General features: G+C 68.0%; 49 protein-coding genes and 1 riboswitch (2 of these 50 cut by a window edge). Of the genes, 24 read left to right on the forward strand and 25 right to left on the reverse strand.

Annotated elements, in window-relative coordinates; genetic code table 11:
- The 5 genes from LMA02_RS05600 to LMA02_RS05620 form a co-directional block, all read right to left on the reverse strand.
- Positions 1-1,120, reverse strand: the 5' portion of a protein-coding gene (locus LMA02_RS05600) for an FAD binding domain-containing protein (protein ID WP_228907206.1). It extends 23 nt beyond the left edge of the window; only the first 1,120 of its 1,143 coding nucleotides appear in the window; the start codon lies at positions 1,118-1,120; the stop codon falls past the left edge of the window.
- Positions 1,121-1,199: 79 nt separating this feature from the next.
- Positions 1,200-2,075, reverse strand: a complete 876-nt coding sequence (locus LMA02_RS05605) for an alpha/beta fold hydrolase (protein ID WP_175661862.1) — start codon at positions 2,073-2,075, stop codon at positions 1,200-1,202.
- A 362-nt stretch (positions 2,076-2,437) separates the two neighbouring features.
- Complete coding sequence (locus LMA02_RS05610; protein WP_228907207.1) at positions 2,438-4,396, reverse strand: PhoX family protein; 1,959 nt, start codon at positions 4,394-4,396, stop codon at positions 2,438-2,440.
- Positions 4,397-4,588: 192 nt separating this feature from the next.
- The gene (locus LMA02_RS05615; protein ID WP_228907208.1) at positions 4,589-5,782 is read right to left on the reverse strand and encodes an ammonium transporter; all 1,194 of its coding nucleotides are present in this window, start codon (positions 5,780-5,782) and stop codon (positions 4,589-4,591) included.
- Between the two features lie 253 nt (positions 5,783-6,035).
- Positions 6,036-6,371: a hypothetical protein gene (locus LMA02_RS05620; protein ID WP_228907209.1), complete on the reverse strand. Its 336-nt coding sequence runs from the start codon at positions 6,369-6,371 to the stop codon at positions 6,036-6,038.
- Between the two features lie 193 nt (positions 6,372-6,564).
- Here LMA02_RS05620 and LMA02_RS05625 point away from each other — a divergent pair, with 193 nt between their 5' ends.
- The 4 genes from LMA02_RS05625 to LMA02_RS05640 all read left to right on the forward strand — a co-directional run bounded on the left by LMA02_RS05625 (position 6,565) and on the right by LMA02_RS05640 (position 9,082).
- Positions 6,565-6,993, forward strand: coding sequence for a hypothetical protein (locus tag LMA02_RS05625; RefSeq protein WP_228907210.1), 429 nt, complete (start codon positions 6,565-6,567; stop codon positions 6,991-6,993).
- Positions 6,994-7,085: 92 nt separating this feature from the next.
- Positions 7,086-7,541 carry an Rrf2 family transcriptional regulator gene (locus tag LMA02_RS05630; RefSeq protein ID WP_011656425.1) on the forward strand — a complete coding sequence of 152 codons (456 nt, stop codon included), beginning with the start codon at positions 7,086-7,088 and terminating at the stop codon, positions 7,539-7,541.
- Positions 7,542-7,675: 134 nt separating this feature from the next.
- Positions 7,676-8,317, forward strand: a complete 642-nt coding sequence (locus LMA02_RS05635) for an NAD(P)-dependent oxidoreductase (RefSeq protein ID WP_228907211.1) — start codon at positions 7,676-7,678, stop codon at positions 8,315-8,317.
- Positions 8,318-8,611: 294 nt separating this feature from the next.
- Positions 8,612-9,082: an Lrp/AsnC family transcriptional regulator gene (locus LMA02_RS05640; protein WP_006754321.1), complete on the forward strand. Its 471-nt coding sequence runs from the start codon at positions 8,612-8,614 to the stop codon at positions 9,080-9,082.
- 46 nt (positions 9,083-9,128) lie between these two features.
- Here LMA02_RS05640 and LMA02_RS05645 read toward each other — a convergent pair whose 3' ends face one another.
- The 3 genes from LMA02_RS05645 to LMA02_RS05655 are packed head-to-tail and all read right to left on the reverse strand — an operon-like array spanning position 9,129 to position 12,616.
- Positions 9,129-9,902, reverse strand: coding sequence for an ABC transporter ATP-binding protein (locus tag LMA02_RS05645; RefSeq protein ID WP_228907212.1), 774 nt, complete (start codon positions 9,900-9,902; stop codon positions 9,129-9,131).
- Between the two features lie 4 nt (positions 9,903-9,906).
- Positions 9,907-11,583: an ABC transporter permease gene (locus tag LMA02_RS05650; protein ID WP_228907213.1), complete on the reverse strand. Its 1,677-nt coding sequence runs from the start codon at positions 11,581-11,583 to the stop codon at positions 9,907-9,909.
- On the reverse strand, positions 11,573-12,616 hold the full coding sequence (locus LMA02_RS05655) for a Fe(3+) ABC transporter substrate-binding protein (protein WP_228907214.1): 1,044 nt from the start codon (positions 12,614-12,616) through the stop codon (positions 11,573-11,575). The genes LMA02_RS05650 and LMA02_RS05655 overlap by 11 nt, the downstream gene beginning before the upstream one ends.
- Positions 12,617-12,859: 243 nt before the next feature.
- Here LMA02_RS05655 and LMA02_RS05660 point away from each other — a divergent pair, with 243 nt between their 5' ends.
- Positions 12,860-13,021 (forward strand): hypothetical protein, encoded by a 162-nt coding sequence (locus LMA02_RS05660; RefSeq protein ID WP_006754390.1) that lies wholly within the window; start codon positions 12,860-12,862, stop codon positions 13,019-13,021.
- A 170-nt stretch (positions 13,022-13,191) separates the two neighbouring features.
- Here the strand turns inward: LMA02_RS05660 and LMA02_RS05665 are convergent, their stop codons facing one another.
- On the reverse strand, positions 13,192-14,559 hold the full coding sequence (locus tag LMA02_RS05665) for an amino acid permease (protein WP_175655998.1): 1,368 nt from the start codon (positions 14,557-14,559) through the stop codon (positions 13,192-13,194).
- A 307-nt stretch (positions 14,560-14,866) separates the two neighbouring features.
- Positions 14,867-17,158 (reverse strand): FUSC family protein, encoded by a 2,292-nt coding sequence (locus LMA02_RS05670; RefSeq protein ID WP_228907215.1) that lies wholly within the window; start codon positions 17,156-17,158, stop codon positions 14,867-14,869.
- Between the two features lie 180 nt (positions 17,159-17,338).
- Here LMA02_RS05670 and recC point away from each other — a divergent pair, with 180 nt between their 5' ends.
- Genes recC through arfB form a run of 4 tightly spaced genes read left to right on the forward strand, consistent with a single transcriptional unit; the run spans position 17,339 to position 27,076 of the window.
- Entirely contained in the window at positions 17,339-20,677 is a 3,339-nt protein-coding gene (gene recC, locus LMA02_RS05675) for an exodeoxyribonuclease V subunit gamma (protein ID WP_228907613.1), read from the forward strand.
- Entirely contained in the window at positions 20,674-24,378 is a 3,705-nt protein-coding gene (recB, locus tag LMA02_RS05680) for an exodeoxyribonuclease V subunit beta (RefSeq protein WP_228907216.1), read from the forward strand. The genes recC and recB overlap by 4 nt, the downstream gene beginning before the upstream one ends.
- The gene (locus LMA02_RS05685) at positions 24,375-26,675 is read left to right on the forward strand and encodes an AAA family ATPase (RefSeq protein WP_228907217.1); all 2,301 of its coding nucleotides are present in this window, start codon (positions 24,375-24,377) and stop codon (positions 26,673-26,675) included. The genes recB and LMA02_RS05685 overlap by 4 nt, the downstream gene beginning before the upstream one ends.
- Positions 26,672-27,076, forward strand: a complete 405-nt coding sequence (arfB, locus tag LMA02_RS05690; RefSeq protein WP_228907218.1) for an alternative ribosome rescue aminoacyl-tRNA hydrolase ArfB — start codon at positions 26,672-26,674, stop codon at positions 27,074-27,076. The genes LMA02_RS05685 and arfB overlap by 4 nt, the downstream gene beginning before the upstream one ends.
- Before the next feature lie 24 nt (positions 27,077-27,100).
- Here the strand turns inward: arfB and LMA02_RS05695 are convergent, their stop codons facing one another.
- From LMA02_RS05695 to thiC, 5 genes are all read right to left on the reverse strand, one after another.
- Positions 27,101-28,381 carry an EAL domain-containing protein gene (locus LMA02_RS05695; RefSeq protein ID WP_228907219.1) on the reverse strand — a complete coding sequence of 427 codons (1,281 nt, stop codon included), beginning with the start codon at positions 28,379-28,381 and terminating at the stop codon, positions 27,101-27,103.
- Between the two features lie 484 nt (positions 28,382-28,865).
- Positions 28,866-29,792: a DMT family transporter gene (locus LMA02_RS05700; RefSeq protein ID WP_228907220.1), complete on the reverse strand. Its 927-nt coding sequence runs from the start codon at positions 29,790-29,792 to the stop codon at positions 28,866-28,868.
- Positions 29,793-29,934: 142 nt separating this feature from the next.
- A complete protein-coding gene (locus LMA02_RS05705) occupies positions 29,935-30,198 on the reverse strand; it encodes a hypothetical protein (RefSeq protein ID WP_228907221.1) in 264 nt (87 codons plus the stop codon).
- A gap of 199 nt (positions 30,199-30,397) precedes the next feature.
- Positions 30,398-30,610 carry a glycine zipper 2TM domain-containing protein gene (locus LMA02_RS05710; protein WP_006754219.1) on the reverse strand — a complete coding sequence of 71 codons (213 nt, stop codon included), beginning with the start codon at positions 30,608-30,610 and terminating at the stop codon, positions 30,398-30,400.
- A gap of 237 nt (positions 30,611-30,847) precedes the next feature.
- A complete protein-coding gene (gene thiC / locus LMA02_RS05715; RefSeq protein ID WP_006754218.1) occupies positions 30,848-32,779 on the reverse strand; it encodes a phosphomethylpyrimidine synthase ThiC in 1,932 nt (643 codons plus the stop codon).
- 124 nt (positions 32,780-32,903) lie between these two features.
- Positions 32,904-33,020, reverse strand: a riboswitch (TPP riboswitch).
- A gap of 257 nt (positions 33,021-33,277) precedes the next feature.
- On the opposite strand from thiC, the gene LMA02_RS05720 reads away from it, so the two are divergent.
- The 3 genes from LMA02_RS05720 (at position 33,278) to LMA02_RS05730 (ending at position 35,073) form a co-directional block, all read left to right on the forward strand.
- Positions 33,278-33,529, forward strand: coding sequence for a pentapeptide MXKDX repeat protein (locus LMA02_RS05720; protein ID WP_166725969.1), 252 nt, complete (start codon positions 33,278-33,280; stop codon positions 33,527-33,529).
- A 93-nt stretch (positions 33,530-33,622) separates the two neighbouring features.
- Positions 33,623-34,255, forward strand: a complete 633-nt coding sequence (locus LMA02_RS05725) for a cytochrome b/b6 domain-containing protein (RefSeq protein WP_228907222.1) — start codon at positions 33,623-33,625, stop codon at positions 34,253-34,255.
- Between the two features lie 29 nt (positions 34,256-34,284).
- A complete protein-coding gene (locus LMA02_RS05730) occupies positions 34,285-35,073 on the forward strand; it encodes a molybdopterin-dependent oxidoreductase (RefSeq protein WP_228907223.1) in 789 nt (262 codons plus the stop codon).
- A 43-nt stretch (positions 35,074-35,116) separates the two neighbouring features.
- Here LMA02_RS05730 and LMA02_RS05735 read toward each other — a convergent pair whose 3' ends face one another.
- The 3 genes from LMA02_RS05735 to LMA02_RS05745 form a co-directional block, all read right to left on the reverse strand.
- Positions 35,117-35,398: a helix-turn-helix domain-containing protein gene (locus LMA02_RS05735; RefSeq protein ID WP_228907224.1), complete on the reverse strand. Its 282-nt coding sequence runs from the start codon at positions 35,396-35,398 to the stop codon at positions 35,117-35,119.
- Entirely contained in the window at positions 35,395-35,748 is a 354-nt protein-coding gene (locus LMA02_RS05740; protein WP_175762036.1) for a type II toxin-antitoxin system RelE/ParE family toxin, read from the reverse strand. The genes LMA02_RS05735 and LMA02_RS05740 overlap by 4 nt, the downstream gene beginning before the upstream one ends.
- A 110-nt stretch (positions 35,749-35,858) precedes the next feature.
- Positions 35,859-36,071, reverse strand: coding sequence for a hypothetical protein (locus LMA02_RS05745; RefSeq protein WP_228907225.1), 213 nt, complete (start codon positions 36,069-36,071; stop codon positions 35,859-35,861).
- 173 nt (positions 36,072-36,244) lie between these two features.
- Here LMA02_RS05745 and LMA02_RS05750 point away from each other — a divergent pair, with 173 nt between their 5' ends.
- Positions 36,245-37,417: an EamA family transporter gene (locus LMA02_RS05750; RefSeq protein ID WP_228907226.1), complete on the forward strand. Its 1,173-nt coding sequence runs from the start codon at positions 36,245-36,247 to the stop codon at positions 37,415-37,417.
- Between the two features lie 21 nt (positions 37,418-37,438).
- On the opposite strand, the gene LMA02_RS05755 is transcribed toward LMA02_RS05750, so the two are convergent.
- The 7 genes from LMA02_RS05755 to LMA02_RS05785 form a co-directional block, all read right to left on the reverse strand.
- Positions 37,439-38,638: an MFS transporter gene (locus tag LMA02_RS05755; RefSeq protein WP_228907227.1), complete on the reverse strand. Its 1,200-nt coding sequence runs from the start codon at positions 38,636-38,638 to the stop codon at positions 37,439-37,441.
- 335 nt (positions 38,639-38,973) lie between these two features.
- Positions 38,974-39,798: a phosphodiesterase gene (locus tag LMA02_RS05760; RefSeq protein WP_228907228.1), complete on the reverse strand. Its 825-nt coding sequence runs from the start codon at positions 39,796-39,798 to the stop codon at positions 38,974-38,976.
- A gap of 38 nt (positions 39,799-39,836) precedes the next feature.
- The gene (locus tag LMA02_RS05765; RefSeq protein WP_228907229.1) at positions 39,837-40,868 is read right to left on the reverse strand and encodes an ABC transporter ATP-binding protein; all 1,032 of its coding nucleotides are present in this window, start codon (positions 40,866-40,868) and stop codon (positions 39,837-39,839) included.
- Positions 40,869-40,892: 24 nt separating this feature from the next.
- Positions 40,893-41,789: an ABC transporter permease gene (locus tag LMA02_RS05770; RefSeq protein ID WP_105787219.1), complete on the reverse strand. Its 897-nt coding sequence runs from the start codon at positions 41,787-41,789 to the stop codon at positions 40,893-40,895.
- Positions 41,790-41,799: 10 nt separating this feature from the next.
- Positions 41,800-42,624: an ABC transporter permease gene (locus LMA02_RS05775; RefSeq protein ID WP_166723376.1), complete on the reverse strand. Its 825-nt coding sequence runs from the start codon at positions 42,622-42,624 to the stop codon at positions 41,800-41,802.
- A gap of 17 nt (positions 42,625-42,641) precedes the next feature.
- Positions 42,642-43,670: an ABC transporter substrate-binding protein gene (locus tag LMA02_RS05780; protein ID WP_228907230.1), complete on the reverse strand. Its 1,029-nt coding sequence runs from the start codon at positions 43,668-43,670 to the stop codon at positions 42,642-42,644.
- A 57-nt stretch (positions 43,671-43,727) separates the two neighbouring features.
- The gene (locus tag LMA02_RS05785) at positions 43,728-44,753 is read right to left on the reverse strand and encodes a substrate-binding domain-containing protein (protein ID WP_228907231.1); all 1,026 of its coding nucleotides are present in this window, start codon (positions 44,751-44,753) and stop codon (positions 43,728-43,730) included.
- A 925-nt stretch (positions 44,754-45,678) separates the two neighbouring features.
- Between LMA02_RS05785 and LMA02_RS05790 the strand changes: the two genes are divergently transcribed.
- The 11 genes from LMA02_RS05790 to LMA02_RS05840 all read left to right on the forward strand — a co-directional run.
- Positions 45,679-46,692 carry a hypothetical protein gene (locus LMA02_RS05790; RefSeq protein WP_324251292.1) on the forward strand — a complete coding sequence of 338 codons (1,014 nt, stop codon included), beginning with the start codon at positions 45,679-45,681 and terminating at the stop codon, positions 46,690-46,692.
- Positions 46,693-47,026: 334 nt separating this feature from the next.
- Positions 47,027-47,173: a DUF3096 domain-containing protein gene (locus LMA02_RS05795; RefSeq protein WP_228907233.1), complete on the forward strand. Its 147-nt coding sequence runs from the start codon at positions 47,027-47,029 to the stop codon at positions 47,171-47,173.
- A 290-nt stretch (positions 47,174-47,463) separates the two neighbouring features.
- Positions 47,464-48,090 (forward strand): flavin reductase family protein, encoded by a 627-nt coding sequence (locus LMA02_RS05800; protein ID WP_228907234.1) that lies wholly within the window; start codon positions 47,464-47,466, stop codon positions 48,088-48,090.
- Positions 48,091-48,490: 400 nt separating this feature from the next.
- Positions 48,491-49,723 carry a 3-methyl-2-oxobutanoate dehydrogenase (2-methylpropanoyl-transferring) subunit alpha gene (locus LMA02_RS05805; RefSeq protein WP_228907235.1) on the forward strand — a complete coding sequence of 411 codons (1,233 nt, stop codon included), beginning with the start codon at positions 48,491-48,493 and terminating at the stop codon, positions 49,721-49,723.
- Between the two features lie 2 nt (positions 49,724-49,725).
- Positions 49,726-50,769: an alpha-ketoacid dehydrogenase subunit beta gene (locus LMA02_RS05810; protein ID WP_228907236.1), complete on the forward strand. Its 1,044-nt coding sequence runs from the start codon at positions 49,726-49,728 to the stop codon at positions 50,767-50,769.
- 1 nt (position 50,770) lies between these two features.
- On the forward strand, positions 50,771-52,108 hold the full coding sequence (locus tag LMA02_RS05815; protein WP_228907237.1) for a dihydrolipoamide acetyltransferase family protein: 1,338 nt from the start codon (positions 50,771-50,773) through the stop codon (positions 52,106-52,108).
- A gap of 5 nt (positions 52,109-52,113) precedes the next feature.
- Complete coding sequence (gene lpdA / locus LMA02_RS05820; RefSeq protein WP_228907238.1) at positions 52,114-53,505, forward strand: dihydrolipoyl dehydrogenase; 1,392 nt, start codon at positions 52,114-52,116, stop codon at positions 53,503-53,505.
- 264 nt (positions 53,506-53,769) lie between these two features.
- Positions 53,770-54,399 carry an NAD(P)H-binding protein gene (locus tag LMA02_RS05825; RefSeq protein ID WP_228907239.1) on the forward strand — a complete coding sequence of 210 codons (630 nt, stop codon included), beginning with the start codon at positions 53,770-53,772 and terminating at the stop codon, positions 54,397-54,399.
- A gap of 185 nt (positions 54,400-54,584) precedes the next feature.
- Complete coding sequence (locus LMA02_RS05830) at positions 54,585-55,262, forward strand: SOS response-associated peptidase family protein (RefSeq protein WP_228907240.1); 678 nt, start codon at positions 54,585-54,587, stop codon at positions 55,260-55,262.
- 289 nt (positions 55,263-55,551) lie between these two features.
- Entirely contained in the window at positions 55,552-56,982 is a 1,431-nt protein-coding gene (locus LMA02_RS05835; protein ID WP_228907241.1) for a purine-cytosine permease family protein, read from the forward strand.
- Positions 56,983-57,147: 165 nt separating this feature from the next.
- Positions 57,148-57,671, forward strand: the start of a protein-coding gene (locus LMA02_RS05840) for a porin (RefSeq protein ID WP_228907242.1). 547 nt of this gene lie beyond the right edge of the window; the window shows 524 of its 1,071 coding nt (coding positions 1-524); its start codon is at positions 57,148-57,150; the stop codon falls past the right edge of the window.

A 57,671-nucleotide genomic window follows, 5' to 3' on the forward strand; every position in this document is an offset into this window, starting at 1 on the left:
TCCCCAGTGAAATACCGAGCGCCGATAGCGAAGCGTTGATCTTCTGCTGATCGCGTTCCCAACGCGACAGTGCGGCGTCGAACGCCGTGCCTCGCGCGAAAGCCTGCATCGCTTCGGCGAGTCCAACCGCATTGTCCGCCGCCTTTGCCACGCCGGCGGCGGTATGGGGGCGGACAAGGCAAGCAGCGTCGCCAAGCAGTACCGCGCGGCCGAACACCATTCGCTCGACGACAAGATCCTGAATTGCCTGTGCGAACGGCGCGTGCGTTGCGTTGACCAGCGCGGCGAGCGTCGGTGCGAGCAGGTTGCGGCCCGCGTCGACGAGTTCCGACCGATTGTCGTCGCGCATTGCACCGGGCGGCAGCGATCCGTCTCGCTGTGTGCCGTCCCGGGAAAGAAACAGTTCAGGTAGCTTGTCGTACGAGAGACGCCGGTACCACACCCAGTTCACGCGCCGTTTGCCGGGCTCGACGGTGCCATCGCGGCCTGGTACCAGGTAGGTCAGGAAGAGATGTGCGTCACCCTGCTGAAACGTAAAGCGGTTGCGCAGCACGCGAAGTACCTGATCGGGCAGGTCATGTTCGTCGACGAGCCCGCGCCACGCAACGTAACCCGCATAGGTGGGTTGCGTCTCGGGCAGCAGTTGCGCGCGCACGCCGGAGCGCCCGCCATCCGCGCCGACGAGCAGATCCGCGTGTTCTACCCGGCCGCTCGCGAAATGCGCGGTGATGCTCGCGCCATTGGAATCGAGTCGCTCGAACGTCTCGCCTGCATGGACGACGCCCGCTGGCAGTGCGCGCTTCAGCGCCGTATAGATCACATTCCACGCAGTCTGGGTTTGCGGCATGCGCATTTGCTGCACGATCCGGTCACCTTCGTCGAGATAGATCCGCTCGGTCGAATCCACGCCGGTATCGCCCGGCATCGGTACCCCGCCGAATGCGAACGCGCGGACGATCGGGGGCTGCAGGACGATGCCTCCGCCGCGGCTATCGAGCTCGCTTGGCGACTGTTCGAACACGCTGACGCGCCATCCTGCCGCACGCAGCGCAGTTGCCGTGAAGAGTCCGCCTACCGATCCGCCGATCACGAGTGCCCGCGGCCTCGATACGTCATTCATGAAGTGCTCCCGTTAGCCAGTGGATCGCGCGTACCGTGCGTCCGATTTCCTGCTGCCGCGATGCCGGTGCGCTGCGAATTCAACCTTCCCAGCTCTTCAGGAAATCGAGCAGCAGCGCGTTGACGCGTTCCGGCTGTTCTTCCTGCGGAAGGTGGCCGCATTGCGCGATGGGCTCGGCCCGAAGATGTGTCGCCATGCTTTCCCAGACGGATTTCATGTCGAACATCTTGCCGACCGCGTAGAAATCCTCACCCCAGATCGCCATGGTCGGGCATGCGATCTTCACATCGGCGTCGGCGAGATCCTGTTTGACGTCTTCCGCGTTCGCGCGGTAGTCGGCGAGTGCGCCACGTACGGCGCCGGGACGGCGATAGGCCCGGACATACGTGTCGAACGCTTCGCCGGAAATAGCGTGCGGGTTGTAGCACCAGTCGGAGAAGAAGTAGCTGAGCCACTCGGCTTCCTTGCCGGCGATCAGTGCTTCGGGCAGGTCCGCTACCTGATGAAACAGGAAGAACCAGTACGCGCGTGCCGTCTGGGCTGTCATGTTCTCCGCGACGATGCGGGTCGGCACGTTGTCCATCACGACAAGGCGCTCGAGGCGCTCGGGGAAGTCCTTCGCGAAGCGTGTCGCGACGCGTGCGCCGCGATCGTGCCCGACCAGCGCGATTCGGCCGATGCCAAGCGTGTCGAGCAATGCGACGAGATCGCGGGCCATGTTGCGTTTGTCGTAGCCGGCGGCCGGCTTGTCGGTTTCGCCGTAGCCGCGCAGGTCGGGCACGATGACGCGGTAGCGTTGTGCCAGGACGGGAATCTGGAAGCGCCATGCGAAGCTGGTTTCCGGGAAACCGTGCAGCAGGACCACGACAGGCCCGCTGCCCGCGTCGATGAAATGTTGTCGAATTCCGTTCGCAGTGACGGTGTGGTGAACGATCGAAGGCGTAGTGGTGGACATGTGTCGGTTCCCATTTCGGTTCGGACGACGCGCCATCGGAGCGACGTGCGCGCGAGTGCTGTCCGAGCATAGGCGAAGCAACATGGACAGTCGTATGAATTGTTCTGAATCGTCTTCCGGGTAGATGCGTTCCGGCAGGCGCGGGCCGTTTCATGACGATCAAGTTGTTCCTGGGAGGATCGCGACCTCAAATGCCCGATGTGAGCAGTGCGGCGAGTGGCGTCAGTGCGGCGTGCGCGCAAAAAAAAGCGCGACGCCCGCAATGGGCATCGCGCATGAACCGGCGTGGAGCGCCGACGAATGAAACGTGATGAAGAGAGGGAGGTGCGGTCAGGGAGGCCCCGATCAGGACCCCCGGCCGCTCAGGCCTTCGCGAGCTTGATGCTGGTCTGCTCGGCCGTCAGGTAGCCGACGCTGGCGCCGAAGCGGTCCTTGTAGTTCGCGCGCACGAGCGGGTCGAGCGTCGACTTGACCTTGTCGTGCAGCGGCGTCTCCCAGTCGCCCACGTGCTGGAAGTTGCTCATGATGTAGGTCCAGCCGTTGATCTCGTCGACCGCGTGCAGGCCCGTCGATTCGGCGCCGGCCGGGCACGACAGCACGCGCGCGAGCGACTTCGTGTCGACGTTGTACGCCCACAGGAAGTTGTTGACGTGCATGCCCGAGTCTTCGCCGATGAAGAGCGTGCGCAGCTTTTCGGAGAACTTCAGGTTGTCGGGGTTCGCGATCTTGTCCGGGTTCGCGAGGTTGCCGAGCGCGTCGGCCGCGGCGAGGTCCTCGCCGACGAGCGCGGCCGGCGCGCCCATGTCGACCGGCACCCATTCGCTGTCGATCGCGCCGCCCGACGTGTCGCGCTGGCCGGCCTTCAGGTTCAGCGCATAGACGGCGCCCGCGGCGATCTTCTTGTCCACCGCGACGTCGCGCGACACCGCGTTGCCCTTGACCATCGACGTCTCGATGCGCGACATCGCCGTGTAGACGATCTTGTCCTTCGCGTTCACCGTCGTGCCTTCGAGCTTCGTGAACGCCATGCTGCCGCCGATCAGCGCCGCATAGCGGTGCGTCTCGAGGAACGCGGCCGCCTTTTCCATCCCCGGCTTCACGCGCATCCAGTTGAACTTGCCGCCGAAGTGGATCTTCGTGTAGCTCGCGTCGTTCGGGTCGGTCGTCGTCAGGTCCATGATGTCCGACGCCTTCAGCGTGTTCGCGAGCGTCTCGATCTCGCTGCTCGTCGCGTGGCCGATCCTGATCCACGTCAGCGTCGCGCTGCCGGCGCCGGCGGACGACGTCTGGGTCCACTTCGCGACGTACAGCGTGCCGGCCGACAGGTCGGCCGCCTTGTCGGCGACGAACATGAACAGGCCGCCGTTGGTGGCGTCGTCACCCATCATCACGGTGCGCTGGTCCGGCATCACCTGGATCAGCTCGTGCGAGATGCGGCCGAGGCAGTAGTGCTTCTTCACCGTGCCGGTGCCGTCCGGGTTCACCGTGATCTCGGGCAGGTGGCCGTAGTGATAGGGGTTCGCCTTGGTCTCGTCGCCGAACGTGTTCTTGCTGAATGCCTTGAACTGCGCATCGGTCGCGGCCTTCGTCGCGTCCGGCTCGTATTCCTCGCTCGACAGGTGCGTGCCCCACGGCGACAGGCTCGCGCCGCAGGTGATCCACAGGCCGTGTGCGCTCGACGTATCGACGTTGTGATACTTGACGACCTTCAGCGCGCCGCTGGACGGATCCTGATCGAGCGTGATCACCGCGATCGGCGACGGCAGCTGGCCGTACTGCGATGCGCTCGCCTGGTCGCGCGTCGTGTATTCGAACTGCACGACCGCGAACACCGTGTTGCCCTTCACGCCGGCGACGTTCGCGTTCTTCAGCGTCAGCAGCGAGCTGCCGTCCGGGCAGTCCGAATAGAACTGGCGCTCCTTGCCGGCCACCGAGCGGTCGATGATCGGCTGGTTGTTGATGTCGTAGTAGCCGCCCGCGAGCGTCGTGCCGCCCTTGCCGTCCGGCACCATGTCGCCCGTCACGAAGAACGGCCGGTACGCCAGCTTGAAGTTGCGCGACGAGCCGTCCGAGAACGACACCGACAGCGTTGAGCCGACCGTCGTCGTGGCCATCGCGGCGGCGTTGTCGAGCGTGGGCGCGGCCATCGCCGAGAACGCCGCCGACGTGTACGCGGCGGCGGCCGGCGTCGCCGTCGGATTGTCGTCACCGCCGCAACCGGTCAGAAGAGCCGGCAGCGCGAGGCCGGAGAGGGGCAGCATGGGCGCGCCGACGAGGATCTTCAGGGCCTGACGACGGGAAGCATTGGGCAACGCGGGCATGTGGAGTCCAGTTTCAGATGTTGGAAGAATGGCCATCGCGAAGCAGGCTCGCAGCAAGCAAGGCGAAGGCAAGTTGAAAACTGGACCGAAGTGTAGGGATGCTAGATGAAAGTTTTTTGAATCGAAAACGTAATGATGCGTCGGGCGTCCGTCAGGTGTGCTGCCGGACGCCGGTTTCGTGCTTGATGGTGTTCAATCGCGCTCGGGCGTCGCCGAGATGCGGTGGATCGACAGGTCGGCGCCGTCGAATTCGGCTTCGCGATCGAGGCGCAGGCCGACCGTCGCCTTCAGCGCGCCATACACGAGCGTGCCGCCCGCGGTGGCGATCGCAATGCCGCCCAGCGTGCCGATGAGCTGCGACACGAACGACACGCCGCCGAGGCCACCGAACACGGGCTGCCCGAACACCCCGGCCGCGAGGCCGCCGAGCGCGCCGCACATCCCGTGCAGCGGCCACACGCCGAGCACGTCGTCGATGCGCCACTTGTTCTGCACGCAGGTGAACATCGCGACGAATACCGCGCCGGCCGCGGCCCCCGTGACGAGCGCACCGATCGGGTGCATCACGTCGGAGCCCGCACAGACCGCGACGAGGCCCGCGAGCGGGCCGTTGTACGTGAAGCCCGGATCGTTGCGGCCGGCCATCCACGCGGCGAGCGTGCCGCCGACCATCGCCATCAGCGAGTTCACGGCGACGAGGCCGCTGATCTTGTCGAGCGTCTGCGCGCTCATCACGTTGAAGCCGAACCAGCCGACCGCGAGCACCCACGCGCCGAGCGCGAGGAACGGAATGTTCGATGGCGGATGCGCGGCGATCCGGCCGTCCTTCGCATAGCGGCCGTGGCGTGCGCCGAGCAGCAGCACGGCCGGCAGCGCGACCCAGCCGCCGAATGCGTGCACGACGACCGAGCCCGCGAAATCGTGGAACGGCGCGCCGAACGCATGCGTGAGCCAGTCCTGCACGCCGAAGCGGGCGTTCCATGCAATCCCTTCGAAGAACGGATAGATGAAGCCGACGATGATCAGCGTCGCGACGAGCTGCGGATTGAATTTCGCGCGCTCCGCGATGCCGCCGGACACGATCGCGGGGATGGCCGCCGCGAACGTCAGCAGGAAGAAGAAGCGCACGAGCGCGTAGCCGTTGTGCTGCGACAGCGTGCCGATGTCGTCGAAGAACTCGACGCCGTACGCGATCGTGTAGCCGATGAAGAAGTACGCGAGCGTCGACACCGAGAAGTCGACCAGGATCTTCACGAGCGCGTTGACCTGGTTCTTCTTGCGGACCGTGCCGAGCTCGAGGAATGCAAAGCCCGCGTGCATCGCGAGCACCATGACGGCGCCGATCAACAGGAACAGTGTATCGACGCCGGATTTCAGACCATCCATGCCGTGGCTTCCTTGCGCAAAAAATGGGCGAGGAATGCAAGTATCGAGCCAACTTGGTGAATCGCTGCGTGCAAATGGTGCGAAAGGCCGCGCGGAGCGGTATTCCGGTGAAGCATGCACAGTCGCGGGGCGGGCCGGCTGCGGCGGAAGGGGCGCAACGGGTGCACGTGCGTGGTGCGAAGCGTGCGCATCTGGTGCGTGCGACGCGCGGCGCGGTGCGGCGTGGTGCGCCGCGGTGCACCGGTCTGGCGCGTCAGCGGCGCGCGAACAGCGTGCGTGGCCGCCGCAGCCGCAGCGCGCAGGCGGACCAGTAGGCGGCGACGGCCGCGAGCCCGAGTGCCGCGAACGTGAGCGCGGCGACGCCCGCGTGCGACTGGCCGTCGCCGTCGGGGCCGAGGATGCCTTGCGCGACGATCAGCGCGGCCGTCCAGAAGCCGATCACCGCTTGCGCGAGCAGGCGCGCGCACGCCACGCGGCGCGGACGCCCGACGGCACGCAGGCGCGTCGCGGACGGCGAGCGAAGACACAGAAACAGGGTGGCGGCGAGCACGGCGGCCAGCGCGATGAACCAGTCGATGAGGAAAGCCATGGAGAAGCGGGAAGCGGACGGAGCGGATGGAAGGCTGCCCACTTTAGTGTCGGCGCGCGCGCGATTGAATCAGACGAATCCGAAATTGAAAGGCATTTTTAATCGGGAGTGGTCAGTGGCCCTGTTCCACAAGCGGTATCATCGGCATCGGTCCAACCATTCAGGCCGTGCAGCGCACGGCCGGAGATTGCTGATGAAGATGAAGACTTCGCGGGCGCGTCGCGTGCCCGGTTCCCTGCTGGCGGCCGCGGCCGTCGGTGCGGTGCTGTTGCTCGCAGGCTGCGAGAAGTCCGGCACGCCGGCCCAGCAAGCCGATACGGCCGCGAGCGCGGCCGCCGATGCCGCCAACAACGCGGCCAAGGCGCTCGACCAGGTGGCGAGCACCGTCAACCAGCAGCTCAATGCCGCGAAGGCCGGCATCGCGAGTGCGGCCTCGGCCGTGCCGCCGCTGTCCGCGAGCGGCCTCGCGTCGGCCGCGCAGGCGCAGTTCGATGCGGCCGCGTCCGCGGTCGTCGCGCATGCGGCGTCCGAAGCGGGCGCGAAAATGGCGGAGGCCGGCAAGAAGCTGCAGCAGTGGAGCCAGCAGAATGCGTCCGGCGCGAAACCTGCCAGCGGCGAGTAACCCGGCACTTGCGCAATCCGTGAAATGTAATTATAGTAGTTACACATTGTCGCCGGCTGCCGTTCGGGCCGGCGTCGCCAGGTGAGTGAGGAATGAATACCAGCAGCCGGTTCGCGTTTGCCGTTCACGTGCTTGCCTTGCTGTCGATGCAGGAAGGCGCGCCGCTGTCGTCCGACATCATCGCGGGCAGCGTGAACACGAATCCGGCGCTGATTCGCCGTCTGCTGTCGATGCTGGCGGCCGCGGGGTTGACCACGTCGCAGCTCGGCGCGGGCGGCGGTGCGCTGCTGGCGCGCGAGCCGGGCAAGATCACGCTGCTCGACGTGTATCGCGCGGTCGACGATGCGCAGTTGTTCGCACTGCATCGCGAGGCGCCGAATCCCGCGTGTCTCGTCGGGCGGCACATCCAGGGCGTGCTGATCGACTACATCGGCGACGCGCAGCGCGCGATGGAAGCATCGCTTGCCACGCGCACGCTCGCGGACGTCACGGCCGACGTGCTCGAATCGGAGCATCGCAGCCGGCCCGCGGGAAGCGCCGGCGGGTGACAGGCGGCGGATGATGCAGGGCAGGAGGCCGGGCGGCGCGCACGCGCGGCGGCCGGCACGACGGAGTTTCGCTCCGTTTTTTTTCGGTCTTATATGTAATCACTTTAGTTACTTTTTCTTTCTGGAGAATCGACATGACGCAACGTACCCTGAACATCGCACTGTTTGGCGCCACCGGGATGATCGGTTCGCGCATCGCCGCGGAAGCCGCGCGCCGCGGCCATCGTGTGACCGCGCTGTCGCGCCACCCGGGCGCATCCGGCGACGGCATCGTCGCGAAGGCGGCCGACCTGTTCGATGCGGCCAGCATCGCGGCCGCGCTGCCGGGTCACGACGTCGTCGCGAGCGCGTACGGTCCGAAGCAGGACGATGCCGCGAAGGTCGTCGCGGCGGCAAAGGCGCTGGTTGCCGGCACGCGTCAGGCGGGCCTGAAGCGGCTCGTGGTGGTGGGCGGCGCCGGTTCGCTCGAAGTCGCGCCGGGCAAGCAGCTGGTCGACACCGAAGGCTTCCCGGACGCGTACAAGGCGGTCGCGCTCGCGCACCGCGATGCGGTCGACTATCTGGAAACGGTCGGCGATCTCGACTGGACGTTCTTCGCGCCGGCCGCCCTGATCGCGCCGGGCGAGCGCACGGGCACGTTCCGTACGGGCGTTGGCAAGCTGATCGTGGACGCGCAGGGCAACAGCAAGATCTCGGCGGAAGACTACGCGGTCGCGTTCGTCGATGCGCTCGAGCAAGACAGCTTCGTGCGCGAGATCGCGACGGTCGCGTATTGAGCGACATCGCGGCGAGGCGGTGCGCGAGCGCCGCATTCGACGTGAGCATCCGTCAGCGCCCGGCTGCCACTGCGGTCGCAACGACTTCAGGCGATTCCACCTCGACGGGCGGAATCGCCTGTTTCATTTGGGGTGCCGCTTATCGACAGGCCGGCGCGCGCGGGATTCCGCGCATCGCGGCGTATCCCTGGTTGATTGGTATTTATCCCGGTCGACGCCGCGCAGCGGTTTCCATATCGTTCCCCGTCATGCACGATGCATAGAAAAAATTTCTATCTACGAAGGACTGGGTAAATGGATGCCATCGATCGCAAGCTGCTGGAGCTGTTGCAGGCAGATGCCACATTGCCGATCGCGGAACTCGCGCAGCGCGTGAACCTGTCGCAGACGCCCTGCTGGAAGCGCGTGCAGCGGCTCAAGGAAACCGGCGCGATCCGTGCGCAGGTCGCGCTGTGCGATCCACGCAAGCTCGGGGTCGGCACGACCGTGTTCGTCGCGATTCGCACGAACCAGCACACCGAGGAGTGGGCGCAGCGTTTCACTCAGGCCGTGCGCGACATGCCGGAAGTCGTCGAGGTGTACCGGATGAGCGGCGAGACCGACTATCTGCTGCGGGTCGTGGTGGCCGGCATCGATGATTACGATCGCGTGTACAAGCAGCTGATCCGCGCGGTGCCGCTGTTCGACGTGAGTTCGTCGTTCGCGATGGAGCAGATCAAGTATTCGACCGCGCTGCCGGTGCGCGATCTGTCCGAACCGGCGTAGTGCGGTACGGCGGCTCGCACAGAGCGCGCCGTCGTCGTTATTCCGCTCAGCGGCCGCGCGCCAGCGCCCGGGCGCGTTCGTCCGCCAGCGCGTCGCTCCGCACGAACTCCGCGACGAACGGGCTGGCCGGATGATGGTGCAGCGCGTACGGCGTGTCCCATTGCGCGAGCCGGCCATCCTTCATCACGCCGATCCGGTCGGCGATCGCGAACGCTTCCGCCTGGTTGTGCGTGACGAGGATCGCGGTATGACCCGTGCGCTTCAGGATGTCGCGCAGTTCGAACGCGAGCCGCTCGCGCGTATCGACATCGAGATTCGAGAACGGCTCGTCGAGCAGCAGCAGCTCCGGCGACGGCGCAAGCGCGCGGGCAAGGGCGACGCGCTGCTGCTGGCCGCCCGACAGTTCGTGCGGATACGCGCTGCCCGCATCGGCGAGACCGACGAGTTCGAGCATGTCCGCGACGCGGGTGCGCCGTTCGGCCTTCGGCATGCGCCGCAGGCCGAACGCGACGTTGTCGGCCGCGCTCAGGTGCGGAAACAGCGCATAGTCCTGGAACATCATCCCGATGCGCCGCCGCTCGGGCGGCACGTCGAGCGACGGCGCCGCGACGGGCGTGCCGTCCAGCACGATGCGCCCCATGCGCACGGGCTCGAAGCCCGCGATCGCGCGCAGCACGGTGGTCTTGCCGCAGCCCGAGGCGCCGAGCAGGCAGCCGATGTCGCCGCGCGGCAGCGCGAGGCTCAGCCCGTCGACCACCGTGCGGCGGCCGGGCGGCGTGTCGTAGGCGACGCAGAGGTCGTCGAGTTCGAGCAGGTTCACGATGTCAGGCTCCGATCTTGTGACGGGTGCGCGCGAGCAGGATCACGGGCACGAGCCCGGCCAGCACGATCGCGAGCGCGGCGACCGCGCCTTCCTCATAGGTGCCGCGCGCGGCTTCCGCATACAGCCAGGTTGCGAGCGTGTCGAAATTCAGCGGGCGCAGCAGCAGGGTCGCCGGCAACTCCTTCATCGCGTCGACGAAGACGAGCAGGGCGCTCGTCGTGAGCGCGGGTCGCAGCAGCGGCAGGTGCACGCGGCGCAGCGTGCCGCCGGCCGTCTCGCCGAGCGAGCGCGCGGCCTGTTCGAGCGACGGCGGAATGCGCGCGAGGCCGGCTTCGATGCTGCCGGTCGAGATCGCGAGAAAGCGCACGGTGTACGCGATCACGAGCGCGGCCGCCGAACCCATCAGCAACAGCCCGTCTCGGCCGAGCGCCGCGCCGAGCAGCCGGTCGGCCGCCGCGAACGGGATCAGCAGGCCGATCGCGAGCACGGTGCCCGGCACCGCGTAGCCGAGGCAAGCGATGCGTGCACACACGCGGGCCGGCCCCGCAGGTGCGCTGTCGCGCCGCGCGCGTGCCGCCCATGCGACAACGAGCCCGCAGGCAAGTGTGGTGACGGTCGCGGCGGCGGCGATCGTCAGCGTGTTCGCGAGCCCGGTCAGCAATTGCGTCGACACGCCGCCGACGAGATGCAGCCGCTTGCCGGTCTCGACCGCGAGGTACGCGGCCGGCGCGCCGAAGCCGATGAGTACCGGCAGCCAGCCGAGCGCGGCGGCGCTCCATGCGGCCGCGCCCGTCAGCTTGCGCGGCGCGACCGGGCGCATGCGCCGGCCGTGCGCGTAGCGCTGGCGGCGGCGCCCATAGCGTTCGAGCACGATCATGCCGACGACGATCGCGAGCATCGCGAGCGCGATCTGCGCGGCGCCGGCGAGATCGGAGCGCGTGATCCACGTCGTGTAGACCGATACGGTCAGCGTCTGCACGCCGAGGAATTCCGACGCGCCGATGTCGTTCAGCGTTTCGAGCAGCGCGAGGCTCACGCCGACCGCGATCGCGGGCCGCGCGAGCGGCACGACGACGCGCCAGAATGTCGCGATACGTCCCGCGCCGAGCGTGCGCGCGGCTTCGAGCAGGCTCGCGGACTGCGTGACGAACATCGCGCGGGTGCTCAGGTACACGTATGGATACAGCACGAAGCCGAGCACGAAGATCGCACCGGGCAGCGAGCGCAGGTCGGGCAGGCGGAACTGGCGCGGGCTGTCGAAGCCGAGCAGCCAGCGGATCGCGCCCTGCACGGGGCCAATGGGGTGGAGCAGGTCGAGATACGCGAACGCGACGATATAGGTGGGCACCGCGAGCGGCAGCAGCAGCGCCCAGGTCAGTATCCGGCGGCCGGGAAAGTCGTACGCGGTGACGAGCCAGGCGCAGCCGGTACCGACCACCGTGACGATCGCGCCGACGCCCGCGAGCAGCAGCAGCGTATTGGCGAGTGCCTGCGGCAGCACGAACGCGCCGAGATGCTTCCAGTGCGCGAGATCGGCGCCGAACGCGGCGGCGACCAGCACCGCGAGCGGCGCCGCGACCGCCGCGGCGATCGCGACGGCCGCGCCGAGCCAGAGGCTGCCCGCGCGCGAACGCAACGGCCGGCGGCGCGCGCGGACGGACGATGCCTCAGTTGTCAAAGCCGACCTTGTCGACGAGTTGGCTGGCCGCCTTGCGGTGCTTCGCGATGTCGGCCAGCGGCAGCGGGTCGACCTTCAGCGTGCCGAAGCTCGCGATCACCGGATCGAGTTTCACGTTCGCGCGCACCGGGTATTCGTAGTTCGCCTGCGCATAAAGCGCCTGCGCTTGCGGCGACACGAGGTACTCGAGCAGCTTCACCGCGTTGGCCTTGTGCGGCGCGTGCTTCGCGACCGTCGCGCCGCTGATGTTGACGTGCGTGCCGCCGCTCTTCGCGTTCGCGAACGTCGGCCGCACGACCTTGATCGCGTCGCCCCACTTGCGCGCATCGGTGCCCGGCTCCGCGTTCTTCATGTGACCGACGTAATACGCGTTGGCGAGGCCGACGTCGCAGATCCCGCCGAGAATGTCGCGCGCGACGTCGCGGTCGCCGCCCGTCGCCTTGCGCGCGAGGTTCGCCTTCACGCCGCGCAGCCACTTTTCGGTCGCGGCCTCGCCGTCGTGCGCGATCATCGCCGCGACGAGTGCCGTGTTGTACGGATGCTGCCCCGAGCGGATGCAGACCTTGCCCTTCCATTTCGGATCGGCGAGATCCTCGTAGCGGAACGCGTCGACCTTCAGGTCCTTCTCCACATACAGCACGCGATCGCGCAGCGACAGCGCGTACCAGTCGCCCTGCGCGCCGCGCAGGTTCGCGGGAATCGCGTCGTCGAGCACCTTCGAGCGCACCGGCTGCGCGAGCCCGCCGTCGACGAGGTCGAGCAGGTTGCCGATGTCGACCGTCATCAGCACGTCGGCCGGCGACTGCGCGCCTTCCGCCTTCACGCGCTCGAGCAGGCCGTCCTTCACGAATACCGTGTTGACCTTGACGCCGCTCTGCTGCGTGAACGCGTCGATCAGCGGCTGGATCAGCTTCGGTTCGCGGGTGGTGTACAGGCTCACTTCCTCGGCGGCGTGGGCCAGCGGCGCGAATGCGGCGGCGGCAAGGGAGAGGGCGCCGGCGAGCGGCAGCAGGCGGGTGCGCGGATTCGACATGGAGACTCCGGTGAGGCAGGCGGACGAAGAGGCGTTCCGGGGCGTGCCTGCCGCCCGAGCGACCCGAAACATTACAAAACGAAAGATTTCGGATTCTAGATTGAAATGGGAATGATTATCAAATGAAAGGTGACGGAAAGCTGGACGGAAGGCGGGATGAGGGGGGGCGTAACGGGGCGTCGCGGCGCGGGCGCAAGCGCGTAGAATGCCCGCTTCAACGAATTCGACGGAGCAGGACCGACCATGAACGATCAGCGCAAGAAGAACCCTGTCCGCAACGTGAGCATCCTGATCGTCGTGGCCGTGCTGCTCGTGATCGGGACGATCGCGTACAACGCGATCTCGCAGAAGCACGCGTACGACGAGGCCCATCCGGCCGAGGCCGCGAGCGCCGCGTCGCACTGACGCCGGCACGGCCGGCATGATCGCCGCGGCCCGGTTGACTGGGGCGCAAGCGACGTGCGGGAACGGCGGGAGGAGCAGGGAAGCGGCGGACGACGCGCGATGCGCCGCGTCGCGCCGGGACAGACGCGGGCGCCGGACCCGGCGCGCCGCATGGAAAGGTCAGTCGTGCGTCACCGTGACGCAGGTGCGAACTTCGGGCGGATCCGTGCGTAGAACACGACCGCGAGCAGTACGAGCCATCCCGCGCCGACGTAGAGCGCGACGCGCGTGTCATCGAACCAGCCGAGCATCACGATCACGAAACCCATGAACGCGATCGTCAGCGCGGGCGCGACGGGCCACAGCGGCACCTTGAACTTCAGCGCGGCGACTTCCGCGCTCGACAGGCGACGGCGCATCGCAACCTGCGACAGCAGGATCATCAGCCACACCCACACGGTCGCGAACGTCGCGATCGCCGCGACCACCAGGAACACGTCCTTCGGCATCAGGTAGTTCAGCACCACGCCGACCAGCAGCGCGCCGGCCATCACGAGCACCGTGACCCACGGCACGCCGTGCCGCGACGTCGTCATCAGCACGCGCGGCGCCTGGCCCTGCCGCGCCATCCCGAACATCATCCGGCCCGCGCCGAAGATGTCGCTGTTGATCGCCGAGATCGCCGCGCTGATCACCACGAGGTTGAGGATCGTCGCGGCCGACTTCACGCCGAGCGCCGAGAAGATCTGCACGAACGGGCTGCCGTCGCTGCCGACGCCGGTCCACGGGCTGATCGACATCAGCACGACCATCGTCAGCACGTAGAACAGCAGGATGCGCGCGGGCACCGCGTTGATCGCGCGCGGAATCACGCGCTCCGGATCCTTCGCCTCGCCGGCGCTCATCCCGATCACCTCGATGCCGCCGTACGCGAAGATCACGACCGACAGCGAGGCGATCAGCCCGCCGATCCCGTTCGGGAAGAAACCGCCATGGTTCCACAGGTTCGCGAATGTCGGCACGTCGGCCGAATGGCCGAAGTGCATGCCGGTCAGCAGGATCGCGACGCCGCCGCCGATCATCGCGACGATCGCGCCGACCTTGATGATCGACAGCCAGAATTCGAGCTCGCCGAACACCTTCACGTGGCACAGGTTCAGCCCGCAGATGACCGCGACGACGCCGAGCACCCAGATCCATTGCGGCACATCCGGAAACCAGAAGCTCATGTAGATGCCGAACGCGGTGATGTCGGCGATCGCGACGATCACCATTTCGAGCGTGTAGGTCCAGCCGGTGACGAAGCCGGCGAACGGGCCGAGGTTTTCGGTCGCGTAGTGGCCGAACGAGCCGGCGACGGGTTCGCGCACGGCCATCTCGCCGAGCGCGCGCATCACCATGTAGACGGCCGCGCCGCCCAGGATGTAGGCCAGGATCACCGCCGGGCCCGCGAGCTGGATCGCGGACGCCGAGCCGTAGAACAGGCCGGTGCCGATCGCCGAGCCCAGCGCGAGAAAGCGGATGTGCCGTGCGCTCAGATGGCGCTGCAAGTTCTTCATCGAGTCTCCGATATCGTTATGCGACGGACCGGGGGAGCAGGGCCGGCCCGGTCGGCTCAAGTTGTCTATACAACTTGAATGTGAACGAATGATAACAAGCCCGGCCATGTGACCGGAATCGGGTATTCCCTGACTGGCGCAACCGGTTGAATCGCGGGTGGGACAAACGCGCGGCGCGCGCACGGGCCGCGGGGGGCGGGTGGGTCATGCTGCGGAACGGTATTGCGGGAGCGGGGAAGCGGTGGAGCGCCGCCGGCCGGCCCGCTTGCATGCGCGGCCGGCCGGCGGCGGGAACGACGTCATGCGGTCATGCGGGCAGGCGGATGACGCTCGCGTCCTTGCGGATCAGCAGCGACGACGCGAGCATCTGCTTGCACTGGTGCGCGAGCACCTTCAGGTCGTGCGTGAGCTCGGCGCCCACCGCGTCGGATTTTTCCGCGGACACGACCATCGCGTCGAGGTCGCGCGTGATCTGCTTCGTCGCGTCGAGCTGGTCGGCCGGCGGCGGCTCGCCGGCTTCCGCCTTCTCGAGGTTCTCCAGCACGGCGGACAGGCCGCGGTGCAGCGCGTCGTCGTGGACGAGGCTCTCGTCGGCCGCGCACGCGCTGCGGATCAGCGGCGCAGCGGCGGTGATCTGTGCGCCGAGCACGTGCGTCTGCACGAGCAGGTCGTTCAGCTCCGGCACGAAGCGCTGGTGCGCCTTCGGCTCGATCATCATCCGCTGGAACGCCTGGCCGAGGTTCGCGAACGCGATGTGCACGTCCTTGCGCGCGAGGCGGTAGCGGTAGTCGTCGTCGAGGGCGGTGGTGGGTGCTTCGATCGCGGCGGCGATGACCGGCACGACCGCCGCGCCGTCGGCGGTCGGCACGGGCGGCGGCGATGCGCCGCGTCCGGCGCGCCACACGGCCTCGAAATACTTGCGGGTCGACGTCAGCATGTCGGTGACGAGCTTGCCCATCAGCCGGTATTCCCAGTACGGGAACAGGCGGCTCGCGGCGATCGCGATCATGCAGCCGACCACGGTGTCGATCGCGCGCTCGCCGATGATCCGCATGCTGCCCGGCGCGAGCAGGTGGAACATCAGCAGCACGTACGACGACGTGAACACGACGCTCGCCGCGTAGTTGAACAGCAGCAGGCTGTAGCTCATCACCATCGAGCCGAACATGATCGCGATCAGCAGGTGCGGCTCCTTCACCGTGTAGATCAGCGCGATGCTCGCTGCGCAGCCGATCAGCGTGCCGACGATCCGCTGCGCATTGCGCTGCTTGGTGAGCGAGTAGCCGGGCTTCAGGATGATGATGGTCGTCATCACGATCCAGTATGCGTTCGTGAGCGGCAGCAGCCGGCCGAGCCAGAAGCCGACCGCCACCGCGATCGTCACGCGCAGCGCGTGGCGAAAGCTCGGCGAGCGCATGTTCAGGTTCGAGAAGATCAGGAGCGGCGACATCCGGCGCCGCTGCAGGAAGCGCGTGAGCGCCTTGTCGATCTTCAGTTCCATCTGCTGCGGGTCGGCGTGGCCCGACAGGTTGCGGCGCATCCGGTCGATCAGGCGCGTCGCGCTCCAGATGCGCCGGAACGTCGCGAGCACGGCCGCGTACGCTTCCGCATTGCTGGCCGGGAAGTTCTTCTTGCGCATCAGCTCGATCTCGTACTCGATCGCGCGCAGTTCGGCCTTCACGCTGATTCGCGAATGCGGCGCGCGGTTTTCGAGCACCGCGAGGCCGATCTGCTCGAGATCGGCGGCTGCCTTGCGGATCAGGTCGCGGTAGAAAATGATCAGGTCCGAGCCGCCGAACGTGTTGCGCACGAGCGGATAGTCGGTGTGCGCACCGACGAACAGCTCGTGCAGGTCGACGCTGTTGATGAACAGGTTGTACATCGTCGCGCGGCCGGGATCGAGCTTGCCGCGACGCAGCTTCGGCAGATTGCGCAGCACGATGTCGCGCGCGGTTTCCTGCGTTTCGACCGCGGTGATCTGCTTCGCGACGAGGTTGCGGTAGCACTCGTCGAGATCGGCGTCGAGATCGTAGAACTGCGCGCGCGCGAGCAGGTAGTCGGCGCATGCGAACAGGCTTTCGGCAAGCGCCTGCTGTTCGATCCGGCGCGCCTGCCATTGCGACACGAGCGTCGCCCAGTACGTGTACCAGAGGCCGCCCGCGAGAATCCAGCCCGCGTTGACGAACGCCTGCAGCGGCGTGAAGTTCTCCTCGAGCGTCATCACCATCATGAACAGCGTCGCGAAGCTGATCTGCGGCCAGCGGTTGCCGTAGACGACGATCAGCGACAGCACGAACGTGAGCGGCACGATCGTCAGCCACAGCCCGAAGATGTTCGGGGTGGCGAGGCCGGTCGCGAGCGCGGCCAGGAAGCCGATCACGCTGCACGCGAGCATTTCGTTGTGCTTGTACTTCAGCGGGCCCGGCATGTCGACGACGCACGCGCCGAGCGCGCCGGTCGAGATCGTGAAGCCGAGCTCGCGGTTGTGAAACACGATCAGGCACAGCACGGCCGGCAGCGACACGCCGACCGCGATCCGCAGGCCGCCGAAAAAGTACTGGCTGTAGAGAAACTTTCTGATTTCGACCGAATAGCGCATCGATGGGCTGAATGACAGACGAAGACGCCGGGGCGGCGTATTGACTGGCGACGAGTCTATCGTATTTCGCGGTCCGCAAAACCTGGCCTTTCGGCCGAGCTTCGTCGTGACGGTCCTTTTGCTATCCTTGGTGCTTCTGTTCGCCCGGCCCGGCCGGCGCGACGCTTCGACACCCGCTTGATGCTCCATCTCTTCTATTCGAACCGTCACGAAACGCTCGCCGACGCATTGCTCGACGACCTGGCCGCGTTCCCGGCCCGCAACGGCCCGTGGGCGCCGCAGCAGGTCATCGTGCCGAGCGCGGCGCTGCGTCGCCGTCTCGAGCTCGACATCGCCGCGCGCCACGGCGTGTGCGCGAACGTCGAGTTCACGTATCTCGCGCAATGGCTGTGGGCGCAGATCGGCCGCGTGCTGACGGTGCCCGCGCGTTCGCCGTTCGCGCCCGACCGTCTCGTGTGGCGCTGCTACCGGTTGTTCGCGCAGGCCGCGGGCGGCGCGCCGTGGTTCGCGTCGCCGCGGCTGGCCGCGTATCTGTCCGCGTCCGACGACGCGATGCGCTACGAGCTGGCGCAGCGCGTCGCGGCCGTGCTCGATCATTACCTGACCTATCGGCCCGAATGGCTGGCCGCGTGGCAGGCCGGCGAGTCGGTGCTCGCGGGCGACGCCGCGCCGCGCGGGATCAGCGATGCCGCACGCGACGACGAGCACTGGCAGGCCGCGCTGTGGCGCGCGCTGCTCGCCGAGCTGAGCGACAGCGGCACGCCGCCCGCGCATCGCTTCCTCGTGGAGGCGCGCAACCTCGATTCCGAAACCGTCGCGCGCGCCGACTGGCCGGAATCGGTCAGCGTGTTCGCGCTGCCGACGATGCCGCCGCTGCACGTCGCGCTGCTGCGCGAGCTGTCGCGCTGGATCGACGTGCGCGTCTATGCGCTCAACCCGTGCCGCGAATTCTGGTTCGACATCGTCACCGCCGCGCATGCCGAGGCGCTGGATGCGGCCGGCCGGCTCGACTACCAGCAAGTCGGCCATCCGTTGCTCGCGGAGTGGGGCCGGCAGACGCAGGCGCAACTGCACATGCTGCACGAACTGACCGAGAGCGCCGCGTTAGGCGACGCGTCCCGTTTCGTCGGGAATCCCGCGCCGACCTGGCTCGCGCGCGTGCAGAACGCGATCCTCGACCTGCAGCCGGAAGCCGAACTCGGCGTCCCGCCGGCCGAGCGCGGGATCGAGGTGCACGTGTGCCACAGTCTCGCGCGTCAGCTCGAGGTGCTGCATGACCGCCTGCTCGCGTGGTTCGACGCCGACGCGACGCTGCAGCCGTCCGATGTGCTGGTGGCGGTCGCCGATCTCGCGGCGGCCGGGCCGTTGATCGACGCGGTGTTCGGCACGGCGGGCGCGGGCGGCGCGCGCGTGCCTTACCGGATCACCGGCCTGCCGCCGTCGCAGGCGAATCCGGTCGCGCGCGTGCTGCTCGAATGGCTCGCGTTGCCGGAGCGGCAGGTCGGCGCGCCGGAGCTGGTCGAATGGCTGCGCGTCGACGCGGTCGCGGCCCGTTACGGCATCGACGCAGCCGCGCTCGAGACGGTGCAGACCTGGCTCGCGGCCGCCGGCGCGCGGCGCGGGCTGTCGCCGACGGCGAGCGACGATGCGGCGGTGCCGGCGCCGCGCCATACGTTCTCCGATGCGCTCGCGCGGCTCTTCCTCGGCTATGCGATGCCGGAAGGCGCGGCACCCGTCGGCGCGTGGCTGCCGATCGAGGCGGCCACCGGCAGCGAGGCCGAACTACTCGGCCGGCTCGCGCGCTTTACCGACGATCTCGACGGCTTCGCGCGGCGGCTCGCCAGCGCGCATACGCCGCGCGCATGGAGCGAACTGTTCGCCGACACCCTCGCGCGCTTCTTCGATTCCGGCGCCGCGTATGCCGATGCGCTCGCGGGCGTGCGCGACGCGCTCGACGCGATGCTCGCCGCGATGACGGAAGGCGCGCCCGACGAGGCCTTGCCCGCGGCCGTCGTGCGCGCGGGGCTGACAGCCGCGCTCGACGATCCGGCGCGCGGCGGGGTGCCGTGGGGCGGCGTCACGTTCTCGTCGCTGACGAGCCTGCGCGGCTTGCCGTACCGCGTCGTGTGCCTGCTCGGCATGGACGACGGCGTGCTGCCGAGCCTCGCGCGCGCGGACGAGTTCGACCTGATGGCCGTCCTGCCGAAGCTCGGCGACCGGCAGCGCCGCGACGACGAGCGCAACCTGTTTCTCGACCTGCTGCTCGCCGCGCGCGACCGGCTGCTGATTGCCTATACGGGGCGAAGCATTCGCGACAACGCGCCGTTGCCGCCCGCGGCGCTCGTCGACGAACTGCTCGACCATCTCGCGCTCGTCACGGCCGGCGCGGACACCGCACCGGGCGCGGTCGATGCCGCGCGGCGCGCGTTCATCGTCGAGCATCCGCTGCAACCGTTCGCGGCCGAGTATTTCCGGCCCGGCAGCGAACTGGCCTCGTACGACGCCGAGCGCGCGACGCTCGCGTCGCTGCTGGCGGCCGAAGCCGCGCGCGACGCGACGCGCGAGCAGCCGTTCTTCGCGCAGCCGCTGCCGGCCGAGCCGGTCGAGCCCGTTGCATTCAACGAATTCGAACGTTTCTGGCGGCATCCGGCCCGCGCGCTGCTGCGTGCGCGGCTCGGCATCGTGTTGTCCGACGCGCAGGCCGAACTGCTCGACACGGAGCCGTTCGCACTCGACTTCGCCGGCAGCGACGCGCTCGCCGAGCGCGTGCTGCCGCTCCTGATCGAGTCGGATGAAGACGGCGTGCACGATCATGCGCTGCGCATCGCAGACGCCAGCCCGGAACTGCCCGGCGGCGCGACGGGTGCCGTCTGGCGTGACCAGGCGCTCGGCTCGATGACGCAGCTTGCGTCGAACGTGCGTCGTGCGCTGGCCGACGGCATGGAGCGGCGGCCGTTCACGCTTGCGATCGCGCCCGCATGGCCCGACACCGACCAGGCGCTGTTCGGCGCCGATGACGCGATGCTGTCAGGCGACGCGGTGAGTGCGCCGCTCGAATTGCACGGCACGCTGAACCGGCTGACGCCGGCGGGCCAGATCATCTATCGCTATGCGCGGCCGAGCGCACGTGACTACCTGTCTGCGTGGCTTGCGCACCTCGTCTATTGCGCGGTGGAGCCCGACGGTCCGCGTCGCACGCTGTGGTTCGGCAGCGGCGGCGCGTTCGAACTCACGCCGGTCGCTGCGCCGCTCGAGCGTCTCGCACCGCTCGCCGCGCTGTTTCGCGCGGGGCGGCGCATGCCGCTGCGGTTTTTCCCGCGCAGCGCATGGGCACGCGTTTCTGACGGCGAGGCGAAGGCCGCGAGCGTCTGGATCAACGAGCGCGTGGTGAGCGAAGCCGACGATCCGGCCATCGCGATCGCATGGCGCGGCGCCCATCCGTCGCTCGACGAGCCGTTCGGCACACTTGCGCGACTCGTGTTCGAGCCGATGCTGGAACACCTGAAGGAGCTCGCATGAGCGCCGCATCACAGCCGCAGGCGGCGCTCGAACTCGACGTGTTCGCGTGCCCGCTCGACGGCGTCAACCAGATCGAGGCGTCGGCCGGTACCGGCAAGACGTGGAACATCTGCGCGCTGTACGTGCGCCTGCTGCTCGAGAAGGATCTCGGCGCGGACGAAATCCTCGTCGTGACCTTCACGAAGGCCGCGACCGCCGAACTGCACGAGCGGATCCGCGGGCGGCTCGCGCAGCTCGCGCATGCGCTCGACACCGGTGACGACGGCGGCGATCCGTTCGTCGCGCGCCTGCTCGAGACGACGCTCGGTGACGCCGGCACGCTCGACCCCGAGACTGCCGCGAAGCGGATCCGGCGCGCGTTGCGTGCATTCGACCAGGCGGCGATCCACACGATCCACGCGTTCTGCCAGCGCGCGCTGCAGGAAGCGCCGTTCGCGGCCGCGATGCCATTCGCGTTCGATATGCAGGCCGACGATGCAGCGCTGCGCTTCGAACTCGCGGCGGACTTCTGGCGCACGCGCGTCGAACCGATGGCCGCGCGCTGGCCCGGCTTCGCGACGTGGCTCGTCGATTCGGGCGCGGGCCCGGCCGCGCTCGACGCCCAGCTTGCGCGCCGGTTGAAGAAGCCGCTCGCCGCGCTGCGCTGGGACGGCGTCGTCGAACCGGACGAATCGGCGGAGGCCGCTGCCGCCGAGTGCTTTGCGGAGGCGGCGCGGATGTGGGCGGACGAGCGCGATGCGATCGACGCGTTGCTGCGCGCCGCGCAGCCCGCGCTCAACCAGCGCTCGCACAAGCCCGACGCGCTCGCCGATGCACTCGCCGCATGGAGCGCACATTTCGCGCAGGGCGATGCCGCGGCAGCGCTGCCGAAGGCGGCGCTCAAGCTCACGCGCACCGCGCTCGCGAAGGCGACGAAAAAGGGCGGCGTGCCCCCCGAGCACGCGTTCTTCGACGTGGCCGACGCGCTCGAAGCGGCGGTGGCCGCGGCCGAGGCCACGCAGCGCGCCCGCTGGCTCGCGCTGATCGCCGACTGGCTCGACATCGCGCCGGGCGAACTGGCTGAACGCAAGCGTACGCGTCGCGTCGTGTCGTTCGACGACCTGCTCACGAACCTGTATCACGCGCTGCACGCGCACCCGTGGCTCGCCGAGACGCTGCGCGCGCGCTATCCGGCCGCGCTGATCGACGAATTCCAGGATACCGACCCGCTGCAGTTCGCGATCTTCAACCGGATCTTCGCGCCGGGCGGGCCGCTCTTTCTCGTCGGGGACCCGAAGCAGGCGATCTACAGCTTCCGCGCGGCGGATCTGCATACCTATCTCGCCGCACGGGCAAGCGCGAGCGCGTGCTATACGCTCGCGGTCAACCAGCGCTCGACGCCGGCGATCGTCGACGCGTGCAACCGCTTCTTCATGTCGAACCCGCGTGCGTTTGTGCTCGACGGGCTCGACTATTACGCGGTGCGCGCCGGCACGCGCGTGCGTGCACCGTTCGTCGACGCAACCGATCCGGGCCCGGCCGGCGATTTCCGGATCTGGACGCTGCCGGGCGGCGATGGCACGCTGCTCAAGCGCGATGCGCAGGCGCAGGCCGCCCAGGCGTGCGCGGCCGAGATCGCCCGGCTGATGCGCGGCGCGCGCGAAGGGCATGCGCGGCTCGGCGATACGCCGCTGTCGCCGGGCGACATCGCGGTGCTGGTGCAGACGCACCGGCAGGGCAGTCTCGTAAAGCGCGTGCTCGCCACGTGGGGTATCGGCAGCGTCGAGCTCGCGCAGGCATCGGTGTTTTCGACCGGCGATGCGGAGCAACTCGAGCGCGTGCTGGCGGCGATCGACGCGCCGGGCGACTTGCGGCGCTTGCGTTCGGCGCTGGCCGCCGACTGGTTCGGCCTCGATGCCGGTGCGCTGTGGCGAATGGAGCAGGGCGACGGCGACGCGTCGCGCGAAGCGGCTGACAGCGCGGACGCGATGAGCTGGGTCGAGCGCTTCTCGCGCTATCGGCTGCTGTGGCGCGAACGCGGCTTCGCCGTGATGTGGCGCACGTTCACGCGCGAGCTGCGTATCGCTGAGCGGCTGATGGCCGGCGCGGACGGCGAGCGCCGCGTGACCGACATCAACCATCTGGCCGAACTGACGCAGGCGCGCGCGTCCGCGCAGCCGGGCATCGCGCCGACGCTGCGCTGGCTCGCCGCGCAACGGCTCGACGGTGGCGGCGAGGAAGCCCAGCTGCGCCTCGAATCCGATCGCAACCTCGTGCAGATCGTGACCGTGCACAAGTCGAAGGGCCTCGAATACGCAGTCGTGTTCTGTCCGTTCCTGAACGACGGCGGGCTGCGCGAGCCGCCCGCGTCGGGGTTGCCGGATGCGCGCGAGTATCACGACGACGCGGGCGACGCCGTGCTGCATTACGGGTGCGACGACGAAGCCGCCGCGCATGCCGCGCGCCAGGCGCTGCGCGAACAGGCGGCGGAACGCGCGCGGCTCGTCTACGTGGCGCTCACGCGCGCCGTGTATCGGTGCTATCTCGTCGCCGGGCCTTATCTGTCGTCGCGCTCGACCCGCGAGGCACGGCGCAGCGTGCTGAACTGGCTCGTGGCCGGAGCGGGCCAGTCGTTCGACGCGTGGCTCGACGAGCCGCCCGACGAAGCGGTGCTCGACGCTGCGTGGCAAGCGCTGGCCGGCGGCCCGGTGAGCGTTGCACCGTTGCCGGTGCCGGCTCGGCGCGAACGGCTCGCGGCCGGCCACGATGCAACGCAGACGCTCGCGGCACGCCATGCGACGCGCGTGCTGCGCGACGCGTGGCGGATGGCGAGCTTCAGTTCGCTGACGGCGTCGATGGCGCGCGAGGAGGCGGGCGTCGCGGTCGTGCCGGACGACGAGCTTCGGCCCGATCACGATGCGCTTGCCGCCGTGGCGCCGGACGGTGCGTTCGTCGCGGTCGACACGGTCGCCACCGAGCCGCCGGACGACGACATCCTCGTGTTTCCGCGCGGTGCGGCAGCGGGCGAGTGTCTGCACCGCCTGTTCGAACTCAGCCGCTTCACGGAGCCCGATTCGTGGCATCAGGCAGCGCTTGGCGCGCTGCATGACCGGCCGGTCGAGGCCGAGCCCGAACTCGCGACGCGTCTGCCGGCGATGATGGCGCGGCTCGTCGACGATGTCGTGCGTACGGAGCTCGTGCCGGGCATGCGGCTTGCGGATCTCGACCCCGCCAGGCGGCTCGACGAAATGGGCTTCCTGTTCCCGGCGCCGTCGCTCGAGCTGGGCGCGCTGCGCCGGCTGCTGGTTGCGCACGGCTATCCGGACGTTGCGCTTGACTCGGGCATGCTCGCCGGTTTCATCAAGGGTTTCATCGACATGATCGTCGAACACGACGGCCGGTTCTGGATCGTCGACTGGAAGTCGAACCATCTCGGCAATACGCCGGATGCGTACGGCCCGCGCGCGCTCGACGTCGCGATGGCCGATCACGCGTATCACCTGCAGGCGCTGCTCTATACGGTCGCGCTGCATCGCTATCTGCGCGGGCGGCTGCCCGACTACGACTACGACACGCATATGGCGGGCTACCTGTACCTGTTCGTGCGCGGCGTGCGGCCCGACTGGCGCAGCGGCGGCGAACCGGCCGGCGTGCATGCGCGGCGGCCCGCGCGCGAACTCGTCGACGCACTCGACCGGATGATGGAAGGGGGCCGCGCATGAACGCGTCCGACGATACGCTCGAATTCACCGGCGGCCTCGTCGCGCGCCTGCCCGAGCCCGCGGATTTCGGCATCGCGCTCGCGGAAGGATTCGCGCGCCGCATGGGTGACCTGTCGCGCCGCGTGGGTGCGCCGGCCGTGGCCGCCCGCTGGGCGGCGCGTGCCGCGTTCGCGACGAGCCGGGCGACCGCGGGCGGCCACGTGTGCGTGTCGCTCGGCGCGCTCGCGCAGCGCTACGAGGAGTCGGTCGACGACGTGCGCGCGGCGCTTGCCGCGAGCGGCGTCGTGGCGTTCGGTACGCTCGCGCGCGGCGACGAGCGGCCGCTGATCGTCGACCGGCACGACCATCTGTATCTGTCGCGCTATTTCGACTACGAACGGCGGCTCGCCGATGCGCTCGTCGCGCAGGCCGGCGTCGCCGCACCGGGCGACGCGCTGGCGCCCGAGCGCTTGCGCGACAGTCTTGCGCGTTACTTCGGGCCTGCGACCGGCGAAGTGGACTGGCAGCGCGTCGCGGCGATCGTTGCGCTGACAGGGCGCGTGACGATCGTCAGCGGCGGCCCCGGCACCGGCAAGACCACGACCGTCGTCGGCGTGCTGGCTTGTCTGCTCGACGCGCATCCGGGGCTGCGCATCGCGCTGGCGGCGCCGACCGGCAAGGCCGCGCAGCGGATGCAGGAAGCGCTGCACGCGCGGGCGGGCGATCTGCCGCCGGAACTTGCCGCGCGCCTGCCCGACACGTCGTACACGCTGCATCGCCTGCTGGGCGGTGGCGGAGCGGCGGGCTTCCGTCATCACCGCGACAATCCGTTGCCGTATGACCTGATCGTCGTCGACGAGGCGTCGATGATCGACGTCGCGCTCGCCGCGCATCTGCTCGATGCGCTCGCGCCCGGCGCACGGCTCGTGCTGCTGGGCGACAAGGATCAGCTCGCCGCGGTCGAGGCCGGCGCCGTGTTCGCCGAACTCAGCGCACGGCCGACGTTTACCGCCGCGGCACGCACGCGCATCGCGGGTGCACTCGGGATCGACGAAGCGGCTTTCGTCGCGGCGTTGCCGGTGCCCGACGGCGAGGCGGCGGCGGTTGCGGCGCCCAATTCAGCTCCGGCTCCGGCATCTGCGCCGATGTCGACGAGCGCTGCGCGCAAGCCGCCGGCGCGGCGGAACGTGGATACGCGCCAGGCGTCGCTGTTCGACGACGATCCGCAGGACGAAGCGATGTCCGCTACCGATGTCGCGCCGCCGGCCGCGTCGTTGCCACCTGCGGCGCCCGCACCGACCGACATCGACAGCGCGGCCGCCGATCCTGCATGGATCGAGGCCGACGAACTCGCGTGGCTCGACGCGGTCGAGCTCGCGCCATTCGATTCGGCCGATGTGGCCAATGCAGCCGATTCGTCGCTTGCGTCGACCGTCGCAACGCGAGCCGACGACCAGGCCGCCGCGTCGCCCGCGCCCGCTCCGCTTGCAGACTGCGTCGTGTGGCTCGAACGCAATTACCGTTTCGGTCTCGATTCGCCGATCGGCCGCCTGTCGCTGGCGATCCGCCGCGGCGACGTGCAGGCCGCGCTCGATGCGTTGCCGACCGACGATGCCGCTGCCGCGTCGTTTCATGACGACGCGGGCGATACGCTTGCGACGTCGACGGTCGAGCGGCTCGCGCGCCGGTTCGGCGCGTACCTCGACGCATTGCGTACCGCGTTGTCCGAGCCGGTGCCCGATCCGTTGCCGTTGTTCGATGCGCTCAACCGCTTCCGGATCCTGTGCGCGACACGCACGGGATCGCGCGGCGCCGAGCACGTCAATGCGCTGGTGGCCACGCACGTGCGACATGCCGCGCGCGTGCCACTCGCGGTCGGCGCACACTGGTTCACCGGGCGGCCGATCATGGTCACGCGTAACGACTATGCGCTCGGGCTGTTCAACGGTGACATCGGCATCGCGTTGCCGGACGCGCACGGCGTGCTGCGCGTGTGGTTCCGGCGCGCGGATGGCACCGCGCGCGCCGTGTCGCCCGCCGCGCTGCCGCCGCACGAAACGGCGTTCGCGCTGACGGTCCACAAATCGCAGGGCTCCGAATTCGACGAGGCCGCGCTCGTGCTGCCGGCGTCGTTCGGGCGCGTGCTCACGCGCGAACTCGTCTATACGGCCGTCACGCGCGCACGCACGCGGGTGCAGGTGATCGGCCCGCGGCGCGTGCTCGCGCAGGCGGTCGCGACGCGCACGCAACGCGATTCGGGCCTGGCGGCCCGCGTCGACGAGGCGCTCGCGCGGCGTCGCCAGGAGCCGTCGCGATGATGATCCGCTACACACTCGATCCGGCCGAAGTCGAATGGACCGCCGTGCGCGCGCAGGGCGCGGGCGGACAGAACGTCAACAAGGTGTCGAGCGCGATTCACCTGCGCTTCGACATTCGTGCGTCGTCGCTGCCGCCCGTCATCAAGGAGCGGCTCCTCGCGCTGTCCGACCAGCGCATCACGCGCGACGGCATCGTCGTGATCAAGTCGCAGGAATACCGCACGCAGGAGAAGAACCGCGACGCGGCGCTCGCGCGGCTCGATGCGTTGATCGCCAGCGTCGCGTTCACGCCGCGTGCGCGGGTCGCGACACGCCCGACGCGCGCATCGAAGGAGCGGCGGCTCGAACACAAGTCGCGTCGCAGCGCGGTGAAGTCGGGAAGAGGGAAGGTGACAGACTGACGAAGGGCCGGGCCGCCGCGCCCGCTACCGCATCACGGTGCCCGCGCTGTCCAGCACGAAGTCGACGCAGAACACGACGAGGCGGCTTTGCGCGCGAATCGCGACGGCCGCGGTATAGCAGTCGCGGCCTTCGGTCAGCGAGAAGTGCGGGCCCATCAGCGCGACGCGTCCCGGCGCCGCGATCGCGCGCTGGAAGTAGGGGCGGCGCGACCAGTTGCTGTGTGTTTCCGGAAACAGCGGCGAGAGCCGAGTGCCGCCCGCCTGGCCGTCCTCGGGGGGCGCGCCGATCGACGGCAGGAACTGCTCGCCGATCTCGTCCGTGACGAACACGCGGCGCGCGGCCGGCACCGCGAATACGCGCTGTGCGGCGTCGTTCAGGTTGCCGCTCGCGGAAAACGCGGCCGCGCCGGCGAGCACGAGCCGCTCGATCGCGTCGAAGCCCGGCTGCTCGGCGCTCCCCGGCGTATGCCGCTGCGCGATGAAACGCTGCCACGCGGCATCGAGCATCGCGGGCGCCGCGGCGCTCGCATGTGCGATCGATCCATCGGGCTGGCCGAACTGGAAGCCCTGGACGAAATCGATATCGGCGTCCATCAGCGCCTGCAGTGCGTCGTCGCTTTCGACGCCCTCGGCGAGCACCATCGCGCCGGCCTGGTGGAGCATCGATACCAGGTGATGCATGATGCGGCGATCGTCGCCCGACCCGGTCGCGCGTTCGACGAGCGAGCGGTCGAGCTTGACGATATCCGGCCGTGCGCGCCACACGCGGTCGAAATTCGAGAATCCGGTGCCGAAATCGTCGATCGCGATCAGGAAGTCGCGATGCTGGATCATGTCGATCGTGCGGGCGAGCGCGGCTTCGTCGCGCGACGGCTGCTCGACGACTTCCAGCACGATGCGGTTAGGTGGTAGTGCGAAATGTCGGCACAGCGCCTCGACGAATTCGCGCTGCACGAGGCCCGAATCGAGCACGCGCGGCGTCACGTTCAGGAACAGCCAGCCGTCGCCGATGCCTTGCGCGACGAAGTTGGCCGTATGCAGGCAGCGCGCGAGCCGGTCGAGCAGCAACGCGTCGGCGGCCGCACGCGTCTTGTCGAACAGCGCGACCGGCGACACCAGCGTGCCGTTCGCGTCCACGACGCGCAGCAGCGCTTCATAGCCGACCACGCGCTTGTGCGTGATCGACAGCACGGGTTGAAACACACTGCGCAGCGTCGTGTCGCGATACGTGGCGATCCAGCCGCTGGGCGTCGGCGTGAGGCGTTCGAGGAGGGATTCGAGCGAGAGGTCGCGGGAGGGCTTCATGTCAATGGCGCCCTGGCGCGCTCCGGGGGGGCGGTGTCGTGCCGCCACGCCGAAGCCGTCGCACGCGCAGGTGGACGCGAAAGAACGTGGCGCATCGTAACCGCCTTTGCGGATGAGTGTCCCGAGTGTAACGGGAATGGCGCGGCGCGCGTATCAGGGTAACTCCAGACGCAAACGCTACACTCGCACGTGGACGGGGCTGTCCGCCCGGGAGCATGCACCCAGCGAGGGCACCGGTCGAGCACGCGGCGACAGCGCAGCGTGCGTTGCGTGCGAAGAATGCGCGGGATTCGGAAAACGGAGGGGCCGGAAGGCCGCGCACCGCGCGCGTTCATCAGCCTTGGGTGAAAGGCGCCATGCTTCGGCGCGTACCGGTCGACGCGCGGTGCTCGAAGCCCGGGAACTGGCAACCGGCGCGTCACGCGAAACCGGCAACCGGCGGGGCGCCGGCCGCCACGCGCACCGCTCAGGCCGCTTAGTCAGCTCAGGCAGCTTCCTCGCCGCGCGGCCGGACCCCGGGAATCCGCTTGATCACCCCGGTCGCAAGCGCGGTGCCGACGAGCACGATCGCGCAGCCTTCGAGCATCACGACCGATACGTGTTCACTGAGGAACAGCGCGCCCCACAGCAGGCCGAACACCGGGATCACGAACGTCACGGTAATCGCGCGGGCCGGGCCGACATGCGCGATCAGGTAGAAGAAGATGAAATACGCGATGCCCGTGCAGGCGATGCCGAGCGCGAGCACCGCGCCCCACGCATGCGCGCTGACCGCCGCCGCAGGCCAGGTCGCGATTGCAAACGGCAGCAGCAGCACGGTCGAGCCGATCATGCTGCCGGTCGCATTGACGAGCGGATCGACGCCGCTGAGCTTGCGCTTCGTATAGTTGGCCGCGATGCCGTACAGCAGCGTCGCGCCGAGCGCGGCGACGGCGGCCAGCGCGGTCGCGCTGGCGCCGGTGCTGCCGTGCGCATTCGCGATCTGATCCCAAACGAGCGTGAGCACGCCGGCAAAGCCGATCACGAGGCCGAGCGAGCGCGGCAGCGACAGCTTGTCCTTCAGCCACACGTACGCGACGAGCGCGCCCCACAGCGGCGTCGTCGCGTTGATCACCGAGGTCACGCCGGCCGACAGCGTCAGTTCGGCATAGGCGAACAGGCAGAACGGCGCGCCCGAGTTCAGTACGCCGACGACGAACAATGGCCACGCATGCTGGCGCAGCCGCGCGCCGAGGTCGGCGGGCTTGAAACGCGTCAGCGCGAGGCCCGTCAGGAACAGCGCGCCGATGCCCACGCGCAGCGCCATCAGCGGCGCGACGCCGAATTCGGCGACGCCGATCCGGATGAACAGGAACGACGCGCCCCACAGGGCAGCGAGGACGGTCAGCAGAAAGGCGTTCTTGGGCGACATCGAGGGTGGCCGGCGAGGGGAAGGGATGCGCTGAATCTTACACCGCGTTACCACGCCGTCGTTTCACGATTGGATGAAACGACAAGAAACGGGAAATCCGTTCGCTGCCGCCGCGAACCGGCCGGATGGCCGGCTCGGTAGCTTAGTGATGGCGATGGCCGCCGCGTCCGCCGAAACCGAAGTTCAGCGATAGCGCAGGGCCCCAATAGCCGCCCCATGCCGGGGCATAGGCTGGGGCCGGATAGTAGTACGCGGGGCCGGGGTCGACATACACGGGCGCGGGCTGCACCGGCGCCGGCTGCACCGGCGCCGCTGCGTAATAGCCGGACGGATAGTAGCCGTAAGGGTAGTAACAGCCGGCGAGTGTCGCGCACGCGAGCGCCGCGGCGACGAGGGGCTTGATCATGATGTTTCTCCGGCGGTGCCGGCAATCGGCAGATGCTTAAGCTTAGGCCGCACGGCGATGACACGGTGCGCAAAACGGTAACGGATCATTTCCGGGCATCGCTTGCGCCGGATGCGAAAACGGCGCTTCCGCACCGCGGAAACGCCGTCTGGTCAAAACTGAAACGTGCCGCGCGTCGCGCGGCACGCGCCGGACCGGCTTACTTGCCGATCTGGTTGCCGATGAGGCCGCCGGCCGCCGCGCCGCCAAGCGTCGACAGCGCGTTGCCGCCGATCGCCGCGCCGGCTACGCCGCCGACACCCGCACCGATTGCCGTATCGCGCTGGCGCCGTGACATCGAATCGCAGGCCGACAGGCTGGCCACCGTCGCGACGAGGAGCGCGTATACCCCAAAACGCCGAATCGAGTTCATGATCGTTGTCCTTGTGGTAGTGGGCGGAAGTCGCGCGACCCCCGAGTCGCGCATGACCCCAATCTACGCGCCGTCCCCATGCGCTGCTGTAAGGACTTGTTAAGGCTGGTACGGTTTCGTAATCAATTGTTTCCCGTGCTTGAGCAGGCATGCGTGATGCGGGCGAAAAAAAGCCCGCTCGAGAGCGGGCTTCCTGCAGTGCGTCACGCTGCGATCCGTGCGGATCGCCGCGCGCGCTTACTGACGGTGATAGATCTCGGCACCGGTCTTCACGAACTCGACCGCCTTGACTTCCATCCCCTTTTTCAGCGCCTCGGTTTCCGACACGCCCTGTTGCGCGGCGAACTCGCGCACGTCCTGCGTGATCTTCATCGAGCAGAAGTGCGGGCCGCACATCGAGCAGAAGTGGGCGACCTTCGCCGAGTCCTTCGGCAGCGTCTCGTCGTGGAATTCGCGCGCCTTGTCCGGATCGAGGCCGATGTTGAACTGGTCTTCCCAGCGGAACTCGAAACGCGCCTTCGACAGCGCGTTGTCGCGCACCTGCGCGCCGGGGTGACCCTTGGCGAGGTCGGCCGCGTGCGCGGCGAGCTTGTACGTGATGATCCCTTCCTTCACGTCGTCCTTGTTCGGCAGTCCGAGGTGTTCCTTCGGCGTCACGTAGCACAGCATCGCGGTGCCGAACCAGCCGATCATCGCGGCGCCGATGCCCGACGTGATGTGGTCGTAGCCCGGTGCGATGTCGGTGGTCAGCGGCCCGAGCGTGTAGAACGGCGCTTCCTTGCACCAGTCGAGCTGGAGATCCATGTTCTCCTTGATCAGCTGCATCGGCACGTGGCCGGGGCCTTCGATCATCACCTGCACGTCGTGCTTCCACGCGATCTGCGTGAGCTCGCCGAGCGTCTTCAGTTCGCCGAGCTGCGCTTCGTCGTTCGCGTCGTAGATCGAGCCGGGGCGCAGGCCGTCGCCGAGCGAGAAGCTCACGTCGTACGCCTTCATGATCTCGCAGATCTCTTCGAAGTGTTCGTACAGGAAGCTTTCCTTGTGATGCGCGAGGCACCACTTCGCCATGATCGAGCCGCCGCGCGACACGATGCCCGTCATCCGGTTCGCGGTGAGCGGCACGTACTGCAGCCGCACGCCCGCATGGATCGTGAAGTAGTCGACGCCTTGCTCGGCCTGCTCGATCAGCGTGTCGCGGAAGATTTCCCAGGTGAGATCCTCGGCCTTGCCGTTGACCTTCTCGAGCGCCTGGTAGATCGGCACCGTGCCGATCGGCACCGGGCTGTTGCGGATGATCCACTCGCGCGTTTCATGGATGTGCTTGCCGGTCGACAGGTCCATCACGGTGTCGCCGCCCCAGCGGATCGCCCACGTCATCTTGTCGACTTCCTCGCCGATCGACGACGTGACGGCCGAGTTGCCGATGTTCGCGTTGATCTTCACGAGGAAATTGCGGCCGATGATCATCGGCTCGGATTCCGGGTGGTTGATGTTCGCGGGGATGATCGCGCGGCCGCGCGCGATTTCGTCGCGCACGAACTCGGGGGTGATCTCGGCGAGTGCGTTCGCGCCGAAGGCCGCGGCGCCGAACGCCTGGCCCGGGTGCTGGCGGCCCATCATCGCGGCGAGCTTCGCGCCGTTCGGGCCGCTCGACTTCAGGCTCTCGATGTACTCGGCGCGGCGCTGGTTCTCGCGGATCGCGATGTATTCCATTTCCGGCGTGATGATGCCCTGACGCGCGTAGTGCATCTGCGTGACGTTCTTGCCCGGCTGCGCGCGGCGCGGGTTGCGGTGCAGGCCCGGGAAACGCAGGTCGGCGGTGGCCGGGTCGGCCGCGCGCTCGAGGCCGTACTGGCTCGACAGGCCGTCGAGCACTTCGGTGTCGCCGCGCGCTTCGATCCAGCCCTGGCGCAGCGCGGGCAGGCCCGCGCGGATGTCGATCTTGGCGTCCGGATCGGTGTACGGGCCCGACGTGTCGTACACGTAGATCGGCGGATTCTTTTCGCCGCCGAAGCCGGTCGGCGTGTCGGCCTGCGTGATTTCACGCATCGGCACGCGGATGTCGGGTTGCGAGCCGGTTACATAAACCTTGCGCGAATTGGGCAGCGGCGCGACGGCAGCGGCGTCGACGTGGGCGTCGGCAGACAGAAACTTCGGATTGGCGTTCATGCAATCTCCTGTGTGAGCGCCGGACACGCGCTTCGGCGCTTGCCCGGAGCCCTTGACGAATGTGGGGCTCGAGCTAAGCAGGAGACGAGGTTTGGTGAGGCGGCGGATTTCGTCAGAAGGAAGGCGGCGAAATCCGTACGCTTCCCTGCGCTGGCATTATCCAGATCAGGTTCAAAGGGTATTTCTCACCCGCAATGCCGGTTGTTTGACCGAACGCATTGCAGGACCCCCGCGTTAGCAAGGGCACACGATACACCGGCTTCGCGGCGGTTTCAACCGGGGGCAGATCTTAGGCGATGGTGCGGCCGCAGCATCGCGGGCGGCGCGCGCGGCCGTCGCCCGGGCCGCCAGCAAGGCCGCCGCGGCGAAGCGGTGCAGCATCGCGGCCATTCAATTCCTGCCGGAAACGCCGGCCGAAAAAAATATTCAACCGGCTGTCATTTCCGGGATCATGCTGCGTCTATTCGGTTCCTTAAACCCATGTACCGGAGAGATGTCATGAAAAATGGATTGCTGGTTGCCTGTGTCGCCGCTTTCGCAATGGTTGCCGTGAGCGCTCATGCGCAGAACGATGCGATGTCGAAGGACGGCACGTCGATGTCGAAGGACGCGATGGGCCACGACGCGATGGCGAAGGACGGCGCGATGAAGAAGGGCACCATGAAGAAGCATGCGATGAAGAAGGACGCGATGGGCCACGACGCAATGGGCAAGGGGACGCCCAGCGACAAAATGGCGCCGTCGAACTGACGCCTGCGGGCGGCGGGCGGTGCGTGCATTGCGTCGCCCGCCGCCGCTCATCGAGTGCGTTTGCATCATTCACGCATCTCTGGAGGCTTCACCATGCAAACCGTTCCCGCCACCGGTCGCGACGCGGCGTCACCGCCCGTGCGCCCGATCCATCCGGCGTGGGTGCGCGTGAGCCACTGGCTCAACGCGCTCGCGGCCATCCTGATGGTGTTGTCCGGCTGGCGCATCTACGACGCGTCGCCGATCTATCCACCGTTCGCGTTTCCTCACGGCATCACGCTCGGCGGCTGGCTGGGCGGCGCGCTGCAATGGCATTTCGCGGCGATGTGGCTGCTCGTCGGCAACGGGCTGTTCTACCTGGCGATGTCGATCACGACCGGGCGCTTCGCGCGCATGCTGCTGCCGGTCACGCCGGCGTCCGTCTGGCGCGACCTGCGTGCCGCACTGCGCGGGCGGCTGTCGCATGACGACCTCAGCGTCTACAACGCGGTGCAGCGCACTGCATACCTGACCGCGATCGTCGACCTCGTCGTGCTGGTGCTGTCGGGGCTCACCATCTGGAAGTCCGTGCAGTTTCCGCTGCTGCGCGAGCTGTTCGGCGGCTACGACATGGCGCGCGTCGTGCATTTCTGGGCGATGTCGCTGCTGGTCGCATTCGTCATCGTGCACGTCGCGATGGCGTTGCGCGTGCCGCGCTCGCTGCTCGCGATGCTGCGCGGACGCTGACCCGCACCGTGCGGGCAAAGGGGATCATCATGTCGGAATCCGAAAGTACGCGCGACCGTTCGCGCTGGACGCTCGACCGCAAGTCGCTCGAACTCGACGTACGCCGCACGCTCGAGATGCCGTCGCGGCGGCTCTTCAACCGCCGCATCCTGACGCTCGGCGGCCTGACGATGTTGACCGGCTGCTCGCTGCAGGACGACGCGTCGGTCAACACGTTTCTCGAGCGGGTATCGCGGCTGAACGATCGCGTGCAGGCGTGGATCTTCAGCGGCGAGCGGCTCGCGCCGACCTATACCGAAGCCGAGATTACGCGGCCGTTCCCGTTCAACGCGTACTACGGCATCGACGACGTGCCGCACGTCGACGCGACGACGTACCGGCTCATGCTGTCGGGCCGCGTGACGGGCAAGCGCGTGTGGACGCTCGACGAGCTGTATGCGCTGCCGCACGCGGAGCAGATCACGCGGCACATCTGCGTGGAAGGCTGGAGCGCGATCGGGCGCTGGGGCGGCACACCGTTCGGCGCGTTTCTGGCGCGCGTCGGCGCCGATACGCACGCGAAATACGTCGGCTTCAAATGCGCGGACGATTACTACGAAAGCATCGACATGCCGACCGCGCTGCATCCGCAGACACTGCTCACATTCGACTACGACGGCCATCGCCTGCCGCCGGAATTCGGCTTTCCGATGAAGCTGCGGATGCCGACCAAGCTCGGCTACAAGAATCCGAAGCACATCATGGAAATCTTCGTGACCGATACGTTCCCGGGCGGCTACTGGGTCGACCAGGGGTACAACTGGTTCGGCGGATCGTGAGCGGCGGGGCGCGCCCGCGCCGGCGGCCGTGCTTCCCGATGCGTTACGCGGAGTCGCGCACCTGCAGATCGACGCGCAGGCCGACGGCCGACGCCATGTTCACGAGCGCGTCGAGCCCGAACAGGTTGATCTTGCCGCGCAGCAGGTCGGACACGCGCGGCTGCGTGACGCCCAGTTGTTTCGCGGCCTGCGCCTGGCTGAGTTCCAGCTGCGCGATGCGCTGCTTGAGCGCGATCATCAGTTCGGAGCGCAGCTTCATGTTCTCGGCCTCGGCCGGCTGGCCCTCGATTGCATCCCAGACATTCGTATAGCGTTCGTTGCTCATCGTTTCCTCTCGATCGTCAGCGCGCGATAGCGCCGGGTGGCCAGTTCGATATCGGCCTTGCAGGTGCGCGCCGATTGCTTGCGGAAGCAGTGCAGCACGTAGATCGCGTCGGCGAATGTCGCGACGTAGATGATCCGGAATGCGCCGCTCGCATCGCGCAGGCGAATTTCCCGCACGCCGGGGCCGACGGTGCGCATCGGCTTCCAGTCGTCGGGCGCCAGACCGCGCTGCACCTGGTCGATCTGGTGGCCGGCTTCGCGGCGCGCGGGCAGTGGAAAGCCGCGAAGCGCGTCAAGGGCGCCGCCGACGAAGACAACCGGCTTCGGCGGAAGAATGGTTGAATTATACAAAATTTTGTATGAATGGTGTGCGGGTCGAATGAACGGAACGTCGGCGGCCGGACCGGCAGGCCGATCGTCACGATAAGCGCGAAGCGACACCTGAAGCGCATGACTGGCCATCAGGCCGAGGTATCGAGCGTGACGCGCGGGAAGGGTTTGAGGACGGCGCCCGCGACGCCCGTGCAGCGCGTATCCGGCCCCGCATTCAGCGTGTCCGGCGGCCCCAAAATGTCGCGCCGAAACGTCAGTCGATATCCTTTCAGACGGGTCTGACGATGCTTTCGAATCCGTGATGCCATAATGCCGAGCATTGCGTGGACGAAGCCGTTCACGCACGTTTTCGTGACCCTCTGCCGCCGCTCGCCGGTTCTTATTCGTCGCCGTTCGCACCGCCATGTCGTTCCGCACGTTTGTCTGCGCCTTCCCGGTCCCGTCAGGGCCGTTTGCCGATCTCTTCGGCGTCTTTCAGCGGAGCGCGCGACACGTCGTGCGGGCAGGCTGAACGATGACACCGCTCGACCGCCTCCTCGATTTCCTCGCCCGCCTGCCGTTCCGGATCCGCTTGCCGCAAAGCCGCGGCGGCCGGGTCGCACTGGCCCTGGTATTCATCTATTTCGTCTGGGGTTCGACCTACAGCGGCCTGCATTTCGCGCTGCAGTCGTTCCCGCCGCTGCTGCTGTCGGGGCTGCGCAACCTGCTCGGCGGGATCGGCCTGTTCATCTTCGCGCTGCGGCGCAAGCCCGAATGGCCGACGCTGCTGGAAATCCGCAACTCGGCGATCGTCGGCACGATGCTGGTCGCGCTGTCGTCCGGCACGATCGCGCTCGGGATGCGCACGGTCAGCAGCGGCTCGGCCGCGGTGATGGTCGCCACGGTGCCGCTGTTCGCGACCGTGATCGCGGCGGTCGCCGGGCGCCCGGTGACGAAGGGAGAGTGGTCGGCCGTCGCGCTCGGGATGGTCGGCATCGTCGTGCTGAACTCGGGCGGCGCGGCCGCCGCGAACTCGGCGCTCGGCACGATCTGCGTGCTGGCCGGCGCGCTGTTCTGGGCGGGCGGCGCGCATCTGTCGACGCGGCTCAAGCTGCCGTCGGACCTGTTCCTGTCGACGTCGCTGCAGATCGGTCTCGGCGGGCTGATGTCCACGTTCGCCGCGTGGCTGCTCGGCGAGCGCATCGAGCAGGTCGCGGCGGCGCCGGTGTTCGCGTTCCTGTACCTGATGGTGTTCTGCACGATGGCGGCGTACGTCGCGTACGGCTACCTGATTCGTCACACGAGCCCGATCATCGCGAGCAGCTGCATGTACGTGAACCCGATCGTCGCGGTCGCGCTCGGCGCGCTGATGCTCGGCGAGCCCGTGACGATGGCGACCGTGATCGCGACGGTCGCGATTCTCGGCAGCGTCGGACTGTCGTTCCTGTTCGATCCCGCACGCCGTCCCGCGGCGCGCGCGGCGGCCGACGCTTCGCAGGCCATGGCGACCGGCTCGGCGGCGGGGGCGGCATTCGCACCGGATCAGGCCGCTGTGCCGGATCCGGCGCCGATCCTCGCGCCTTCCGCGATACCGCTTGCGGTGCCGACACCGGCCGCCGTCGTGGACCCGGCCGCGGTCATGGACCCCGCTCAGGCGTTCGCGCCGCCACCCGCCGACGAACCGGCCGAGTCGCGCGCCGGCGCGTGACGCCGGTGCGCGCGGCGGAGGTCAGTCGCGCCGTGCGCCGCGATGGTGGAACCAGCCGGCGAGCGCGGTAAACAGCAGTCCGGCCGCGCACATGCCGATCCAGCCGAATGCATGCCACGCGGCGACGCCGACCGACGAGCCGAGCGCGCCGCCGATGAAGTAGCACACCATGTACACGGTGTTCACGCGGCTGCGCGCGTCGGGCTTCAGCGCGTAGATGCGCGACTGGTTCGAGATCTGCGCGGCCTGCACGCCGACATCCAGCACGATCACGCCGATCACGAGCCCGACGAGGCTCGTCCCCGACAGCGCGAAAATCACGAATGACGCCGCGAGCAGGGCGATCGCGAGCGAGATGATCGCGCGCGGGCCGCGCTTGTCGGCGAAACGGCCCGCGTAAGGCGCGGCCAGCGCACCGGCCGCGCCGACGATGCCGAACAGACCCGCGGCTTGCGGACCGAGATGGAACGGCGCGCCGGCGAGCAGCAGCGTGAGCACCGGCCAGAACGCGCTGAACGCGGCGAACAGCGCGGCGCCCGTCAGCGACGCCTCGCGCAGCCCGCGCAGTTCGACCACCAGATGCCACATCGAGCCGAGCAGCTTGCCGTACGACAGCGTCGACGTCGGCGAACTGCGCGGCAGTCGCAGCACGATCACCGCGGCCAGCGCGGCGAGCGCCGCGACCGACGCACCGAATACCGCCCGCCAGCCGAAATATTCGGCGACGAAGCCGGCCGCTGTGCGCGCCAGCAGAATGCCCAGCAGCAGGCCGCTCATCACGGTGCCGACCGCATGCCCGCGCTCGGCGGGCGGCGCGATCTCGGCCGCGAACGGCACGGCCTGCTGCGCGATCGTCGCGAGCACGCCGATCGCGAGGCTCGCGGCGGCGAGCACCGCCAGCGACGGCGCGGCCGCGGCCACGATCAGCGCGATCGACAGGCCCGCGATCTGCAGCAGGATCAGCCCGCGGCGATCGAAACGGTCGCCGAGCGGTGCGAGCAGGAACATGCCGGCCGCATAGCCGAGCTGGGTCGCGGTCGGCACCGCGCCGATCCACGACGCGCTGTCGGGAAAGGCCGAGCGGAAGCTGTCGAGCAGCGGCTGGTTGTAGTAGATGTTCGCGACCGACACGCCCGCGATCGTCGCGAGCAGCAACAGCAGGCTGCGCGAGTAGTGGGGCGAGGCGGCGTCGGTCGGACGGTCGGTGGAGGCGGCGGACATGGCGGCAACGGGGAACGGAGTGGGGCGGCGTGGCGCGCGGCGCAGCGTCGGCTGCGCAGGCGGCCGGTGCCCATCGAGCGTGCCGATCATACCGGAGCACCGTGAATCATGCCGGGAGGGCGGCAGGGCGGCCAGGTGGCCAGGTGGCCAAGCGGCCAGACGGCCAGACGGCCAAGCGGCCAAGCGGCCAAGCGGCCAAGCGGCCAAGCGGCCAGACGGCTAGGCGGCTAGGCGGACGGCGTGATCGGGGCTCGACGGGCCGCTATCCGAGCCGCTCGGCCGCAACGGGCTCCGACGGGCCGCCGCCGCCCGTCATGCGCGCGCGATGCGCGTCGTCAGTCGACCAGTTCCCCGCTCGGTTCATAGAACGGATAAGGCCCGTCGCCTTCGTCCACGTACACGTGATGGGACGTCATCCCCGTCTCCGGCGTATGGACATGCACCGCGAACGCGGGCGGCTCGAGCCGAAACGCCGACGGCCCGTCCGCGCGCAGGTCGAACGCAACCTGGTGCGCGGGCGCCGGCACCGCAGACGCGAGCGTGCCGCCGAAGCGCGTGTACATCGTCCGGTGCACGTGGCCGCACAGCACGCGTTCGACGTTCGGATGGCCGCGCAGCAGCGCATCGAGCTTCGCGGCGGCGTCGGGCGCGAGGCGCAGCGCGTCCATGTGCCCGATTCCGGACACGAACGGCGGATGATGCAGCGCGACGATCACTGGCCGGTCTCGCGCGGCGTCGAGCTGAGCAGTGAGCCACGCGAGCCGCGCGTCGCACAGGTCGCCGTGGCTCGCGCCGGGCACCTGCGAGTCGAGCGCGAGTACGCGCACCGCGCCGACGTCGAGCGCGTATTGCACGAACTCGCCGTCCTGCAATTCGGGGCGATCGGCGAACGCGCGGCGCAGCCCCGCGCGATCGTCGTGATTGCCGACCATCAGGTAATACGGAATCTCGAGCGGTGCGAGCAGGTCGCGCAGATGGCGGTATTCGTCGTCGTGGCCGAAATCGGTCAGGTCGCCCGTGACGAGCACCGCGTCGGGGCGCGGCACCAGCGCGTTCAGCTTCGCGATGCAGCGCGCGAGCGCGGCGGCCGTGTCGACGCGCCGGTACGCGAGCTGGCCCGGACGCTTGATGTGGAGATCGCTGATTTGAGCAAGCAGCATCGTCGTTCCTCGGAATGTCTGGTTATCGTGGGGCGCTGTTACGCGGCGAGCGCGATCAGGCCTTCCGCCGCGATCGCGATGCCCACCGCCGTGCCGCGTGCGAGCTCGATGCGGCCCGGCACGTCGATCACGAGCGCGTCGGGCGCCGCCTGCTCGATCGTGAGCCGCGTGCGCTCGCCGAGGAACGCGCACGCGCCGATCGCACCGCGCAGCGGCGCATGCGCGGGATCGGCGAGCTGCGCGTCTTCCGGGCGGAAGAACCACTCGTCGGCGGCGTGCGGCGTGACGATCGCGCCACCCGTCGTCACGAGCGCGCCGTCACGCCATTGTCCCGCAAGCCGGTTCAACGTGCCGATGAACTGCGCGACCGTGCGGTTCGCCGGGCGGTAGTAGATGTCGCGTGGCGTGCCGATCTGTTCGATCCGGCCCGCGCCCATCACGACGATCCGGTCGCCGAGCTCCATCGCCTCGGCCTGGTCGTGCGTCACGTACACGGTCGTCACGCCGAGCTCGCGCAACAGCGCATTCATCTCGCGGCGCAGCACGTCGCGCAGCTTCGCGTCGAGCGCGGTCAGCGGTTCGTCGAGCAGCAGCACGCGCGGGCGCACCGCGAGCGCGCGCGCCAGCGCGACACGCTGGCGCTGGCCGCCCGACAGCTGATCGACCGGTTTGTCCGCGTGCGCGTCGAGCCGCATCATCGCGAGCAATTCGTCGACGCGTTCGCGCAGCGCGCGCGGCTCGGTCTTGCGAATCTTCAGTCCATAGCCGACGTTGCCGCGCACCGTCAGGTTCGGAAACAGCGCGTAGTTCTGGAACACCATGCCGACCTGGCGGCGCTCGATCGGAAGCGGGGTTACGTCGTCGCCGCCGAATGCGATCGTGCCGCCGGCGTCCGGCGTGTCGAGGCCGGCGATCAGGCGCAGCGTCGTCGTCTTGCCGCAGCCCGACGGGCCGAGCAGCACGAGCGTCTCGCCCGCGCCGATCGACAGGTCGAGCGGTTCGAGCACGCGCGTGCCGCGGAACGTCTTCGCGCAGCGGGTCAGGGTGATGGGCGTGGAATCGAGTTTCATGGGATCGGTAAAGTCAGCACAGGGTCAGCGCGGGCGGCGCTTCAGCGCGCGCGTGCCGGACGGATCGACGCCGAGCCACTGCATCGCGACGAGGAGCGGCAGCGTCATCAGCAGGAACACGATCGTGTAGGCGCTGCCGACTTCGAGACGCAGTGATGCATAGGTATCGGCGAGTCCGACGGGCAGCGTCTTCGTGTCGGGCGTGTGCAGCATCCACGTCAGGTTGAATTCGCCGATCGACAGCGTGAGCACTGCGAGCGCGCCCGCGACGATGCCGGGGCGCAGGTTCGGCAGCACGATCGTGACGAAGCGCGTGACGAACGACGCGCCGAGGCTCGCTGCGCCTTCCTCGAGCGTGCGCAGGTCGGCACCTGCGGCGACGGCCGCGACCGCGCGCACCATGAACGGCAGCGTGAACACGACGTGGCCGACGACGATGAACCACAGGCTCATCCGGAAGGCGGTGAAGCCGCCGTACACGACCAGCAGCGCGAGCGCCGACGCGAGGCCCGGCAGCGCGACCGGCAGCACGAGCGCTTCCTCGATCGCGCGGGCGACGCGGCTCTTGCTGCGCGCGAGCGCATAGCCGGCCGGCACGCCGACGGCGAGCACGATCGCGAGCGTCGCGAACGCGACGCCGAGCGACAGCGCGACCGAGCCCTGGTATTGCTGCCACACCTGTTCGAGCCAGCGCAGCGTGAGGCCGCTCGACAGCCCGCGAAAATAGTTGACGGTGAGGCCCGCGAGCACCGACATCACGACGGGCACGATCAGGAACGCGCACAGCAGCAGCGTGACGCTCCATTGCAGCGCGGCGATCGCGCGCGCGCCCGTGACGCGCGGCGCGCGTCGTGCGACGCCGTTCGCATGCGACGGAGCGGGCGCCGGCGACGGCGCGGACGAACCGGAAAGCGATTGCATGAAGGAATCCTCAGGCCGCGGCGGCGGCGGTATGGCCGGTGAACCGGCGCGCGAGCGCGAGCACGGCCCACGTGACGATGCCGAGCACGATCGACAGGCCGGCCGCCGTCGCGATGTTCGCGTTCAGCGTGAACTCGGTGTAGATCGTCATCGGCAGCACGTTCAGGTCGGTGGCGAGCGTAAACGCGGTGCCGAACGCGCCCATCGCGGTCGCGAAGCAGATCGCGCCGGCCGCGATCAGGCCCGGTGCGAGCGCCGGCAGCACGATGTCGACGAAGATGCGCCACGGCGACGCGCCGAGCGAGCGCGCGGCTTCCTCGAGCGACGCATCGAGCTTCGACGCGGCCGCGATCACGGTGACGATCACGCGCGGAATCGAGAAGTACAGGTAGCCGACGAACAGCCCGGCAACCGAATACGCGAACACCCACTTGTCGCCGGTCAGCTTCGCGGACAGCATGCCGATCAGCCCTTGCCGCCCGGCAAGCATGATCACCATGAAGCCGACCACGACGCCCGGGAACGCAAGCGGAAACGTGAGCAGCGCGAGCAGCACGCGCTTGCCCGCGAATTCGCGGCGCGCGAGCAGCAGGCCCGAGATCGTCGACAGTGCGAGCGTCGCGAGCGTGACGCCGGCCGACAACGCAACCGTTTCGCCGAGGCTCTTCATGTAGCGCGCGTTGCCGAGCAGCGTCGCGTACTGCGTGAAGAACGCGCCGTCGGCGGACACGTGCACGAGCGCCGCCATCGGCAGCAGCCAGAACGCGGCGAACACCGCGAGCGCCGGCGCGACGAGTGCGACGCGCCAGCGCAGCGGGAAAGTCAGATCGAGCATCGCGTGGTTCCAGCCGCTTACTGCATCACCTGCAGGTATTGCAGGCCGAACGCTTGCTGGCCGGCCGCCATCTTGCCGAAGTCGACCGGTTTCGCGCGGGCGTATTCGCTCGCCGGCAGGAACTTCGCGGCGACGTCGGCGCCGAGCGTCTGGGCGCGCACCGGACGCAGATACGCGTTGGCCCACAGTTTCTGGCCTTCGTCCGACAGCACGAAGTCGAGCACCTTCTTGCCGTTCGCGTCGTGCGGCGCGCCCTTCACGAGGCTCATCACGTACGGCACCGCGATCGTGCCTTCCTGCGGAATCACGAACTCGACGTTCGCGTGATCCTTGTACTTTGCGCGATACGCGTCGAAGTCGTAGTCGAGCAGGATCGGAATCTCGCCGGACAGCACGCGTGCATACGCGGTCTGCTTCGGCACGATCGGCGCGTTCGCCTTCAGCTTGCGGAACCAGTCGAGCGCCGGCTTGAAGTTCTCGAGGCTGCCGCCGAGCGCCTGGTTCACGGCGACCGCACCCGCATAGCCGACGAACGCGCTCGACGGATCGAGGTAGCCGACCATGCCCTTGTATTCGGGCTTCAGCAGATCGGCCCACGAGCGCGGCACCGGCTTGCCGTCGAGCGCGTCCTTGTTCACAAAGAAGCCGAGCGTGCCCGAGTGGATTGCGAACCAGTAGCCTTGCGGGTCCTTCAGGTTCGCGGGAATGTCGTTCCAGTGCGCGGGCTTGTACGGCGCGATCACGCCCTTGTCCTTCGCCTGGAACGCCGACGACACGCCGAGATAGACGACGTCGGCGACCGGGCTCTTCTGTTCGGCGATCAACTGCGCGATCGCCTGGCCCGAGTTCTTGTTGTCGAACGGCACGCGGATACCGGTTTTCTGCTTGATCGCCGCGATTTGCGCGGCCCAGTCGGCCCATTCGGGCGGGCAGTTGTAGCAGATCGCGGATTCGTCGGCGTGGGCAGCGGGCGCGAACGCGACGAGCGCGGCGCAGGCGATGGGCGCGGCGAGCACGCGCAGCAGCGAGGTCAGGCGAAAGGACACGGTCGGTCTCCGGGCGGGGTAAGGGTAGTTAGCCGCGCGCTCGCGCGGCACACTCATTCAGGCTTGGTGCAATTGCAGATTGGCGGCCGGCGGCGCGACCGTCGCGCCGTCGCGCACCGTGTGCGGCAGGATCAGCGACGTGCGCTCGATCGTCGCGCCGCCGATGCATTCGACGAGGCGTCGCCATGCGTGACGGCCGATGTCCTGGTTCGGCGTCGCGACGCTCGCGAGCGGCGGCGCGAGCAGCTCGCCGATCGCGATGCCGTCGAAGCCGAGCACCGACAAATCGTCGGGAATGGAGAAGCCCGCGCGGCGCAGGCCGCGCATCACGACCATCGCGAGCAGGTCGTTGCTGCAGAACAGGGCGGTGGGGCGCGTGGCTTGTGCCGTGAGGTGCGCGAGCACCGCGTCGGGCAGCTCGGCCGCGTTGAAGTCGACTTCGACCGGCGGCAGCGTCGCGACGCCGGCTTCCTCGAGCGCTTGCGCGTAGCCGAGATGACGCTGGCGTGCGCGATCCGACGCGGCGAGCGAGCCGGCCAGCATCAGCACGCGGCGATGGCCGCGCGCGGTCAGCAGGCGGACGCCGTCGTAAGCGGCGCGGCGGTTGTCGACCGACACCGACGGGCGGCGTTGCGTGTCGTTGTGCATCAGCACGTAGTGCGGGCCATCGCGGTCGAGCATGTCGAGCAGCGGATGCGTGTCCGCGTCGGCGACCGTCAGGATCAGTCCTTCGACGCGCTGCTCGCGCAGCGTCTCGATCGCGTGACGCTCGCGCGCCTCGTCGTATTCGGTCGTCATCAGGATCAGCTTGAAGCCGGCCGCGGTCGCGAGTTCGTCGATGCCCTGCAGGCAGTCGGCGAACACCGGGTTCGACAGCGTCGGCACGACGACGCCGATGAGGCGCGTGCGCTCGCCGCGCAACTGCCGGCCGAGCGGGCTCGGGCGGAACTGCAGCGTGTCGATGGCGGTGCGGATCGTCGTCAGCGTGGCGGGGCTGACGGTATGCGGCGCGTTGATCGCGCGCGAGACGGTGGCGATCGAAAAGCCGGCGAGCGCGGCGACATCCTTGATGGTGGGGGTCATGAAGTTAGGCGATGTAAACGTTTTCGACCGAAGGATTATCGAAAATGTTTGTGACTTCGCGATGACTCACCAGACATCTGTTTCGTAAAAAATACGATACAAGCATCAGACGTTTGGCGCCCGGCCAGCAGGGCGCAGTGATTGTATCGGGGGATGCTGCGACGCGGGACGAAATCGATGACGGTGTCGCGTGGAGGTCGTCGACTGCGTATCGATTTGGGCGCGGATGTTAAAAAACCCGCGAGAGAGGCTTATTTCTCGCGGGTCTTTGGAACTTCGTGGAATCACACGGAAGTGATTTTGGTGCCGGGGACCGGACTTGAACCGGCAAGCCAATTAAGGCGGCGGATTTTCGTCACACTGCTTCTTTCGAAGCCGGCATCGTCGAAACAATGCCGTTCGTGCGCTGGACTATGCCTTCACCGTCGCGCGCGGGCGTGATCGCCGCCCGTGCGCCTTAGGCGCCCCCCGTCTAGTCTCTACACCTTCCTCGCTGCAATCTCACTGCGAGGCTTGGCTCGGCGTTGCCTCGATGCGCGCATCAGGGGTTTCTCCGAATTTGAAGGGTTCTGCACCGACCGTTTCCGGTCGGGCACTCAATCGTTTAAGTCCGCTATGTTTACCAATTTCATCACCCCGGCAAAAGGGCGGACGCGATTCTACCATTGCTTCGCGTATGCGTTCCCTGATTCACGCGCCGTGCATCGCGACGCAGCATGCTTGCCTGCAATTTGTTCAGGGTATCGGCTACATTCGTGACCACCTTGCTAGGCGATACCCCAATGCCTTTCACCCATGCCTCAACGCACACTGGTTCCTGTCGCTCGAGGAGTGCTAGCGGCCACGTCGAGTACCGGATTCGATTCGCGTGAAGTTCGGTCAACCGTCGTCCAGCATCTGGGTTCAGCTCGGGTGGGGAGGCCAAATGGGACAGTGCCGTCGCATCTATTCACGTTTCGTCGTCACAAGCTCGATCGCCGGTCTGGCGATTCTGGCAGGCGTTAGCCACGCACACGCCGAGGACAGTCCTGCGAGCTCACCGACCGGGTTGAAGCCATCGGAAAGAACGATCAACGCTTATGCGGTGTATGGCGACGGACGCGCGACCGAGGGTGGCGATATGCATTGGCGTGCCTATGAAGTCGGCTTCGGCGACGTCTTGAATGACTACTTCTCGATCTACCTCGCCTATTTGAACGAGGGGCATCCGGAGGATCACCACCGTGATGGCTTCGCCGCCCTGGGTTCGTTTCGTTGGCCGCTCGGCAATCGCCTGGCGCTCGAATTGTCGGCGGGGCCGTATTTCAGCATCGACACGACCCATGTCGACAACCAGGCGCGCAATGAAAAGCGCTGGGGCGTGCGGGCGTCAGCAGCGGTGCGGTATTACCTCGTTCCCGACCGCTTCTTCCTCAAGGTGCAGTACAACCACGTCCAGATGATTGGCGGATTCAATTCCGACGCGGTGCTGTTCGGCATCGGTTCGGATTTTGGCGGCGATCCAGGCCCGGCGTTTTCGGACGGCAAGACGCAGGTCAGCGTTTGGGCCGGGACGTCGCAGACGAACCGTCCTCAAGTGCCGATCGAAAAGGGCTATATGGTCGAAGTCAAGCGGCCGCTTGGCAATGCGTGGGCCTATTCGGCGAGCTTCGTCTACGAAGGCAATAATGGTGTCGCCGGCCGAAGAGGTGTGGCAGCACAACTCTGGTACGTCGCGCCGATCAAGAGCAAATGGACGCTTTCGGCAGGTGCAGGTCCATACCTCTCGCACGATCGGGACGAAGTCTCGAGCAAAACCAGAGTCAATGCGTTGCTCAGCGCGCAGGTGAGTTACCAGGTCACGAACGATTGGGCGGCGAGCTTGCGCTTCAATCGTGTCGCGACCGGCAACGACAAGGACCAGGACATGTTCATGGTCGGCTTGGCACGCAATTTCTAGGGCTTCATTCTCACGCGCATTCTTGCGGCGCAATTTGAAAATCATGCGGGGTGCGGCACTAGCGTGGCACCTCGAGCGGGGCTGCCGGATTGCAGCATGCCGGCGGGACCGGCCGCACGCGCTGAGGCAGGCACGAAAATCGCTGCGATACGCAAACAAACGTTGCACTGACAACCGGTCGGGGTTCCGGTTGCCTGCGTCGGTAAAATCTCCCACCCATCACGGAATCGCATGCAGCGTTGAAAGGGAGCGGCTACGAAGCACAGGGTCGTGCAATACGGTTTCGAGGCGCTCCAGTTGGCGATTTCGCGATCTATTGTTAAGGGGCAACGCCATGCACGTATTCACGAACTTGAGCCCATTGGTCTCGCTGATCGCTGGAATTCTGATTCTGGTGGTACCGCGCCTGCTGAATTTCATCGTTGCGATCTACCTGATCATCATAGGATTACTCGGACTTTTCGCGGGACACATACACTGACGAGCCTTTTTCCGCCTCGGTCCCGGTTCAACGGCCACCGATCGCTTCAATGCGATTCAATGAAGATTTGAAAAAACCGCGAGAACATGAATGAAGCGCTCGCGGTTTTTTATTTGCGTGGCGCATGCATTGACGCTGCAACGTCGCTCGCGACTGCGCGTTCACTGCGACAAAACCGACCCCATGTGATACTTGCCGCGCACATCGCACCGCACACCGTTGCCGCCCTCGGCACATACGCGCCGGTCGATGGACTTCAACGCAGCTTGCCTGCCTCAAGACCACCCGCCATGACCGACTCGAGCCATCACTATTACGAACCGTCGCAAGGCCACGGCCTTCCGCACGATCCGCTGAACGCCATCGTGGGTCCGCGCCCGATCGGCTGGATCTCTTCCCGCGGCAACGACGGCACGATCAATCTCGCGCCGTACAGCTTCTTCAACGCGTTCAACTATCGTCCGCCGATCATCGGCTTTTCGAGCACGGCCGCGAAGGACAGCCTGCGCAACGTGCAGGAGACCGGCGAGTTCGTCTGGAACCTCGCGACGCGCGATCTCGCCGACAGAATGAACCAGACCTGTGCGGCGGTGCCGTACGGCGTCGACGAATTCGAACTCGGCGGCCTGACCGCGATCCCGTCGCGCCTTGTCAATGTGCCGCGCGTCGCGGAAAGCGGCGTCAACTTCGAATGCAAGGTGACCGACGTGATCCCGTTGCGCGATCACCATGGCGTCGACACGCCGGCCACGCTGGTGCTGGGCGAGGTCGTCGCCGTGCACATTCGCCACGACCTGCTGAAGGACGGCATCTTCGACACGTTCGGCGCGGGCATCATTCTTCGCGCGGGCGGCCCGTCGGCCTACGTGCACGTCAAGCCCGACAGCCGCTTCGACATCGCCCGCCCCGACGCGTAACGCATCGCGCCGGCACGACCCGGCAAGCGGGCGCGCAAACGCCCGGACCCACCGAGACCCCGCCGAGATCCCGGATTTCGCGGGGTCTCGTGCTTCGTATCGTCCGACATGATCGACACGCAGCGATCGGTGCGGCCTCGATCCGCAAGCTCCCCAGCCGTTGACGCATCGCAGCACACGCGGCCTTCCTTCACCGCGCCAGCGGCACTGATCGCCCGCCGTCACCCGCCATGGCAAATCTGCTCACCGCAATCGAGCGGCTTGGTCATCGACGTCCCGCGCCGCGAGGCATAGATTTCCAAGGTTGGCGTGCTTATCCGTGCGCCAGCCCGCGCGTGAGCCGGCAACCGGCCGCGCGTTTCCAACAGCGTGAGACACAATCGAGCGTGGAGACGACACGATGAGCCTGTCAGAGCCATTGCGTCTGCATGTGCCGGAGCCCACCGGGCGTCCGGGCTGCAAGACGGATTTTTCCTATCTGCATCTATCGCCGGCCGGCGCGGTTCGCCGCCCGCCGATCGACGTTGCCCCCGCAGACACCGCCCATCTCGCCCGCAGCCTCGTGCGCGTGCTCGACGACCACGGCGCAGCCCTCGGCCCGTGGGCGCCGGACCTCGACGATGCGCGCCTGATCGCCGGGATGCGCGCGATGCTGAAGACCCGCATCTTCGACGCGCGCATGATGATCGCGCAGCGTCAGAAGAAAATCTCCTTCTACATGTTGAGCCTCGGCGAAGAGGCGATCGGCGCCGCGCACGCGATGGCACTGCGTCACGGCGACATGTGCTTCCCGACCTACCGCCAGCAAAGCATCCTGATCGCGCGCGACGTGCCGCTCGAACGGATGATCTGCCAGCTGATGTCGAACGAAGGCGACCCGCTGAAGGGGCGCCAGCTCCCGGTGATGTACTCGGACCGCGAAGCCGGCTTCTTCTCGATCTCCGGCAATCTCGCGACGCAGTTCATCCAGGCGGTCGGCTGGGCGATGGCGTCGGCGATCAAGGGCGACACGAAGATCGCGTCCGCGTGGATCGGCGACGGCGCGACCGCGGAAGCCGACTTCCACACCGCGCTGACGTTCGCGCACGTGTATCGCGCGCCGGTCGTGCTGAACGTCGTCAACAACCAGTGGGCGATCTCGACGTTCCAGGCGATCGCGGGCGGCGAGGGGACCACCTTCGCCGGGCGCGGCGTCGGCTGCGGCATCGCTTCGCTGCGCGTCGACGGCAACGACTTCCTCGCGATCTACGCGGCATCGACCTGGGCCGCCGAACGCGCGCGCCGCAATCTCGGTCCGACGCTGATCGAATGGGTCACCTACCGCGCGGGCGCGCATTCGACGTCGGACGATCCGACGAAATACCGGCCGAGCGACGACTGGGCCCATTTCCCGCTCGGCGATCCGATCGCCCGCTTCAAGCAGCACCTGATCGCGAAAGGCATCTGGTCGGACAGCGCGCACGACGCGCTGACGGCCGAGCTGGAAGCCGAAGTGATCGCCGCGCAGAAGGAAGCGGAGAAGTTCGGGACGCTGGCCGACGACCGGATTCCGTCGCCGGCCTCGATGTTCGACGACGTGTACAAGGAGCTGCCCGCGCACCTGCGCCGTCAGCGCCAGGAACTGGGAGCGTGATCATGGCGCAACATGAAACGACGACGACATCGGCGCAGCCGATGACGATGATCCAGGCGCTGCGCTCCGCGATGGACGTGATGCTCGAGCGCGACGGCGACGTGGTCGTGTTCGGGCAGGACGTCGGCTACTTCGGCGGCGTGTTCCGCTGCACCGAAGGGCTGCAGGCCAAGTACGGCAAGTCGCGCGTGTTCGATGCGCCGATCTCGGAAGGCGGGATCGTCGGCGCGGCGGTCGGGATGGGCGCGTATGGATTGCGGCCGGTCTGCGAGATCCAGTTCGCGGACTACTTCTACCCGGCGTCCGACCAGATCGTGTCGGAAGGCGCACGGCTGCGCTATCGCTCCGCGGGCCAGTTCACCGCGCCGATGACGATCCGGATGCCGTGCGGCGGCGGCATCTACGGCGGCCAGACGCACAGCCAGAGCCCGGAGGCGATGTTCACGCAGGTCTGCGGACTGCGCACGGTGATGCCGTCGAATCCGTACGACGCGAAAGGGCTGCTGATCGCGTCGATCGAGAACGACGATCCGGTGATCTTCCTCGAGCCGAAACGCCTGTACAACGGGCCGTTCGACGGCCATCACGAGCGTCCGGTCACGTCGTGGCTCAAGCATCCGGGCAGCGTGGTGCCGGAAGGTTATTACACGGTGCCGCTCGATACGGCCGCCGTGGTGCGGCCCGGCAACGACTTGACGGTGCTGACGTACGGCACGACCGTCCACGTGTCGCTCGCCGCGGCCGAGGAGACCGGCATCGACGCGGAAGTGATCGACCTGCGCACGCTGTGGCCGGTCGACCTCGACACGATCGTCGCGTCGGTGCGCAAGACCGGCCGCTGCGTGGTGGTGCACGAAGCGACGCGCACCTGCGGCTACGGCGCGGAACTGGTATCGCTCGTCCAGGAGCACTGCTTCTACCATCTGGAAGCACCGGTCGAGCGGACGACGGGCTGGGACACGCCGTATCCGCACGCGCAGGAATGGGCGTATTTCCCCGGCCCGGCCCGGGTTGGCGAAGCATTGCGACGCGTGATGGAGGCCTGAGATGGGGATTCATGTGATCAAGATGCCGGATATCGGCGAAGGGATCGCCGAGGTCGAGCTGGTGGCCTGGCACGTGGAAGTCGGGCAGACGATCGAGGAAGACCAGCCGCTCGCCGACGTGATGACCGACAAGGCGGCGGTGGAAATTCCGTCGCCGGTGGCGGGCAAGGTGCTGGCGCTCGGCGGCCGGATCGGCGAGATGATGGCGGTCGGCAGCGAGCTGATTCGTGTCGAAGTCGAAGGCGACGGCAACCTGAAACCGGGCGCGAAGGCACCCGATGCCGGTGCGGATGCAACGTCGCGTCCGGCGGCGGTCGACGCGCCTGCCAGGTCATCGAAAGTCACTGACGCTGCCGAAGCGCACGACGCGTCGAAGGCAGCGCGCCACCCCGCTGATCGTGCGCCGGCCGAGCCGCGTCGCGCGGAACACGCGGCGGCGTCGCGCGCGGCACGCGCGCCGGGCGAACGGCCGCTCGCGTCGCCAGCGGTACGTCAGCGCGCATGGGACATGGGCATCGAGCTGCGCTACGTGCGCGGCACCGGCGAGGCCGGCCGGATCCTGCATGCGGACCTCGATGCGTACGCACGCACGGGCGGCACGGCGGCGCGTGGCTCGCAAGCGCGCGGCTACGACGAGCGCAACGATGAAACCGAGGTGCCGGTGATCGGCCTGCGGCGGGCGATCGCGCGCAAGATGCAGGAAGCGAAGCGCCGCATTCCGCACTTCAGCTATGTCGAGGAGATCGACGTCACCGAGCTCGAATCGCTGCGCGCCGAGCTGAACCAACGCCACGGCGACGCGCGTGGCCGGCTCACGCCGCTGCCGCTGCTGATCCGCGCGATGGTGATCGCGCTGCGCGACTTCCCGCAGATCAACGCGCGCTACGACGACGAAGCCGGTGTCGTCACGCGTTACGGCGCGGTGCACATGGGCGTCGCGACGCAGACGGAGAGCGGCCTCACGGTGCCGGTGCTGCGTCATGCGGAAGCGCGCGACGTGTGGTCGATCTCGGCGGAAATCGCGCGGCTCGCCGACGCGGTGCGCGCGAACCGCGCGCAGCGCGACGAGCTGACTGGCTCGACGATCACGATCTCGAGCCTCGGCGCGCTCGGCGGCATCGTGTCGACACCGGTCATCAACCATCCCGAGGTCGGCATCGTCGGCGTGAACCGGATCGTCGAGCGGCCGATGATTCGCGACGGCGCGATCGTCGCGCGCAAGATGATGAACCTGTCGTCGTCGTTCGACCATCGCGTCGTCGACGGCGCGGACGCGGCCGAATTCATCCAGGCCGTGCGCGGGTTGCTCGAGCGTCCGGCGCTGCTGTTCGTGGAGTGAGTGCGATGCCGAACGAACACACCACGCTGCTCGTGATCGGCGGCGGTCCGGGCGGTTACGTCGCCGCGATTCGCGCGGGGCAGCTCGGCATTCCGACGGTGCTCGTCGAGCGCGAACGGCTCGGCGGCACGTGCCTGAACATCGGCTGCATTCCGTCGAAGGCGCTGATCCATGTCGCCGACGCGTTCGAGCAGGCGTGCATACAGGCCGGCGAAGGCATGCTCGGGATTCGCGTGCGCACGCCGGAGATCGACATCGCGAAAAGCGTCGCATGGAAGGACGGGATCGTCGAGCGGCTCACGCGCGGCGTCGGCGCGCTGCTGAAGAAGCACGGCGTGCGCGTGTTGCAGGGCGATGCGCGCGTCGTCGACGGCAAGACGGTCGATGTCGTTGCCGGCGACGGCACGACGCGCATCGCATGCGAACACCTGTTGCTCGCGACCGGTTCGGAACCGGTCGCGCTGCCGTCGATGCCGTTCGGCGGGCACGTCGTATCGTCGACCGACGCACTGTCGCCCACGTCGTTGCCGACGCGGCTGGTCGTCGTCGGCGCCGGATACATCGGGCTCGAACTCGGGACCGTCTATCGCAAGCTCGGCGTCGAGGTCAGCATCGTCGAAGCGGCGGAGCGCGTGCTGCCCGCGTACGACGCGGAACTCGCGAAGCCGGTCGCCGATTCGCTCGCGCGGCTCGGCGTCGGCTTGTGGCTGGGCCACACGGTGCTCGGTCTCGCGAGCGACGGCGCGGTGCGCGTGCAGGCGCCCGACGGCGCGCAGAAGACGCTGCCGGCCGATCGCGTGCTGGTCGCGGTCGGCCGCCGGCCGCGCGTGGATGGTTTCGGGCTCGAAGCGCTGCCGCTCGATCGTAACGGCCGCGCGCTGCGCATCGACGACGCATGCCGGACCTCGATGCGCAACGTGTGGGCGATCGGCGACGTCGCGGGCGAGCCGATGCTCGCGCATCGCGCGATGGCGCAGGGCGAGATGGTGGCCGAGCTGATCGCGGGACGGCGCCGCAAGTTCACGCCCGCATCGATCCCGGCCGTGTGCTTCACCGATCCCGAGGTCGTCACGTCCGGCTGGTCGCCCGACGACGCGAAGGCGGCCGGCGTCGACTGCATCAGCGCGTCGTTCCCGTTCGCGGCGAACGGGCGCGCGATGACGCTGCAGGCGACCGATGGTTTCGTGCGCGTCGTCGCGCGGCGCGACACGCATCTGATCGTCGGCTGGCAGGCGGTCGGGCGCGGCGTGTCGGAACTGGCCGCGGCGTTCTCGCAGTCGCTCGAGATGGGCGCGCGGCTCGAGGATATCGGCGGCACGATCCACGCGCATCCGACGCTCGGCGAAGCGGTGCAGGAGGCGGCATTGCGCGCGCTGGGACACGCGTTGCACGTGTGAACGCGCGTCGCCATCCGTCGGCATCCGTCGCCGGACGAAGCCCGGCTGCGGCGCCGATTCGGACGGCCGGTGCGATCGCGCTCGAGCATGCTTACCTAGTGGTCGCTGTTGACCCACTTGTGCTAACCGTTCATCGTGTCGGTATCCCGTCCGATTCATCGGCTTCGAACGGGCGGCTCCGGCGCGAGGCGGCATGGCGATGTGCAGCGCGCACGGCTGCCGCTCACGGCCGGCCTGCACCGGCCATACACGGAATAACCGCACATGAAACTGTTGCTCGTCGGCGCGACCGGACTCGTCGGGCACCACGTCCTCGACGTCGCGCTGGCCGACGCGCGGGTGGACCAGGTCGTCGTGCTCGCGCGCCGGCCGTTGTCGCCGCATCCGAAGATGCGCGCAGTGACGGTCGACTTCGATCACCTGCCCGAGGCGGCCGACTGGTGGCAGGCCGACGCGGTGATCTGCACGCTCGGCACCACGATGCGGGTCGCGGGCTCGCAGGCCGCATTCCGCCGCGTCGATCACGACTATCCGCTCGCGGTCGCGCGCCTCGCGCACCGGTCCGGCACGCCGACCTATGTGCTGAATTCCGCGCTCGGCGCGGACCCGGCGTCGCGCATCTTCTACAACCGCGTGAAGGGCGAAGTCGAGCGTGCGCTCGCGGGCATCGGGTTCACGTCGCTTACCTACGTGCGGCCGGGCCTGATCGGCGGCAGCCGCGACGAGTTCCGGTTCGGCGAACGGATGATGGTGCTGGCGCTCGGTGCCGCCGGGCCGCTGTTGCCGCCGAAGTGGCGCATGAATCCCGCGCCGCGCATCGCCCGCGCGCTGCTCGATGCCGCGCTCGATGCACGCCCGGGCGTGCATGTCATCGGATCGGAACGGCTCGCCTGAACCGGAACGCGCGACGTGCTGCCGACACACGTGGCCGGCACGGATGAACGAACCGACGCGCGCGCCGGCTATTCGCGCACGAAGCCGTCGAGCGAGCGAACTGTTTCGTCATACCAGCCGATTGCGCAAACGCGGCGTGCACGCTGACCTACGATGAAGACATCGCGTCCATCGTCAGCCGAACCGTGTGCACCCACTACCGCGCCCCCGATGAAGACCCGGGCATCAGCGAGTTGAAACTCGGCATCGGCGACCTGTTTCGCCGTGATCCGTGGGAACCCGACGTGTATCCCGATTACGCGGCGCCCATCGCGCGTGCCGACGGCGACGGCCTCGCGGTGGTCAGCGCGGTGTTCGGCTTCTGGCCGAAGTTCATGCAGCCCGAGCGTCGCGACGAGAATGGCCGCAAGCGAAAGAAGCTCGATACGGTGAACGCGCGCGCGGAAACGGTCGGCTCGTCGCGGCTCTACAGCACCGCCTGGCACAACGGCCAGCGTTGCCTGATTCCGGTGCGCTGGATCTTCGAGCCGTGCTACGAGACGGGCCGCAACGTGTGGCACCGGATTGGCGTCGACGGCTGGCAGCCGTGCTGCGTCGCCGGCATCTGGCGCCGCTTCGTCACCGCCGACGGCCGCGAGCGAATCGGCATGACGATGCTCACGGTCAATGCCGACGATCACCCGGTGTTCGCGCGCATGCACCGGCCCGGCGACGAGAAGCGGGGCGTCGTGATCCTGCGCCGCGACGACTACGACGAATGGCTGCACGCACGCGACGTCGAGGCCGTGCGGCGCTTGCTGACGCTCCTTCCTGCCGACGACATGGTCGCCGAGCCCGAGCAGGCGTCGCCCGTCGGCACCTGAGCTTTCATTTTTCCTACGCGCGACCGGCGACGCCGCAGGTCGGACGTGTGCCGGTTTCCCGCACGATTTCATAAATCGTCGAACACCCGGGTAATCACCGATATCTCCCAAGTTGTATATACAAGATCATCCGCTGGCAATGTCGGCGCACGTCGTGCCGGTTGCGCGCCAGCGTGCTGACCGTGCGTGCGTGGCGCATGCCGGCGATCCACGGCGCACCGCATCCCACGAGCCGAAAGGGCATCTCGTCAAAACCATTTGTGATCCTCAGTATCTTGGAGATTTTCTCGTGTCAACGAATCCCAGTGGAAAAGCCGGCGGTTTGATCGAGGTACGCTCGATCGATTTCATTCCCGACGCCGAACGCCACGGCGGGCTGCTGAGCCAGTTCACGCTGTGGCTGTCGGCGAACATGCAGATCACGGCCATCGTCACGGGCGCGCTCGCGGTCGTGCTCGGCGGCGACGTGTTCTGGTCGCTGGTCGCCCTGCTGCTCGGCCAGTTCGTCGGCGGCGCGGTGATGGCGCTGCACGGCGCGCAGGGGCCGCAGCTCGGGCTGCCGCAGATGATCTCGAGCCGCGTGCAGTTCGGCGTCTACGGTGCGATGATCCCGATCGTGCTCGTGTGCCTGATGTACATCGGCTTTTCCGCCAGCGGCTCGGTGCTCGCCGGGCAGGCCGTCGCGCAACTGCTGCACGTCGACGATGCGGCCGGCATCCTGTTGTTCGCGGCCGTGATCGTCGTGCTGACGGTGTTCGGCTATCGCGCGATCCACTTCGTCGGCCGGATCGCGAGCGTGGTCGGCATCATCGCGTTCGTCTACATGTTCACGCAGCTGTTCGCGAACCACGACGTCGGCGCGCTGCTCGCGAACCGGCACTTCTCGCTCGCGAGCTTCCTGCTGTCGATGTCGCTGTCCGCGTCGTGGCAGATCGCGTTCGGCCCGTACGTCGCCGACTATTCGCGCTACCTGCCGCGCTCGACGTCGTCGGTCGCCACGTTCCTCGCGGTCGGCCTCGGCTCGGTGATCGGCGCGCAGGCCGCGATGGTGTTCGGCGTGTTCGCGGCCGCGCTGGCCGGCAGCCAGTTCGCGCACCACGAGGTGTCGTACATCGTCGGGCTCGGCTCGACGGGCGCGGTTGCCGCACTGCTGTACTTGAGCATCGCGTTCGGCAAGGTGACGGTGACCGCGCTCAACGCCTACGGCAGCTTCATGTCGATGGCGACGATCGTCAGCGGTTTTCGCGGCAAGGGCGCGGTGTCGTCGCGCAGCCGTCTCGTCTACATCTTCGGGATGATCTGCGTGTCGACGCTGATCGCGCTCGCCGGCCGTCATTCGTTCCTGAAGGAATTCACCGCGTTCATCCTGTTCCTGCTCGCGTTCTTCACGCCGTGGAGCGCGATCAACCTGGTCGACTATTACTGCTTCACGCGTTCGCGCTACGACGTGCCGGCGCTGTCCGATCCGGATGGCCGCTACGGCCGCTGGAACGTGATGGCGATCACGATCTACGTGGTCGGCATCCTGGTGCAGCTGCCGTTCATGTCGACGCACATCTACACGGGCCCGCTCGTCGATGCGCTTGGCGGCACCGACATCTCGTGGATCCTCGGCCTCATCGTGCCGGCGGTGCTGTACTACGTCGGCGCGCGTGCGTCGCGACGCAGCATCCCCGAGCGCCTGATCCTGCCGCTCGAGCGCGGCGAGGTTCACCACTGACGCATCGCGTCGCCTGTCGGGCCGGCCTGTCGCCGGCCTGAGCGGCTCCGCCGCGCCGGACCCGGCGCGACCGGCAGCCGCGCTGCCCACACCTTCGTTATTCGCGATGCCGGCATGGCAGACTACCGTGCCCGGCATCGTTCCATTCTCTTTTCATTGGATAGTATGACTAAGCAAATGAACGCGCGGGGCAATCGTTCCCTGGCGCGATCGGCGCATGCCGGTCTTCGCGTGGCCGTCGCGGCCGCATGCATGGGCGGGTCGGGCGCCGTGCTCGCGCAGGACGGCGTCACGCTGTACGGCGTGATCGACGAATTCACGCAGTACGTGAATACCGGCAACGGCTATACCGCGGCGATCGGCTCGGGTGGACAGTGGGGCAGCCGCTTCGGGATGAAGGGCGGCGAGGACCTCGGCGGCGGCCAGAAGATCGAGTTCGCGCTCGAGAACGGCTTCAATCCGAACGACGGTTCGCTCGCCAGTTCGGGCAGCATGTTCAATCGTCAGGCGTGGGTCGGCATCGCGGGGCAGTGGGGCAAGGTGCGCGCGGGCCGCCAGAATTCGCCGCTGTTCAACGACCAGGGCGGGCAGGATGCGTTCGGCGGCGTCACGCAGGCGTCCGGCATGGACAACTTGACCGTGTTCGCGTTCCGCACGAGCAATACGCTGTCGTACCAGAGCCCCGAGCT

Origin of the sequence: Burkholderia sp. B21-005, from assembly GCF_020843965.1 — a bacterium.
In the GTDB taxonomy this organism is placed as follows: Bacteria; Pseudomonadota; Gammaproteobacteria; order Burkholderiales; family Burkholderiaceae; genus Burkholderia; species Burkholderia ambifaria.

What these genes read in the sequence shown, in the direction of transcription:
- LMA02_RS05605 (WP_175661862.1), bottom strand. Translation starts at nt 2,075, where the DNA reads ATGTCCACCACTACGCCTTCGATCGTTCACCACACCGTCACTGCGAAC.
- LMA02_RS05610 (WP_228907207.1), bottom strand. Translation starts at nt 4,396, where the DNA reads ATGCCCGCGTTGCCCAATGCTTCCCGTCGTCAGGCCCTGAAGATCCTC.
- LMA02_RS05615 (WP_228907208.1), bottom strand. Translation starts at nt 5,782, where the DNA reads ATGGATGGTCTGAAATCCGGCGTCGATACACTGTTCCTGTTGATCGGC.
- LMA02_RS05620 (WP_228907209.1), bottom strand. Translation starts at nt 6,371, where the DNA reads ATGGCTTTCCTCATCGACTGGTTCATCGCGCTGGCCGCCGTGCTCGCC.
- LMA02_RS05625 (WP_228907210.1), top strand. Translation starts at nt 6,565, where the DNA reads ATGAAGATGAAGACTTCGCGGGCGCGTCGCGTGCCCGGTTCCCTGCTG.
- LMA02_RS05630 (WP_011656425.1), top strand. Translation starts at nt 7,086, where the DNA reads ATGAATACCAGCAGCCGGTTCGCGTTTGCCGTTCACGTGCTTGCCTTG.
- LMA02_RS05635 (WP_228907211.1), top strand. Translation starts at nt 7,676, where the DNA reads ATGACGCAACGTACCCTGAACATCGCACTGTTTGGCGCCACCGGGATG.
- LMA02_RS05640 (WP_006754321.1), top strand. Translation starts at nt 8,612, where the DNA reads ATGGATGCCATCGATCGCAAGCTGCTGGAGCTGTTGCAGGCAGATGCC.
- LMA02_RS05655 (WP_228907214.1), bottom strand. Translation starts at nt 12,616, where the DNA reads ATGTCGAATCCGCGCACCCGCCTGCTGCCGCTCGCCGGCGCCCTCTCC.
- LMA02_RS05660 (WP_006754390.1), top strand. Translation starts at nt 12,860, where the DNA reads ATGAACGATCAGCGCAAGAAGAACCCTGTCCGCAACGTGAGCATCCTG.
- LMA02_RS05665 (WP_175655998.1), bottom strand. Translation starts at nt 14,559, where the DNA reads ATGAAGAACTTGCAGCGCCATCTGAGCGCACGGCACATCCGCTTTCTC.
- LMA02_RS05670 (WP_228907215.1), bottom strand. Translation starts at nt 17,158, where the DNA reads ATGCGCTATTCGGTCGAAATCAGAAAGTTTCTCTACAGCCAGTACTTT.
- recC (WP_228907613.1), top strand. Translation starts at nt 17,339, where the DNA reads ATGCTCCATCTCTTCTATTCGAACCGTCACGAAACGCTCGCCGACGCA.
- recB (WP_228907216.1), top strand. Translation starts at nt 20,674, where the DNA reads ATGAGCGCCGCATCACAGCCGCAGGCGGCGCTCGAACTCGACGTGTTC.
- LMA02_RS05685 (WP_228907217.1), top strand. Translation starts at nt 24,375, where the DNA reads ATGAACGCGTCCGACGATACGCTCGAATTCACCGGCGGCCTCGTCGCG.
- arfB (WP_228907218.1), top strand. Translation starts at nt 26,672, where the DNA reads ATGATGATCCGCTACACACTCGATCCGGCCGAAGTCGAATGGACCGCC.
- LMA02_RS05695 (WP_228907219.1), bottom strand. Translation starts at nt 28,381, where the DNA reads ATGAAGCCCTCCCGCGACCTCTCGCTCGAATCCCTCCTCGAACGCCTC.
- LMA02_RS05700 (WP_228907220.1), bottom strand. Translation starts at nt 29,792, where the DNA reads ATGTCGCCCAAGAACGCCTTTCTGCTGACCGTCCTCGCTGCCCTGTGG.
- LMA02_RS05705 (WP_228907221.1), bottom strand. Translation starts at nt 30,198, where the DNA reads ATGATCAAGCCCCTCGTCGCCGCGGCGCTCGCGTGCGCGACACTCGCC.
- LMA02_RS05710 (WP_006754219.1), bottom strand. Translation starts at nt 30,610, where the DNA reads ATGAACTCGATTCGGCGTTTTGGGGTATACGCGCTCCTCGTCGCGACG.
- thiC (WP_006754218.1), bottom strand. Translation starts at nt 32,779, where the DNA reads ATGAACGCCAATCCGAAGTTTCTGTCTGCCGACGCCCACGTCGACGCC.
- LMA02_RS05720 (WP_166725969.1), top strand. Translation starts at nt 33,278, where the DNA reads ATGAAAAATGGATTGCTGGTTGCCTGTGTCGCCGCTTTCGCAATGGTT.
- LMA02_RS05725 (WP_228907222.1), top strand. Translation starts at nt 33,623, where the DNA reads ATGCAAACCGTTCCCGCCACCGGTCGCGACGCGGCGTCACCGCCCGTG.
- LMA02_RS05730 (WP_228907223.1), top strand. Translation starts at nt 34,285, where the DNA reads ATGTCGGAATCCGAAAGTACGCGCGACCGTTCGCGCTGGACGCTCGAC.
- LMA02_RS05735 (WP_228907224.1), bottom strand. Translation starts at nt 35,398, where the DNA reads ATGAGCAACGAACGCTATACGAATGTCTGGGATGCAATCGAGGGCCAG.
- LMA02_RS05750 (WP_228907226.1), top strand. Translation starts at nt 36,245, where the DNA reads ATGACACCGCTCGACCGCCTCCTCGATTTCCTCGCCCGCCTGCCGTTC.
- LMA02_RS05755 (WP_228907227.1), bottom strand. Translation starts at nt 38,638, where the DNA reads ATGTCCGCCGCCTCCACCGACCGTCCGACCGACGCCGCCTCGCCCCAC.
- LMA02_RS05760 (WP_228907228.1), bottom strand. Translation starts at nt 39,798, where the DNA reads ATGCTGCTTGCTCAAATCAGCGATCTCCACATCAAGCGTCCGGGCCAG.
- LMA02_RS05765 (WP_228907229.1), bottom strand. Translation starts at nt 40,868, where the DNA reads ATGAAACTCGATTCCACGCCCATCACCCTGACCCGCTGCGCGAAGACG.
- LMA02_RS05770 (WP_105787219.1), bottom strand. Translation starts at nt 41,789, where the DNA reads ATGCAATCGCTTTCCGGTTCGTCCGCGCCGTCGCCGGCGCCCGCTCCG.
- LMA02_RS05775 (WP_166723376.1), bottom strand. Translation starts at nt 42,624, where the DNA reads ATGCTCGATCTGACTTTCCCGCTGCGCTGGCGCGTCGCACTCGTCGCG.
- LMA02_RS05785 (WP_228907231.1), bottom strand. Translation starts at nt 44,753, where the DNA reads ATGACCCCCACCATCAAGGATGTCGCCGCGCTCGCCGGCTTTTCGATC.
- LMA02_RS05790 (WP_324251292.1), top strand. Translation starts at nt 45,679, where the DNA reads ATGGGACAGTGCCGTCGCATCTATTCACGTTTCGTCGTCACAAGCTCG.
- LMA02_RS05795 (WP_228907233.1), top strand. Translation starts at nt 47,027, where the DNA reads ATGCACGTATTCACGAACTTGAGCCCATTGGTCTCGCTGATCGCTGGA.
- LMA02_RS05800 (WP_228907234.1), top strand. Translation starts at nt 47,464, where the DNA reads ATGACCGACTCGAGCCATCACTATTACGAACCGTCGCAAGGCCACGGC.
- LMA02_RS05805 (WP_228907235.1), top strand. Translation starts at nt 48,491, where the DNA reads ATGAGCCTGTCAGAGCCATTGCGTCTGCATGTGCCGGAGCCCACCGGG.
- LMA02_RS05810 (WP_228907236.1), top strand. Translation starts at nt 49,726, where the DNA reads ATGGCGCAACATGAAACGACGACGACATCGGCGCAGCCGATGACGATG.
- LMA02_RS05815 (WP_228907237.1), top strand. Translation starts at nt 50,771, where the DNA reads ATGGGGATTCATGTGATCAAGATGCCGGATATCGGCGAAGGGATCGCC.
- lpdA (WP_228907238.1), top strand. Translation starts at nt 52,114, where the DNA reads ATGCCGAACGAACACACCACGCTGCTCGTGATCGGCGGCGGTCCGGGC.
- LMA02_RS05825 (WP_228907239.1), top strand. Translation starts at nt 53,770, where the DNA reads ATGAAACTGTTGCTCGTCGGCGCGACCGGACTCGTCGGGCACCACGTC.